This window comes from Rhizobium leguminosarum (assembly GCF_004123835.1).
GTDB lineage: Bacteria > Pseudomonadota > Alphaproteobacteria > Rhizobiales > Rhizobiaceae > Rhizobium > Rhizobium leguminosarum_M.
Map to the genome: position 1 here is coordinate 114,232 of NZ_MZMU01000025.1, position 55,478 is coordinate 169,709.

58 protein-coding genes and 1 tRNA gene (2 of these 59 only partly in view) are annotated in these 55,478 nt (G+C 61.5%); 28 read left to right on the top strand and 31 right to left on the bottom strand.

Translation table 11 applies throughout. From position 1 onward, the window contains the following. Positions 1-1,101: the end of a DNA polymerase I gene (polA, locus tag B5P46_RS32475; RefSeq protein WP_129422296.1), read on the top strand. The gene continues 1,899 nt to the left of window position 1, outside the view; 1,101 of the gene's 3,000 nt are visible here — the last part of the coding sequence; its start codon lies beyond the left edge, outside the window; its stop codon occupies positions 1,099-1,101. A 274-nt stretch (positions 1,102-1,375) separates the two neighbouring features. Next, positions 1,376-3,685: a DNA translocase FtsK gene (locus B5P46_RS32480; protein ID WP_129422297.1), complete on the top strand. Its 2,310-nt coding sequence runs from the start codon at positions 1,376-1,378 to the stop codon at positions 3,683-3,685. 35 nt (positions 3,686-3,720) lie between these two features. On the opposite strand, the gene B5P46_RS32485 is transcribed toward B5P46_RS32480, so the two are convergent. The 15 genes from B5P46_RS32485 to phnG all read right to left on the bottom strand — a co-directional run bounded on the left by B5P46_RS32485 (position 3,721) and on the right by phnG (position 16,342). Beyond that, positions 3,721-4,224: a GrpB family protein gene (locus B5P46_RS32485; RefSeq protein WP_129422298.1), complete on the bottom strand. Its 504-nt coding sequence runs from the start codon at positions 4,222-4,224 to the stop codon at positions 3,721-3,723. Between the two features lie 19 nt (positions 4,225-4,243). Further along, positions 4,244-4,840 carry a phosphonate metabolism protein/1,5-bisphosphokinase (PRPP-forming) PhnN gene (gene phnN / locus B5P46_RS32490; RefSeq protein WP_129422299.1) on the bottom strand — a complete coding sequence of 199 codons (597 nt, stop codon included), beginning with the start codon at positions 4,838-4,840 and terminating at the stop codon, positions 4,244-4,246. Then, positions 4,837-5,976 carry an alpha-D-ribose 1-methylphosphonate 5-triphosphate diphosphatase gene (locus B5P46_RS32495; RefSeq protein ID WP_129422300.1) on the bottom strand — a complete coding sequence of 380 codons (1,140 nt, stop codon included), beginning with the start codon at positions 5,974-5,976 and terminating at the stop codon, positions 4,837-4,839. Before B5P46_RS32495 ends, phnN begins: the two co-directional genes overlap by 4 nt. A gap of 13 nt (positions 5,977-5,989) precedes the next feature. Beyond that, positions 5,990-6,685: a DUF1045 domain-containing protein gene (locus B5P46_RS32500; RefSeq protein ID WP_129422301.1), complete on the bottom strand. Its 696-nt coding sequence runs from the start codon at positions 6,683-6,685 to the stop codon at positions 5,990-5,992. 119 nt (positions 6,686-6,804) lie between these two features. Then, positions 6,805-8,157, bottom strand: coding sequence for a phosphonate ABC transporter, permease protein PhnE (phnE, locus tag B5P46_RS32505; protein WP_129422302.1), 1,353 nt, complete (start codon positions 8,155-8,157; stop codon positions 6,805-6,807). After that, positions 8,157-9,137: a phosphonate ABC transporter, permease protein PhnE gene (gene phnE / locus B5P46_RS32510; RefSeq protein WP_129422303.1), complete on the bottom strand. Its 981-nt coding sequence runs from the start codon at positions 9,135-9,137 to the stop codon at positions 8,157-8,159. Before phnE (B5P46_RS32510) ends, phnE (B5P46_RS32505) begins: the two co-directional genes overlap by 1 nt. A 68-nt stretch (positions 9,138-9,205) precedes the next feature. Next, positions 9,206-10,117 (bottom strand): phosphonate ABC transporter substrate-binding protein, encoded by a 912-nt coding sequence (gene phnD / locus B5P46_RS32515; protein ID WP_129422304.1) that lies wholly within the window; start codon positions 10,115-10,117, stop codon positions 9,206-9,208. A gap of 73 nt (positions 10,118-10,190) precedes the next feature. Beyond that, entirely contained in the window at positions 10,191-11,033 is an 843-nt protein-coding gene (gene phnC / locus B5P46_RS32520; protein ID WP_129422349.1) for a phosphonate ABC transporter ATP-binding protein, read from the bottom strand. 116 nt (positions 11,034-11,149) lie between these two features. After that, positions 11,150-11,767, bottom strand: a complete 618-nt coding sequence (locus B5P46_RS32525; protein ID WP_129422305.1) for a DapH/DapD/GlmU-related protein — start codon at positions 11,765-11,767, stop codon at positions 11,150-11,152. Further along, a complete protein-coding gene (gene phnL, locus B5P46_RS32530) occupies positions 11,764-12,471 on the bottom strand; it encodes a phosphonate C-P lyase system protein PhnL (RefSeq protein ID WP_129422306.1) in 708 nt (235 codons plus the stop codon). Before phnL ends, B5P46_RS32525 begins: the two co-directional genes overlap by 4 nt. A gap of 30 nt (positions 12,472-12,501) precedes the next feature. Next, positions 12,502-13,278: a phosphonate C-P lyase system protein PhnK gene (gene phnK / locus B5P46_RS32535; protein ID WP_003544413.1), complete on the bottom strand. Its 777-nt coding sequence runs from the start codon at positions 13,276-13,278 to the stop codon at positions 12,502-12,504. After that, on the bottom strand, positions 13,275-14,150 hold the full coding sequence (locus B5P46_RS32540; protein WP_003544415.1) for an alpha-D-ribose 1-methylphosphonate 5-phosphate C-P-lyase PhnJ: 876 nt from the start codon (positions 14,148-14,150) through the stop codon (positions 13,275-13,277). Before B5P46_RS32540 ends, phnK begins: the two co-directional genes overlap by 4 nt. Beyond that, a complete protein-coding gene (locus B5P46_RS32545) occupies positions 14,147-15,253 on the bottom strand; it encodes a carbon-phosphorus lyase complex subunit PhnI (RefSeq protein ID WP_129422307.1) in 1,107 nt (368 codons plus the stop codon). Before B5P46_RS32545 ends, B5P46_RS32540 begins: the two co-directional genes overlap by 4 nt. Before the next feature lie 4 nt (positions 15,254-15,257). Continuing rightward, the gene (phnH, locus tag B5P46_RS32550) at positions 15,258-15,866 is read right to left on the bottom strand and encodes a phosphonate C-P lyase system protein PhnH (protein WP_129422308.1); all 609 of its coding nucleotides are present in this window, start codon (positions 15,864-15,866) and stop codon (positions 15,258-15,260) included. Continuing rightward, positions 15,866-16,342, bottom strand: coding sequence for a phosphonate C-P lyase system protein PhnG (gene phnG / locus B5P46_RS32555; protein ID WP_129422309.1), 477 nt, complete (start codon positions 16,340-16,342; stop codon positions 15,866-15,868). The genes phnH and phnG overlap by 1 nt, the downstream gene beginning before the upstream one ends. Positions 16,343-16,516: 174 nt before the next feature. Here phnG and phnF point away from each other — a divergent pair, with 174 nt between their 5' ends. After that, positions 16,517-17,254, top strand: coding sequence for a phosphonate metabolism transcriptional regulator PhnF (phnF, locus tag B5P46_RS32560; protein WP_129422350.1), 738 nt, complete (start codon positions 16,517-16,519; stop codon positions 17,252-17,254). A 39-nt stretch (positions 17,255-17,293) separates the two neighbouring features. On the opposite strand, the gene B5P46_RS32565 is transcribed toward phnF, so the two are convergent. From B5P46_RS32565 to mepA, 6 genes are all read right to left on the bottom strand, one after another. After that, positions 17,294-17,929 (bottom strand): 2,3-bisphosphoglycerate-dependent phosphoglycerate mutase, encoded by a 636-nt coding sequence (locus tag B5P46_RS32565; protein ID WP_020052380.1) that lies wholly within the window; start codon positions 17,927-17,929, stop codon positions 17,294-17,296. A 21-nt stretch (positions 17,930-17,950) separates the two neighbouring features. Next, the gene (gene dapB, locus B5P46_RS32570) at positions 17,951-18,775 is read right to left on the bottom strand and encodes a 4-hydroxy-tetrahydrodipicolinate reductase (RefSeq protein WP_129422310.1); all 825 of its coding nucleotides are present in this window, start codon (positions 18,773-18,775) and stop codon (positions 17,951-17,953) included. A 15-nt stretch (positions 18,776-18,790) separates the two neighbouring features. Beyond that, on the bottom strand, positions 18,791-20,578 hold the full coding sequence (locus B5P46_RS32575) for an ABC transporter ATP-binding protein (protein WP_129422311.1): 1,788 nt from the start codon (positions 20,576-20,578) through the stop codon (positions 18,791-18,793). Between the two features lie 145 nt (positions 20,579-20,723). Next, positions 20,724-21,749: a glucokinase gene (locus B5P46_RS32580; protein WP_129422312.1), complete on the bottom strand. Its 1,026-nt coding sequence runs from the start codon at positions 21,747-21,749 to the stop codon at positions 20,724-20,726. 17 nt (positions 21,750-21,766) lie between these two features. Next, positions 21,767-22,147 carry a methylglyoxal synthase gene (locus B5P46_RS32585; RefSeq protein WP_129422313.1) on the bottom strand — a complete coding sequence of 127 codons (381 nt, stop codon included), beginning with the start codon at positions 22,145-22,147 and terminating at the stop codon, positions 21,767-21,769. Between the two features lie 111 nt (positions 22,148-22,258). After that, positions 22,259-23,335: a penicillin-insensitive murein endopeptidase gene (mepA, locus tag B5P46_RS32590; RefSeq protein WP_129422314.1), complete on the bottom strand. Its 1,077-nt coding sequence runs from the start codon at positions 23,333-23,335 to the stop codon at positions 22,259-22,261. Positions 23,336-23,598: 263 nt separating this feature from the next. Here mepA and B5P46_RS32595 point away from each other — a divergent pair, with 263 nt between their 5' ends. The 9 genes from B5P46_RS32595 (at position 23,599) to pncB (ending at position 33,202) form a co-directional block, all read left to right on the top strand. Then, positions 23,599-25,431, top strand: a complete 1,833-nt coding sequence (locus B5P46_RS32595; RefSeq protein WP_129422315.1) for an extracellular solute-binding protein — start codon at positions 23,599-23,601, stop codon at positions 25,429-25,431. Between the two features lie 150 nt (positions 25,432-25,581). After that, the gene (locus B5P46_RS32600) at positions 25,582-26,670 is read left to right on the top strand and encodes a microcin C ABC transporter permease YejB (protein WP_129422316.1); all 1,089 of its coding nucleotides are present in this window, start codon (positions 25,582-25,584) and stop codon (positions 26,668-26,670) included. Then, complete coding sequence (locus B5P46_RS32605; RefSeq protein ID WP_129422317.1) at positions 26,670-27,818, top strand: ABC transporter permease; 1,149 nt, start codon at positions 26,670-26,672, stop codon at positions 27,816-27,818. The genes B5P46_RS32600 and B5P46_RS32605 overlap by 1 nt, the downstream gene beginning before the upstream one ends. A 72-nt stretch (positions 27,819-27,890) precedes the next feature. Beyond that, entirely contained in the window at positions 27,891-28,181 is a 291-nt protein-coding gene (locus tag B5P46_RS32610; protein WP_129422318.1) for a hypothetical protein, read from the top strand. Then, on the top strand, positions 28,181-28,684 hold the full coding sequence (locus B5P46_RS32615) for a type II toxin-antitoxin system VapC family toxin (RefSeq protein WP_129422319.1): 504 nt from the start codon (positions 28,181-28,183) through the stop codon (positions 28,682-28,684). The genes B5P46_RS32610 and B5P46_RS32615 overlap by 1 nt, the downstream gene beginning before the upstream one ends. Continuing rightward, positions 28,681-30,309 carry an ABC transporter ATP-binding protein gene (locus B5P46_RS32620; RefSeq protein WP_129422320.1) on the top strand — a complete coding sequence of 543 codons (1,629 nt, stop codon included), beginning with the start codon at positions 28,681-28,683 and terminating at the stop codon, positions 30,307-30,309. The genes B5P46_RS32615 and B5P46_RS32620 overlap by 4 nt, the downstream gene beginning before the upstream one ends. 9 nt (positions 30,310-30,318) lie before the next feature. Continuing rightward, positions 30,319-31,278 (top strand): 2-hydroxyacid dehydrogenase, encoded by a 960-nt coding sequence (locus B5P46_RS32625; RefSeq protein WP_129422321.1) that lies wholly within the window; start codon positions 30,319-30,321, stop codon positions 31,276-31,278. A gap of 84 nt (positions 31,279-31,362) precedes the next feature. Further along, positions 31,363-31,710 (top strand): hypothetical protein, encoded by a 348-nt coding sequence (locus tag B5P46_RS32630; protein WP_129422322.1) that lies wholly within the window; start codon positions 31,363-31,365, stop codon positions 31,708-31,710. A gap of 187 nt (positions 31,711-31,897) precedes the next feature. Then, the gene (gene pncB, locus B5P46_RS32635) at positions 31,898-33,202 is read left to right on the top strand and encodes a nicotinate phosphoribosyltransferase (RefSeq protein WP_129422323.1); all 1,305 of its coding nucleotides are present in this window, start codon (positions 31,898-31,900) and stop codon (positions 33,200-33,202) included. On the opposite strand, the gene B5P46_RS32640 is transcribed toward pncB, so the two are convergent. Together B5P46_RS32640 and B5P46_RS32645 are read right to left on the bottom strand one after the other, a co-directional pair. Continuing rightward, positions 33,184-33,423 (bottom strand): CrpP-related protein, encoded by a 240-nt coding sequence (locus B5P46_RS32640; RefSeq protein WP_129422351.1) that lies wholly within the window; start codon positions 33,421-33,423, stop codon positions 33,184-33,186. The two genes, pncB and B5P46_RS32640, sit on opposite strands and share 19 nt — an antisense overlap. A 440-nt stretch (positions 33,424-33,863) precedes the next feature. After that, positions 33,864-34,073: a KTSC domain-containing protein gene (locus B5P46_RS32645; RefSeq protein ID WP_129422324.1), complete on the bottom strand. Its 210-nt coding sequence runs from the start codon at positions 34,071-34,073 to the stop codon at positions 33,864-33,866. Positions 34,074-34,476: 403 nt separating this feature from the next. Here B5P46_RS32645 and B5P46_RS32650 point away from each other — a divergent pair, with 403 nt between their 5' ends. Then, positions 34,477-35,100: a hypothetical protein gene (locus B5P46_RS32650; protein WP_245456347.1), complete on the top strand. Its 624-nt coding sequence runs from the start codon at positions 34,477-34,479 to the stop codon at positions 35,098-35,100. Between the two features lie 254 nt (positions 35,101-35,354). On the opposite strand, the gene B5P46_RS32655 is transcribed toward B5P46_RS32650, so the two are convergent. Further along, positions 35,355-35,444 (bottom strand) — tRNA-Ser (locus B5P46_RS32655). 228 nt (positions 35,445-35,672) lie between these two features. Between B5P46_RS32655 and B5P46_RS32660 the strand changes: the two genes are divergently transcribed. From B5P46_RS32660 to deoA, 9 genes are all read left to right on the top strand, one after another. Continuing rightward, positions 35,673-35,990 carry a hypothetical protein gene (locus B5P46_RS32660; RefSeq protein ID WP_003555860.1) on the top strand — a complete coding sequence of 106 codons (318 nt, stop codon included), beginning with the start codon at positions 35,673-35,675 and terminating at the stop codon, positions 35,988-35,990. Positions 35,991-36,307: 317 nt separating this feature from the next. Next, complete coding sequence (locus B5P46_RS32665; RefSeq protein ID WP_129422326.1) at positions 36,308-37,300, top strand: BMP family lipoprotein; 993 nt, start codon at positions 36,308-36,310, stop codon at positions 37,298-37,300. 88 nt (positions 37,301-37,388) lie between these two features. Further along, positions 37,389-38,900, top strand: coding sequence for an ABC transporter ATP-binding protein (locus tag B5P46_RS32670; protein WP_129422327.1), 1,512 nt, complete (start codon positions 37,389-37,391; stop codon positions 38,898-38,900). Between the two features lie 7 nt (positions 38,901-38,907). Then, on the top strand, positions 38,908-40,011 hold the full coding sequence (locus B5P46_RS32675) for an ABC transporter permease (protein WP_129422328.1): 1,104 nt from the start codon (positions 38,908-38,910) through the stop codon (positions 40,009-40,011). Between the two features lie 10 nt (positions 40,012-40,021). Further along, positions 40,022-40,993, top strand: coding sequence for an ABC transporter permease (locus B5P46_RS32680; RefSeq protein ID WP_028740642.1), 972 nt, complete (start codon positions 40,022-40,024; stop codon positions 40,991-40,993). Position 40,994: 1 nt separating this feature from the next. After that, a complete protein-coding gene (locus tag B5P46_RS32685) occupies positions 40,995-41,384 on the top strand; it encodes a cytidine deaminase (protein ID WP_003544464.1) in 390 nt (129 codons plus the stop codon). Beyond that, on the top strand, positions 41,381-42,181 hold the full coding sequence (locus tag B5P46_RS32690) for a purine-nucleoside phosphorylase (RefSeq protein WP_129422329.1): 801 nt from the start codon (positions 41,381-41,383) through the stop codon (positions 42,179-42,181). The genes B5P46_RS32685 and B5P46_RS32690 overlap by 4 nt, the downstream gene beginning before the upstream one ends. Positions 42,182-42,295: 114 nt before the next feature. After that, a complete protein-coding gene (gene deoC, locus B5P46_RS32695) occupies positions 42,296-43,072 on the top strand; it encodes a deoxyribose-phosphate aldolase (RefSeq protein WP_129422330.1) in 777 nt (258 codons plus the stop codon). Between the two features lies 1 nt (position 43,073). Further along, the gene (gene deoA, locus B5P46_RS32700) at positions 43,074-44,381 is read left to right on the top strand and encodes a thymidine phosphorylase (RefSeq protein WP_129422331.1); all 1,308 of its coding nucleotides are present in this window, start codon (positions 43,074-43,076) and stop codon (positions 44,379-44,381) included. Positions 44,382-44,387: 6 nt separating this feature from the next. On the opposite strand, the gene B5P46_RS32705 is transcribed toward deoA, so the two are convergent. The 7 genes from B5P46_RS32705 to B5P46_RS32735 form a co-directional block, all read right to left on the bottom strand. After that, on the bottom strand, positions 44,388-44,957 hold the full coding sequence (locus B5P46_RS32705) for a TIGR02281 family clan AA aspartic protease (protein WP_129422332.1): 570 nt from the start codon (positions 44,955-44,957) through the stop codon (positions 44,388-44,390). Between the two features lie 125 nt (positions 44,958-45,082). Beyond that, complete coding sequence (gene upp, locus B5P46_RS32710; protein ID WP_003544477.1) at positions 45,083-45,712, bottom strand: uracil phosphoribosyltransferase; 630 nt, start codon at positions 45,710-45,712, stop codon at positions 45,083-45,085. Between the two features lie 103 nt (positions 45,713-45,815). Continuing rightward, positions 45,816-46,784, bottom strand: coding sequence for an adenosine deaminase (locus tag B5P46_RS32715; protein ID WP_129422333.1), 969 nt, complete (start codon positions 46,782-46,784; stop codon positions 45,816-45,818). After that, positions 46,781-48,001 (bottom strand): phosphopentomutase, encoded by a 1,221-nt coding sequence (locus tag B5P46_RS32720; protein ID WP_129422334.1) that lies wholly within the window; start codon positions 47,999-48,001, stop codon positions 46,781-46,783. Before B5P46_RS32720 ends, B5P46_RS32715 begins: the two co-directional genes overlap by 4 nt. 210 nt (positions 48,002-48,211) lie before the next feature. Next, positions 48,212-48,793, bottom strand: coding sequence for a TadE/TadG family type IV pilus assembly protein (locus B5P46_RS32725; RefSeq protein ID WP_129422335.1), 582 nt, complete (start codon positions 48,791-48,793; stop codon positions 48,212-48,214). After that, complete coding sequence (locus tag B5P46_RS32730; protein WP_129422336.1) at positions 48,793-49,428, bottom strand: TadE/TadG family type IV pilus assembly protein; 636 nt, start codon at positions 49,426-49,428, stop codon at positions 48,793-48,795. Before B5P46_RS32730 ends, B5P46_RS32725 begins: the two co-directional genes overlap by 1 nt. Positions 49,429-49,542: 114 nt before the next feature. Then, positions 49,543-49,953 carry a pilus assembly protein N-terminal domain-containing protein gene (locus tag B5P46_RS32735; RefSeq protein WP_129422337.1) on the bottom strand — a complete coding sequence of 137 codons (411 nt, stop codon included), beginning with the start codon at positions 49,951-49,953 and terminating at the stop codon, positions 49,543-49,545. A 380-nt stretch (positions 49,954-50,333) separates the two neighbouring features. Here B5P46_RS32735 and B5P46_RS32740 point away from each other — a divergent pair, with 380 nt between their 5' ends. The 6 genes from B5P46_RS32740 to B5P46_RS32765 form a co-directional block, all read left to right on the top strand. Beyond that, on the top strand, positions 50,334-50,519 hold the full coding sequence (locus tag B5P46_RS32740; RefSeq protein ID WP_049734173.1) for a Flp family type IVb pilin: 186 nt from the start codon (positions 50,334-50,336) through the stop codon (positions 50,517-50,519). A gap of 123 nt (positions 50,520-50,642) precedes the next feature. After that, on the top strand, positions 50,643-51,155 hold the full coding sequence (locus tag B5P46_RS32745) for an A24 family peptidase (RefSeq protein ID WP_129422338.1): 513 nt from the start codon (positions 50,643-50,645) through the stop codon (positions 51,153-51,155). 111 nt (positions 51,156-51,266) lie between these two features. Next, positions 51,267-52,082: a Flp pilus assembly protein CpaB gene (cpaB, locus tag B5P46_RS32750; protein WP_129422339.1), complete on the top strand. Its 816-nt coding sequence runs from the start codon at positions 51,267-51,269 to the stop codon at positions 52,080-52,082. Positions 52,083-52,093: 11 nt separating this feature from the next. Beyond that, positions 52,094-53,593, top strand: coding sequence for a type II and III secretion system protein family protein (locus B5P46_RS32755; protein ID WP_129422340.1), 1,500 nt, complete (start codon positions 52,094-52,096; stop codon positions 53,591-53,593). Then, the gene (locus B5P46_RS32760; RefSeq protein WP_129422341.1) at positions 53,590-54,342 is read left to right on the top strand and encodes a CpaD family pilus assembly protein; all 753 of its coding nucleotides are present in this window, start codon (positions 53,590-53,592) and stop codon (positions 54,340-54,342) included. Before B5P46_RS32755 ends, B5P46_RS32760 begins: the two co-directional genes overlap by 4 nt. A 14-nt stretch (positions 54,343-54,356) precedes the next feature. Further along, on the top strand, positions 54,357-55,478 hold the 5' portion of the coding sequence (locus B5P46_RS32765) for an AAA family ATPase (RefSeq protein WP_129422342.1). It continues 156 nt past the right edge of the window; the window shows 1,122 of its 1,278 coding nt (coding positions 1-1,122); it begins with the start codon at positions 54,357-54,359; its stop codon lies beyond the right edge, outside the window.

A 55,478-nucleotide genomic window follows, 5' to 3' on the forward strand; every position in this document is an offset into this window, starting at 1 on the left:
ATCTACGTGCTGGCCGGCGAGCGCTTCAATATCGGTTCGCCGAAGCAGCTGGGCGATATCCTGTTCGGCAAGATGGGCCTTTCCGGCGGCAGCAAGACGAAGACAGGCCAATGGTCCACCTCCGCGCAGGTGCTCGAGGATCTGGCCGCCGCCGGTTTCGAACTGCCGCGCAAGATCGTCGACTGGCGCCAGGTCACCAAGCTGAAATCCACCTATACCGACGCGCTTCCGGGTTACGTTCACCCCGAGACGAAGCGGGTCCACACTTCCTATTCGCTGGCATCGACGACCACGGGGCGCTTGTCCTCCTCCGAGCCGAACCTGCAGAACATTCCGGTGCGCACCGCAGAAGGCCGCAAGATCCGCACCGCCTTCATCTCGACGCCTGGCCACAAGCTGATCTCTGCCGACTACAGCCAGATCGAACTGCGCGTGCTTGCCCATGTGGCAGAGATCCCGCAACTGACCAAGGCCTTCGAAGATGGCGTCGACATCCACGCCATGACGGCGTCAGAAATGTTCGGCGTGCCGGTAGAAGGCATGCCGGGCGAGGTGCGCCGCCGCGCCAAGGCGATCAATTTCGGCATCATCTACGGCATCTCGGCCTTCGGGCTTGCCAATCAGCTTTCGATCGAGCGTTCGGAAGCCGGCGACTACATTAAGAAGTATTTCGAGCGTTTCCCCGGCATCCGCGATTATATGGAAAGCCGAAAGGCCATGGCGCGCGACAAGGGTTATGTCGAAACGATCTTCGGTCGCCGCATCAACTATCCCGAAATCCGCTCTTCCAATCCATCCGTGCGCGCCTTCAACGAGCGTGCGGCCATCAACGCGCCGATCCAGGGCTCGGCTGCCGACGTCATTCGCCGGGCGATGATCAAGATAGAGCCGGCGCTTGTCGAAGTCGGCCTTGCCGATCGCGTCCGCATGCTGCTGCAGGTGCACGACGAACTCATCTTCGAGGTCGAGGACGAGGATGTCAAAAAGGCGATGCCGGTCATCGTCTCGGTCATGGAAAACGCCACCATGCCGGCGCTGGAAATGCGTGTGCCGCTGAGGGTCGATGCCCGCGCCGCCACCAATTGGGACGAGGCGCACTAAAGCATGTCGCGCAAAACTGTGCAGCGGTTTTGCGGACAACGACATGCGTGGAAATAAAGCCTAAAGCGAGGGGTGGATCTGAAAGATTGCGACGCGCTTTAGAGCGCCTCCCCAAAATTGGCAAAGATTTTTCTTACTGCCAGAACTCATTGAAAGTGCAACGATTTATCCCAAGGCGCCGTATCGGAACGATACGGCAGGAAGGAACTTATTAACCTTCCTTTTCTATCCCGGTAGGGTCGTAATTTGCAAAGCATGAGTGAGTAGCGGACGCATGCGTTTTCCCAGAACCAATTTGACGGATGCCGGAGATTTTTCCAGCGAGATTGAAACGGACCTTCCGGAAGAAAACCCAGGGGAGAAGCCGGCGGCACCCATCTGGCAGAGCAACTTTTCCCTCGCACCGAATGTCCGTTTCACCCGCACGCCGGAAACGCTGATCAGCAGGCGGCGCGCGCCGAATGAGCCGGTTCGCGATGATTCGCAGATTGGACAGCAGGCGATACGGATAGAGCCGGTTGCCGTCGATGTGCCGTTCGATATCTATCTGCCCGAGCCGGACGAAATTTCCGTAGCACCGCATAGGGTCGAACCGCAGCCGTCACCTTTGCTTGAAGAGCCCGGCGCACCGGCTTTCCGCGCCAGCGCAGAGCTTTCCTCCATTTCGGATTTCGCCTTCTGGGAAGTCATGGCCTTCGAAGAGGCCGAGCCGGTTCGCGCGCCACCCTTGATATCGTTCCCGAAGACCGAGACCTCGCCCGAATCGATCACATCGCTGTTCCGGATCATGGAGTGGCGCCCCGGTCGGCCGGCCCCCGCTCCCGTCGTCTCCCCCCCGGCCCCGCAGCCCGCCGCGGTCTCCGCGAAGGTTGCCGTGCGCCCTGCGGCCGCGATATCCCTGGAAAAGCCCAGGCGCATTCCTGTCGAGGCGCCAGTCGCGCCGGCCCCCCAGGCTGCGTCAGCCCCTCAGGTCGCGCCGGCGCCGCAGCGCACGCCGCCCGTCGCCGCGGTTCTGCCGTCGCCGCGCCTGGCCGCGAGGCCCGAAAGGATCGATGCATCCGGCTATGAATTCCCGCCGCGTGCCCTGCTGCAGGAACCGCCGGAACGCCTCGGCGAAATCATGTCGCAGGAGACGCTGGAGCAGAATGCCGGGCTTCTGGAAAGCGTGCTGGAAGATTTCGGCATCAAGGGCGAGATCATCCATGTCCGTCCCGGCCCTGTCGTCACCCTCTATGAATTCGAGCCCGCGCCGGGCGTGAAATCGTCGCGCGTCATCGGTCTTGCCGATGATATCGCCCGCTCGATGTCGGCGCTCTCGGCCCGCGTTGCCGTCGTCCCCGGCCGCAACGTCATCGGCATCGAATTGCCGAATGTCACACGCGAAACCGTCTATTTCCGCGAGATGATCGAGAGCCAGGATTTCGAGAAGAGCGGCTACAAACTGGCGCTCGGCCTCGGCAAGACCATCGGCGGCGAGCCTGTCATTGCCGAGCTCGCCAAGATGCCGCATCTGCTTGTCGCCGGCACCACCGGCTCCGGCAAGTCGGTCGCCATCAACACGATGATCCTGTCGCTGCTCTACCGCATGACGCCGGAACAGTGCCGTCTGATCATGGTCGACCCGAAGATGCTCGAACTGTCCGTCTATGATGGCATCCCGCATCTGCTGACGCCCGTCGTCACCGATCCGAAGAAGGCGGTAATGGCGCTGAAATGGGCCGTGCGCGAAATGGAGGAGCGCTATCGCAAGATGTCGCGCCTCGGTGTCCGCAACATCGACGGTTACAACGATCGCATGGCACAGGCCCGCGAAAAGGGCGAGACCATCCATGTCATGGTCCAGGTCGGCTTCGACAAGGGCACCGGCACTCCGATCGAGGAAAGCCAGGCGCTGGACCTGACGCCGATGCCTTATATCGTCGTCATCGTCGACGAGATGGCCGACCTGATGATGGTCGCCGGCAAGGATATCGAAGGTGCGATCCAACGCCTCGCCCAGATGGCGCGAGCGGCCGGCATCCATCTGATCATGGCGACACAGCGTCCGTCGGTCGACGTCATCACCGGCACGATCAAGGCGAACTTCCCGACCCGCATCTCCTTCCAGGTGACCTCGAAGATCGACAGCCGCACCATTCTCGGCGAACAGGGCGCCGAGCAGCTGCTCGGTCAGGGCGATATGCTGCACATGCAGGGCGGCGGGCGGATTTCCCGCGTCCACGGTCCCTTCGTCTCCGATGTCGAAGTGGAAAAGGTTGTCGCCCATCTGAAGACCCAGGGCCGCCCGGAATATCTCGATACCGTCACCGCCGACGAGGAGGAAGAGACGGAAGAGGAAGAAGCCGGCGCCGTCTTCGACAAGAGCGCCATGGCCTCCGAGGATGGCAACGAGCTTTACGAACAGGCGGTCAAGGTCGTTATGCGCGACAAGAAATGCTCGACCTCCTACATCCAGCGCCGCCTCGGCATCGGCTACAACCGCGCCGCCTCATTGGTGGAACGCATGGAAAAAGAAGGTCTTGTCGGCCCGGCCAACCATGTCGGCAAGCGCGAGATCGTATCGGGACGGGGCGACGGCGAGTAATCGCCGGCGGCCAGGACGTCTGACGGATGTTAGTTTTACGTCCTTAAAGCAGCCAGCCGAATCGTCTCCCTGACAAACTCGGTCTTTCCGCCGGTGTAAGAATCCCAATCACCGTCTGCCTCCGCAGCCAGCCGGCGTTTCAGATCGGCATAGGCCTTGGCCCTCTCGGGGTGATCCCTGATATAATCGCGAAACAGAACGCGGTCCCGATGCGCGGGATTATTAGGCCCGCAAAGATAGAGCCTGAACCCATAACCGTCATGATTGCGGGTGAAGGCCCATCGTTGCTCGCCTGTATCGCCGTGGAAGACGAAGTCGGCAGCGCGCACGGTCTCGATCGCCGCTGGCAGGAACGCCTTGGATATCATCACGGCATCGAGGTCGATCTTCGGCTTGGCCGGCAGGCCAGGCACTGACGTACTGCCGATATGATCGATGGAAAGCAGGCGGTCACCGAGCAAGGCGGAGACCTCCGTGCTGATCTTGGCAAACAGCCGCGGCCAGGAAGGATCATAGTCGACTACCTTGATGGCGCGCATGCCCTTCCTCTCGATCTGTTCAGGGCGCCTTGGTCAGCAATCCGTCGAGGATCTCGATCATCTTCTGCTCGGCCTCTTCGAGCGAGCCGCTATTGTCGAGCTCCACCACGTCATATTCGCCGCGCACCGTCAGCGGTCCGCGGGCGAGCCGGGCCATTATATCTTCATGCGTCTCGCGTCCGCGTGCCTCCAGCCGGCCGGCGAGCACTTCGGGGCGGGCGGTGACGTTGATGACTTTCAGCCGCGGGAAGGCGGCCTGGAAGCGGTGAAGCGCCGAGCGCGAGCCGTTGGCGACGACGACATGGCCTCTCGACAGCGCCACCGAGACCTCGGCCGGAATACCGTATCTCAGGCCGTGCGCTTCCCACCAGACCGCGAAGGAGCCTGACTGCTCCATGGCGGCAAACCCTTCGAGGGAGACGGAAAGATGATCTTCGCCGCCGGCGTCACGGTGGCGGGTGATGACGCGGCGGACGAAATGCACGTTCTCACGGCCGGCAAAACGCCGGGCGGCGAGGTTCATCAGCGTGTCCTTGCCAGCCCCGCTCGGGCCGACGACAACGACCATGATGCCGCGCTCGGCTCCGGCTCCTGCGTGGGGTTCGTGCGGCATCATGCGACACGGCGTCCCTGGCGCCAGACGGAGCGCGTCACCGGCACGCCATGTGAGCGGTGGACGCGGACAAGATCAGCGCGCAGCCCCGTTGCGATCCGGCCGCGGTCATCGAGGCTGACGGTGCGGGCGGGCGTCGATGTCACCATGGCGATCGCCTTCGGCAGGCTGATGCTCTCGACTTCGTCGGCGAGGATGAACGGCGCATGCAGCAGGCTGAGCGGCACGTAGTCGGAGGAAAGCACGTCGAGCACGCCCATCTCGGCAAGATCGCGGGCGGCGATATTGCCGGAATGCGACTTGCCGCGCACGATGTTCGGCGCGCCCATCAGCACGCTCATGCCGTGCTCGTGCGACGCCCTGGCGGCATCGAAGCTGGTCGGGAACTCAGCCAGGCGCACACCGTTGTCGATTGCCTCGTCGACATGGGAGAGCGTCGCGTCGTCATGGCTTGCCACGGTAATGCCGCGCTCGGCGCAGACCTTGGCGATGGCGTCGCGGTGCGGCGTCGAATTGCGCGCCGATTCTGCCTGGCGCTTGGCGACGAAACGCGCGAAAGCCTCGTCGCTCAGGCCCCGCTTCTTCTGGTAGTAAAAGATATACTGGTCCATCGTCTGGAACTGACGCTGGCCGGGCGCATGGTCCATCAGCGAGACGAGCCGCACATGCCGGTCGTTTTCGAAATCGGCGAAGTGTTCGAGCACGTTGTCGGCCGAGACCTCGCAGCGCAGGTGGATGAGATGCTCGGCGCGCAGCCTGCCTTCCGTCTCCGCCGACTGGATGGCATCGGCCATCTCTCGCATCTCGCCGTGTTCGAAGCCGCCGTCCTCGTCCGCGCCCATGCGCAGGCAGTCGAACACCGTGGTGATGCCTGAGGTGACGATCTGGGCGTCATGCGCCTGGACTGCGGCGGTCTTGTTCCAGCGGATGCCGGGGCGCGGCTGGTAATGGCCTTCGAGATGATCAGTGTGCAACTCGACGAGACCGGGAATGACGTAGTCGCCTTCGAAATCTTCGCCGGCTACCGAGTTGCCTTCGGAGATATCGGCGATCTTCCCGTCGCGAATGAGGATCGATCCTGAGAGGATGTCGTCCTCGAGAACGATGCGGGCGTTGGAAAACACGGTCTCTTTGCTCATGTCGTCAGGTCTTTCAGCGTTTGGCGCCGGCAAGCGGCAGCCAGGAATGAACTTTGAATGGGGCGCCGCGCGTCTCCTCGGTGAAGACGGCAAGGCCGGAAATCAAAAGCGGCCGTCCGGTGAAATCGGCAAACCGCTCGGTCAGGATCGCTTTCATCACCTCGGCGCGTGTCTCGGGCACCTGGCCGCTCAGCGTCATGTGAAAGCCGAAATCCTCCATGACGTAAGGATAACCCCAGCGCTGCAGATGGGCGCGTTGGCTGTCGCTGAGCTTCTCCGGGTTGCGCCGCGCCATATCGGCCCCGGAAAGCGCTGCGCGGAACGGTTCGAATGACCTTACCACCTTCGCGGCGAAATCCTGAAGAGGTTGATGAAGAGAACCAGGAACGAGGGCAAAAAAACGGCCGAGCTGGCCAAGCACAAGTTCAGGAATCTCGAAGGCTTGGGTGCGCTGGGCAAAATCCTCGGCAACGGTCATGAGATCCCTCTCGGTGACGGAGGAGGCAAGCGAAAACGGCGCCTTGATCGTGGCGTGAAAGCCGTAGCGGCGGGGGTCGGCGGTCAGCTCGCGCTGTTCAGCAGCACCCAGCTGCTCATGGTCCGGTGCAGGATAGGTCTCGCCGGTGAAGGCATTGCGGCCGAGCCAGAGCGAGGCCGCGCCGGTCAGGGGATCATCCTTCGGCGGCGAGAAATAGAGAGCGTAGCGCAAGGCTTTTATCCTGGGGATCGTCCAAACGGGGAGGGCACAGTGCAGTGATTTGGCGGCGAACCGCAAGCAGGCTCCCGGCTAAAAGATTTCCGTGACAGAATGATGATGGCGTCAATTCGTCAGTGGCCCTTTTTTCCCATCACGCGCGAACGCAGCGCATTCGAGAGATTGTCGAAGGCGAAGACCACGAGGAGGATCAGCAGGACCATATAGGCGACTTTGTCCCAGTCCGAATTGGTCTTCATGGATTCGAGCAGCTTGAGGCCAATGCCGCCCGCACCGACGGCGCCGATGACGGTCGCCGAGCGGGTATTCGATTCCCAGAAATAGAGCGATTGCGAGATGAACACCGGCAGGACCTGGGGGATGACGCCGTAGCGTTGGACGGCCACCGGTGCCGCACCGACCGATTTCACGCCCTCACGCTGCTTATCGTCGATGTTCTCAAGCGCTTCGGCATAGACCTTTCCGAGCGCGCCGGTATCGGTGAAGAAGATCGCTGCGATGCCCGGAAGCGGCCCTGGGCCGAAGGCACGGGTGAAGAACAACGCCCAGATCAGCATGTCGATCGAGCGCAGGAAGTCGAAGAGCCGCTTCGTGGCCCAGTTCGCAGCGCGGCTCCGCGTGATGTTGCGCGCGGCGATGAAGGCAAGCGGGAAAGCGACCAGCGTGCCGAAGAGCGTACCGACAAAGGCCATGACCAGCGTCTGCATCAACTTCGACAGGATGTCGCCATGCTGCCAGCTTGCGTTGTTCAGGAAGTTGTCCAATGCCAGCGAGGCATTGGACTGGTTGGGATCGAGCCGTTCGCCGGAGAACATCAGGCCGACCACCTCAAGCAGGTTGCGGCCCCAGAAGGGCGACTGCGTATCGAAGAAGAAGTTCGCCCAGCCGAGAAAGCGGCGCTGGACATAGACTTGGCTGGTACGGATTTCCGCTTGTCCCGCGAAGCCGTAATAGACGATCACCTTGTTGTCGTCCTGCTCCATCTGGGAAGGCGCATCGGCCGGCAGGGAGGCACGATCGCGGGTGACGGTCACGGGATAGAGCTTGCCGCCGATATAGACGTCGACGCGGCTCGGCGTCACTTCCATGCGGTTGTCGTCGCCACCGAAGGTGACGGTGTATCCGCTGCCATCGGCATTGGGCTTCAGCCAGTTGATATCGGCGCCCTCGGGATATTGGCGGCGGCTCGTCCATTGGGGGACGACCTGATCGTTCTGGAAACGCAGGCGCGGCTGGGCGCGCCAGGAATACCAGTCCTGGACATAGATTGCAGCACGGTCCCAGTTGCCGTTCACAAAGGTGGGAATGACGTTGAAGAAGGCGAAGCAGAAGGCAAGGTAAACGAAAACCGCAGCTGAAATGAGGAGCAGACCCCAGCGCTGCATGAAGCTGCGATGGAAGACGTCCGGATAGGCGGAAAGCAGTCGTTCGCGCTCGGCGGCGTTGATGGTCGGAACCGAGGACATCAGGCTGCTCCCTGTCCGAATTCGAAGGACTGCTTGCCGATCAGCCGGCGGCGCAGCCAGGCGGAGAATTGGTCGACGCAAATGACGGTGATCAGCAGCAGGATGATGATCGCATAGGTCTTGGCAGCATGGTCGCGTCCGATCGACAGGCTGAAGACCTCGCCTATGCCGCCGCCGCCGACGGCGCCGATAATAGTCGAGGCGCGCACGTTGATCTCGGTCCGCAGCAGCGTGTAGGAGACGAAGTTCGGCAACACCTGCGGCAGGATCGCGAAGCGTACGCGCTCCAGCCAGCTGGCGCCGGCGGCGCGCAGGCCTTCATCCGGCTTCATGTCAGCATTCTCGACGACTTCGAAGAACAGCTTCCCAAGCGCGCCGACAGTATGGACCCATACCGCGATGATCGCCGAAATCGGTCCGATCGACAGGATCGCGGCGAGAAGACCGGCGACGACGATCTCCGGGAAGGCGCGCATGATTTCCATGATGCGCCGCACGACCCAGCGCGTCACGCCTGCACCGACCAGATTGGTAGAAGCGAAAAAGCAAAGCAAGAACGCGCCGCTCGCACCGAGAATGGTGGAGACGATGGCGATGTTGAGCGTTATCGCGAGCTGGTAGAAGAAATTCGGGATGTAGAAACTATCGGTGATCCAGACGCGGTCGCTTGTATAGTCGTACTTGATCGAACCGTCGGAGAAGGGCGACGGTAGGTCGAACATGGCGCGGAAGATCTCCAGCGGACTGTCCGGCACGAAGCTCTTCATGAAGTCGAAGAGATAGGGAAGGCGCTCGAAGAACTTGCCCGAATTGGCGCTGTTGGCGAAATCGAGCGAGGCGCAGAGGATGATCAGGAAGACCACGATTGAAACGACGGTATAGATCCGCCGCGTTCGGACTTGGCTCTGATAATGATCGAGGATGGTGCGGGAGCTCTCCTGCAATCCGCTCAGAGGGCCCGCGCCGGCCGAGTGCGCCATATGTGGCTTCCTTCCTGAAAAACGGCGGCATCATCATGATGCCGCCGCGAGATTGTTCAGACTGAGGATCAGCCGCCGATAACGGCCTTACGGGCGTCGATGATCGTCTGGTAGAAGCTCTGGTCGACTGGCGCCCAGTCAACGTAGCCGCCGCCCGTGAACGATTCGAAGCAGCTCTTGTCCTTCTTCGGCAGCTCGGCGAAGTAGGCGGTAACCTTCTTCTGGAGGTCGGCCGGCAGCTTCTGGGAAACCATCAGCGGACCGTTCGGGATGAGCGGCGACTTCCAGACTTCGACGATATCGTCCATGTCGAGCAGACCCTTGGTGACCATCTGGTGCAGATTTCCGGAGGTGTAGCCCTGCGCCCAGTCGCCCTGACCGGAACCGAAGGTGGTACCGACGTCGAACTTCTTATCGAGAACGCCGAGAACGAGGTTCTCGTGGCCGCCGCCAAAGCCGGTTTCAGAGAAGTACTGCTTGACTGGAGCACCGGTGTCCTTCGGAAGGGCAACGTTAGGAACAAGGTAGCCGGAGGTAGAGTCCGGATCGGCGAAGCCGAGCTTCTTGCCCTTGGCGTCGGCAAGCGTCTTGATGCCGGAATCCTTGCGGGCAACCATAATCGAGTAGTAGCCGGTCGAACCGTCGGCCTGCTTGGTGGTGAGAACCGGAGTGACGGCGTTCGGATCCTTGATATAGACCGCGGCGTAAGAGGCGGCGCCCATGACGGCGAGGTCGATCGTGCCGCCGAGGAGACCCTGAATGACGCCGTTGTAGTTCGGCGACGGGAAGAGCTGGACTTCGGAGACGCCGGTGGCGGCGATCAGGCCCGGCTTGACGCACTCGGTGCGACGAACCTGGTCGGCTTCGTTTTCACCGCCATCGAGACCGATGCGGAGGACCTTGACGTCCTGGGCAGCGGCATTGCTGGCGAGGGCGGCGACGGCGATGGTTGCCATCAGGATCTTGCGGAATGCAGACATAGAAGTCTCCTTTTGTGACATGGTTTGTTTGTCAGTTAGTTTTCCGACCGTTGTCCCGTCGGCCGGAAACGGGTCAGTGCACGGCGGCGGCTTTGGCCACCATGCCCGATGAGACGTCCTCGGCGCGGCGCTTGGATTCGAGGCTGGTCGAGGTCATCGTTTCGTCGATGCCGGCGCCGTCCTTGCCCGTCCCGTAGATTTCCTTCACCGCTACGGCGGTCAGCTGCGAGGGCTGGCCGTCGAAGACGACGCGGCCGCCGGCCATGCCGACGATGCGCTCACAATAGTTGCGGGCGGTGTCGAGCGTGTGGAGGTTGGTGATGACGGTGATGCCTTCGCGCTCGTTGATGTCGCGCAGCGCATCCATGACGATCTTGGCATTCAGCGGATCGAGCGAGGCGATCGGCTCGTCGGCGAGAACCATCTTCGGGTTCTGCATCAGCGCGCGGGCGATCGCCACGCGCTGCTGCTGGCCGCCGGACAGCGTGCCGGCTGCCTGCAGCGCCGTCTGCTCGATGCCGAGGCGTTCGAGCGCCGCGATGGCATGCACGCGTTCCTCGCGGGTGAAGATGTTGAGCAGGCTCATAAGCGTCGAGCGGTGGTTGAGGCGGCCGAGCATGACATTGGTCAGGACGTCGAGGCGAGGCACAAGGTTGAACTGCTGAAAGATCATCGCGCAATCGCGCTGCCAGTTGCGCAACGCCTGGCCGCGAAGCCCCGAGACCTCGACGCCGGCGAAATGAACGGAGCCGGAGCTCGGCTCCTGAAGGCGGTTGATCATGCGCAGCAGCGTCGACTTGCCGGCGCCGGAGCGGCCGATGATGCCGACCATCTGGCCTTGGGGAATGGCAAGCGTGACGGAATCGACAGCGAGCTTTTTTCCGAAACGACGTGTGACATTCTTCAGCTCGAACATCATGCTCCCCTTATGATCCAGGCCTTGGTCAGCATCGCATTAGTCCCGCTTGATGAACCCCACATGTCATATTTGTGTAAGTCCTGTCACAATTCTCCGCCCTTATAATCGGGGGTTTAGCCGCCGTATCGGGACAGGAAATCTTCCGCGTCAAGGTTGCGGAAATGCTCGAGCGCCTGGCGCAGCCGGTCGTGCTCCCAGTCCCACCAGGAAAGCCTGTCCATCCGTTCGCCGATCTCTTTCGGAAAGCGCTCGCGGATGAGCTTGGCCGGCACGCCGCCGACGATCGTATAAGGCGCAACGTCCTTAGAGACGACGGCGCCGGCGCCGATCACCGCGCCGTTTCCGACGTTGACGCCGGGCAGGATGGTCGCCCCGTGACCGATCCAGACGTCGTTGCCGATCGTCACGCGGTTTGCGCGCCGCCAGGCGAAAAAGTCCGTTTCCATGTCGCCGTCCGGCCAGTAGTCGGCGGCGCGATAGGTGAAATGATGCAGTGTTGCGCGCCAGGTCGGATGGTTGGTGGCGTTGATGCGCACGGCGGCGGCGATATTGACGAATTTGCTGATCGTCGCACACCAGACGGAGCCATCCTGCATGATGTAGGAATAGTCGCCGAAGCTGGCCTCGCTGATGCGGCAGCGTTCCGAGACCTCCGTATAGCGCCCGAAGGTGGATTCGCTGACGGATGCCGTCTCATGAAAGTAGGGCTCGATGCCCAGCTTGCGGCTCATGCAGCGATCTTTCTGGGTGAGAACTGCTGGACGTCGAGAATACGGTCGGCGACGGCTTCGCGCACTTCCTCGTCGTGGAAGATGCCGAGAAGGGCCACACCCGCCTTCTTCTTTTCCGCGATCATGCCGACGACGACGGCACGGTTCCTGGTATCGAGCGAAGCTGTGGGCTCGTCGAGAAGCAGGATCGTGTGCTCGGTGATGAAGCCGCGCGCGATGTTGACGCGTTGCTGCTCGCCGCCGGAGAAGGTGGCGGGCGGAAGCTGCCAGAGCGTTTCCGGCAAATTGAGCCTGGCCAGCAGGGCGCCTGCCTTTTCCCGTGCCGTGACGGCGTCCTCGCCGCGCGCCACCAGCGGCTCGGCCACCACGTCGATCGCCGCGACGCGCGGCACGGTGCGCAGGAACTGGCTGACATAACCGAGTGTATTGCGGCGGACGTTGAGCACAGTGCGCGGATCGGTGGAAGCGAGATCGACGATGCGTCCGTCGTGGCGAATGAGGATCTGGCCGGTGTCGACGGCATAATTGCCGTAGATCATCTTGAGCAGCGAACTCTTTCCAATGCCCGATGGGCCACCGAGCACGACGCATTCGCCTGACGCAACCGAAAAGGCGACATCGGAGACGACCGGCAGCTTGATGCCGTCACGCAGATGCATGGTGAAGCTCTTCGAGACTTCCGAAACGACGAGGGGCGTTGCCATGATTTCTTCTTTCTGGTTTCGGGCCGAGCATTAGACCTGCAGGATCGAGGAGACGAGCAACTGCGTATAGGGTTCGCGCGGATCGTCGAGCACGCGGTCGGTGAGTCCGTGTTCGATGACGTAGCCGTCCTTCATCACCATCATCCGGTGCGAGAGCAGGCGGGCAACGGCGAGATCGTGGGTGACGATGATGGCCGAGAGACCGAGATCGTTGACCAGGCCGCGCACGAGATCGAGCAGCCGCGCCTGCACCGAGACGTCGAGGCCGCCGGTCGGCTCGTCCATGAAGACGAGGCGCGGGCCGGTGACGAGGTTGCGGGCGATCTGCAATCGCTGGCGCATGCCGCCGGAAAAGGCGCGCGGCTGGTCGTCGATGCGGTCGGCGTCGATCTCGACGCGTTCCAGCCAGTCGATCGCCGAAGCGCGGATCTTGCCATAGTGCCGGTCGCCGATCGCCATCAGCCGTTCGCCGACATTGGCGCCGGCTGAGACGGTCATGCGCAGGCCGTCGGCCGGGTTCTGGTGCACGAAGCCCCAGTCGGTGCGCATCAGGAAACGCCGCTCGGCCTCGTTCATGCGGTAGAGATCGCGGTAGCTGCCGTCGCGCATGTGATATTCGACGCTGCCGGTGCTCGGCAACAGCCGGGTGGAGAGGCAGTTGAGCAGCGTTGTCTTGCCGGAGCCGGACTCACCGACGATGGCGAGCACCTCGCCGGGCCAGAGCTCGAAGGAGACGTCGCGGCAGCCGATGCGGTTGCCGTAGAATTTCGAAACGTCGTGGACTTTGAGAAGCGGAGTATCGCTCATTCTGCAGCCTCCCGGGCCAGCATCTCGCCGGCATGTCCGTGCGCGCGGCGGTCTTCGCAATGATCGGTGTCGGAGCAGACGAACATCCGCCCGCCCTTGTCGTCGAGAACCACCTCGTCGAGATAGACATCCTCCGCACCGCAAAGGGCGCAGGGTTTGTCGAAACGCTGGATATCGAAGGGATAATCCTCGAAATCCAGGCTGACCACGTCGGTATAGGGCGGCACCGCATAGATGCGCTTCTCGCGTCCGGCGCCGAAGAGCTGCAGCGCGTCCGACATATGCATCTTCGGATTGTCGAATTTCGGCGTCGGCGACGGGTCCATGACATAACGGCCGTGGACCTTCACCGGATAGGCGTAAGTCCGTGAGATGCGGCCGTTATGGGCGATATCCTCGTAAAGCTTCACATGCATGAGGCCGTATTCTTCGAGCGCATGCATCTTGCGGGTCTCGGTCTCACGCGGCTCGAGGAAACGCAGCGGCTCGGGGATCGGCACCTGGTAGACGAGCACCTGCCCGACCCCGAGCTTTTCTTCGGGAATGCGGTGGCGCGTCTGGATGATCGTCGCATCCTTGGTATGCGTCGTCACCGCGACATTGGCGACCTTCTGGAAGAAGGCGCGGATGGAAACGGCGTTGGTCGTATCGTCGGCACCCTGGTCGATGACCTTCAGCACGTCGTCCGGTCCGATGATCGAGGCCGTCACCTGCACACCGCCAGTGCCCCAGCCATAGGGCATCGGCATTTCGCGCGAGGCGAATGGCACCTGGTAGCCGGGAATGGCGATCGCCTTCAGGATGGCGCGGCGGATCATCCGCTTGGTCTGTTCGTCGAGATAGGCGAAGTTGTAGCTGGCCAGATCGGTCATTCGGCGGCTTCCTTCATGTCTTCGCCACCGTTGCGGGCGGCTTCGAATTCACGGCGCATGCAGCGGACGAGGTCGAGTTCGGCCTGGAAATCCACATAATGCGGAAGCTTCAGGTGCTCGACGAAGCCAGTCGCCTGGACGTTGTCGGAATGCGAGATGACGAATTCCTCGTCCTGTGCCGGCGCGGTGATATCCTCGCCGAGTTCTTCGGCGCGAAGCGCCCGGTCGACCAGCGCCATCGCCATCGCCTTGCGCTCACTCTGGCCGAAGACCAGGCCGTAGCCGCGGGTGAATTGCGGCGGTGCCTTGGCCGAACCCTTGAACTGGTTGACCATCTGGCATTCGGTGATCTGGATCGTGCCGAGCGAGACGGCGAAACCGAGTTCCGGCACATCGAATTCCACCTCGACGTCGCCGATGCGGATTTCACCGGTGAAGGGGTGGTTGCGGCCATAGCCGCGCTGGGTGGAATAACCGAGCGCCAGCAGGAAGCCCTCGTCGCCACGGGCAAGCGCCTGCAGGCGGAGATCGCGGGTCATCGGGAATTCCATCGGCTCGCGGGTCAGGTCGCCGATTTCGTGATCTTCCGGCATGTCGCCGTCGGCCTCGATCAGGCCTTCCTCGCCGAGGATCTCGGAGACGCGCATGACACGGCCGGTCTCGGCTGCGCGCTGAGCGGGTGTCTCGACCGCCTCGTCCGAAAGCAGCGAGGGATCGAGCAGGCGGTGGGTATAGTCGAAGGTGGGCCCAAGAAGCTGGCCGCCCGGCAGATCCTTGTAGGTCGCCGAGATGCGCCGTTCGATCGTCATCTCAGCCGTGTCGAGCGGCTTGGAATAGCCGAAACGCGGCAGCGTCGTGCGGTAGGCGCGCAGCAGGAAGATCGCCTCGATCATGTCGCCCCGCGATTGGCGCACGGCAAGTGCGGCGAGCGTGCGGTCGAAAAGCGAAGCCTCGGCCATGACGCGGTCGACGGCGAGCGCCAGCTGCGCCACGATCTGGTCGATGCCGATCGCCGGCAGCGAACGGTCGCCGCGGCGGCGGTCGGCCAGCAGGCGGTGGGCATTGGCGATGGCAGCCTCGCCACCCTTGACGGCAACATACATGAGCTCAGATCTCCGTTGCTGTGATCTTGGTGGTGCGCGGCAGGCAGAGGAAACGCTTGCCCGCCGTCAGCACGATGTCGACGCCGCGCGGAAAGAGCGCGCGGTTCTCGGTCCAAAGCCGCAGGAAGGTCTCCGGCAGGCCGATAGGCGCCATCTCCGTCACGCTCTGGATGCCGGGACCCATCAGCGCCAGCCTACGGCCGCCCTCGAGTTCGGCGAGTTCGATGATGAGGGTCGTCGAGCGATCGGGATATTCCTGCGTACCTGATGCAAAGAGGCCGAAGGAGGAAAGTGCGGTGCCGGCCTCGGTGAAGGCAAAGCGCGCTTCGGCTTTTTCGCTGGTCAGCGGCGCGCCGGTATGGAAGCCGAGCCACTCGGGCACAGCGGATCTCGCCAGTCCCTGGGAAAGCCAGATGGGCGTGTCGTGGTCGCAAAGCGTCAGCGCGATCGTGCCGGCGGCGATGTCGAGCGGTGCCGGCGGCGCGACGTCGGGCTGAACGGTCTGGATCGTGCCGGGGCGGGCCATGCCGTCCATCAGCATCTTGAAGACGCTTTGGGCGTGGAAGACCGGCTCGGCAAAGCCGCCGGTCAGAGCTTCTGTCTTCAGGCCCATCAATTGTCTCCCCGCACCATGGTGAAGAAATCGACGCGGGTTGCCGCCGTCTCGTCCGCCTTGCGGCGTTCGGCATCGGCGATCCGCTCAGTGATCGGTAAAAGCAGTGCCTGTTCGACCAAATCCTTCGTCGCCTCCTCTTGCCAGAGCGCGTCGAAAATCGCCGCAAGCCGGGCCTTTTCACGGTCGGTGCCGAGCGCCTGTGCATGGCCGACCGAGCCGGAGTCGAGCCGGACCGTGGCCCGCGTCACGGTCACTTCGCCGAGATTGAAGGGAGCTCCGCCGCCGCCGATGCGTCCGCGCACCATCACCAGCCCGGTCTCCGGTCCGCGCACCTGATGGGCCACAGGCTTTTGCGGCAGCGCATCGAAGACTGCCAAGAGTTCGCTGCGCTCCGCGCGCGCCAGCAGATCGGCGGCGCGTTTGCGCCCGGATGCCGTCTGTGACGCAGCGTCTGTCCTGTCCGCTGATATCATCGCCGCTTCCCTTAAAATGTCTATTGATATAGACAACCATACAAGATACACTTAGCTCTAAATCGATGCCGTGACAAGCGTGTGACATCCTACAGCGCCGCGCGTCTTTTCAGACGCGCGGCGCTGTAGCGCTTTGAATTATGCAGAAGGCGTGAAATGGCAGGCAGGGGTGGAATGGCGGGATTGAAGCAGGTGCAAAGGCAAACCGGCGTGGCGCTCTGGCGCCAGATCGCCGATCGGATTCGCGAGGCGATCAGCACCGGAGCCTATGACGAAACGGGAATGGTGCCGCCGGAAACCATGCTGGCGCTGCAATTCGGCGTGAACCGGCATACGGTGCGCAGCGCGCTGGCGGCGCTGGCGCAGGAAGGTATCGTGCGTGCGGTACAAGGTCGCGGCACGCTGATCGAGCGCAAGGAGCGGCTGAATTTCCCGATCACCAGGCGCACGCGTTTCACCGCCGGCATCGGCGATCAGGCGCGTGAAATGCGCGGCCTACTGCTCGATGAGGCGAAGGAGGAGGCGAGTGCCGAGATCGCCCGCTGGCTGGGCCTGAAGCCGGGAGAACAGGTGATCCGCCTGGAAACATTGCGCCAGGCAGACAAGCGGCCGGTTTCAAGGGCGACGAGCTGGTTTCCCGCCAAGCGCTTTGCCGGTATCGGTGAGGCTTACCGGACGGGGGAATCGATCACCAAGGCTTTCGCCGAACTCGGCCTGCCGGACTATGTCCGCGCCACGACCGAGGTGACGGCCGCCCATGCCAGTGCCGCCGATATGGCCGACCTCGAACTCACCCCCGGCGCCATCCTTCTGATCGCCAAGGCGATGAATACCGATCTTGAGGGTATGCCGGTGCAATATTCGATCAGCCGCTTCGCAGCCGACCGGGTACAGTTCACGATCGAGAACTGAGCGCCTTTCCCCGCCGAAGCGGGGAAAGATCAGCTGAGATCAATGTGCGCCCGACATGTCGCCGAGCACTTCCTTGGAAGCGACGGTGGAATCCGCCTTGAGCGTGTAGACCATCGGAACGCCGGTCGCGAGGTTGAGGGCGAGCACACCTTCTTTGCTCAGCTTGTCGAGCACCATCACCAGCGAGCGCAGCGAATTCCCGTGCGCGGCAACCAGCACCTTCTCGCCCCTGAGCACGCGCGGCAGGATTTCGGTGAGGTAGTAGGGCCAGACGCGGGCGCCGGTGTCACGCAGGCTTTCACCGCCGGGAGGCGGCACATCATAGGAGCGGCGCCAGATATGCACCTGTTCCTCGCCCCATTTTGCGCGTGCATCGTCCTTGTTGAGGCCGGAGAGATCGCCGTAGTCGCGCTCGTTCAGCGCCTGGTCGCGGATCGTCAGGAGATCGGGCTGGCCGACCTTGTCGAGAATGAGCTTCAGCGTGTGCTGCGCACGCACCAGCACCGAGGTATAGGCGACGTCGAATTTGATACCGTATTCGGCGAGCGCCGCGCCGCCTGCATTGGCTTCCTGGACGCCGAGCTCGGTCAGATCGGGATCCTTCCAGCCGGTGAAGAGATTCTTCAGGTTCCAGTCACTCTGGCCGTGGCGAACGAGGACGAGGGTACCGCTCATGAATATGCCTCCGTAGTATCGTTATGAGGAAGAGAGCCCGAGCACGTCGAGCATGGAATAGAGACCCGGCTTCTTGTCGCGTGCCCAAAGGGCCGCCTTGATGGCGCCGCGCGCAAAGATCGAGCGGTCGGCCGCACTGTGCGACAGGGTGACGATTTCGCCTTCTCCGGCAAAAAGCACGGAATGCTCGCCGATGACGGAGCCGCCGCGCAGCGTCGCAAAGCCGATCGTGCCCGCTTCGCGGGCGCCGGTATGGCCGTCGCGCACCCGGACCGATTGCGAGGCAAGATCGATGCCGCGCCCCTTTGCCGCGGCCTCGCCGAAGAGAAGGGCAGTGCCGGAAGGCGCATCCACCTTGTGCTTGTGGTGCATTTCCAGGATCTCGATATCCCAGTCGGCCGGATCGAGCGCACGCGCTGCCTGCTCTGCGAGCACGCTGAGCAGATTGACCCCGAGGCTCATATTGCCCGACTTGACGATCCGGGCATGGCGGGCGGCGGCTGCGATCTTCGCGTTGTCCTCTGCCGAGCAGCCCGTCGTGCCGATCACATGAACGATGCGCGCCTGCGCGGCGAGGCCTGAAAATTCCACCGTTGCGGCAGGCGAGGTGAAGTCGAGCACGCCTTCGGCATCGAGAAAAGCGTTGAGCGGATCGTCGCCGATCACGACACCGGTCGGACCGAGACCGGCGATCTCGCCGGCATCCTTGCCGACGAAGGGCGAGCCGGCGCGCTCGACCGCGGCATGCAGTATGACGCCTTCGATCGAATGGATGAGCCGGATCAGCGTCTGCCCCATGCGTCCTGCTGCGCCAACCACCACCAGTTTCATCGCAGCATCGCTCATGTCAGTCTCACCAGGTCAATTTGAATCGGAGGCCGAAGGCCTCTGCAGGTTGTTGAGGCGAGCGTAAAGACCGTCGCTGACCTTCGCAAGCGTCTCGTGATTGCCTTCTTCGACGACGCGGCCCTGCTGCATGACGATGATTTTGTCGGCCCGCACCACGGTCGAAAGCCGGTGGGCGATGACGACGACGGTACGTCCTGTCATCGCTTCGTCGAGCGCCTTCTGCACCGCCGCTTCAGATTCGGTGTCGAGAGCGGAGGTCGCCTCGTCGAGAAGCAGGATCGGTGCATTGCGCACCAGAGCACGCGCGATCGACAGCCGCTGGCGCTGGCCGCCCGAAAGCGTCACGCCGTTTTCGCCGACCGCCGTCTCGTAACCCTGCGGCTGGGCTGAGATGAAGTCATGCGCATAAGCAAGCCGGGCCGCCTCTTCCACCTCGGCATCGGTCGCTTCGGGCCGGCCATAGCGGATATTGTCGCGGATCGTGCCCTCGAACAGATAGGGCTGCTGCGAGACATAGGCGAGCTGCTGGCGCAGCGACTTCTTGGTGATGTGGGCGATGTCCTGTCCGTCGATCAGGATTTCGCCCTCGCGCGGATCGTAGAAGCGCGGAATGAGGCTGATGACGGTGGATTTTCCGGCGCCGGAGGGGCCGACGAGCGCTGTGGTCGCGCCGCCCTCGGCGGTGAAACTGACGCCGCTGAGCACGCTCTCATTGCCGTAGGCGAAGGACACATTGCGGAATTCGATCCTTGCCTGCGTCACCGTCAGCGGTCGGGCATCCGGCAGGTCACGCTGGCGCGGTTCCATGTCGAGCAACTCGTAGATCATCCGCGCATTGACGACGGCGCGCTCCATCTGCACCTGCAGGCGGGCAAGCCGGCGGGCCGGGTCATAGGCAAGCAGCAGCGCCGTGACGAAGGAGAAGAAGGCGCCCGGCGGCACATTGTAGTAGATCGAGCGGTAGGCGGCATAGGCAAGTACGCTGGCGACGGCAAAGCCCGCGAAACTTTCGGTCAGAGGAGAGGTGCGTTCGGAAAGCCGAGCAATCCGGTTCGCCCGGCTTTCGGCGCCCTTGATGAGTTTGTTGACCTTGCGCTCCAGTTCTTCTTCCATCGTGAAGGCTTTCACGATGGCGATGCCCTGGATCGTCTCCTGCATGGCGCCGAGAACGTGGCTGTTCAGATGCACGGCCTCGCGGGTCGCCGAGCGCAGCCGCTTGGAAACATAGCGCAGTGCATAAAGCAGCGGCGGCGCCATGATGAACACGGCAAGGCTGAGCAGCGGATCCTGGATGATCATCACGGCGAGCAGCGAAACGAAGGTCAGCAGGTCGCGCACCGTCGAGGTGATCGTCAGGTTGAGCACGTCGCGGATGCCGCTGACGTTCTGGCTCACCTGCGCGGCAATATGGGCTGAGCGCGCCTCGCTGAAGAAGCCGACCGAAAGCGTCATCAGATGCGCATAGAGCCGGCGCTGGTAACGGGCGACGATATCGTTGCCGACCCTGGAAAGCGCCACCGCCTGGCCATAGCTCGCAAAACCGCGCAGCACGAAGGCGATGAAGATCGAAAGACAGATGATCCAGACGACGTCGGCGCGGCGATTGGCGAAGGCCTCGTCGATGATCGCCCGCATGATCCAGGCGGTGAATGCCGTCGAAAGCGCCACCACGATGAGGCAGGCAATCGCAAAGACATAGCCCCAAAGATGATCGCGGCCGTTTTCAGCGATGATGCGCTTCAGGATACCGGTTACGGTATCGCTGCTGACGCTCTGCGTTCTGCTTTCCGCCGCTTCCAAATAGGGTTTCCTGTCTCGGGCCAAGCGCCCCGTGAGGGCGACACGCACTTTTGCCGGGGTCTATAAAGAGTTGGGATTGGTTTGGCTAGAGCGCCGCGCCTCCGCATAGGATGTGCCAATGACGCTCTATCGTTCTGCGCCGGGCTCAGCGCCGCCAGCGGCGGCCCTCGGTCGAGACGCCGAAATTCGCCGGCATGCGCGCATAGGAGGAAAGTCCGGCGAGCGCTGCCAGCGGGTGCGTCACCACATAGGTCGGGATGGTGCGAAGCAGTGCCGTATGCGGCGCCTTGTCCTCGAAAGCGATGCGGAATTCCGGCTTCTTCAGCGCCGGGATGATTTTCTGCGAAATGCCGCCTGAGAGATAGACGCCGCCGCGCGCCATGAACACCATCGCCATGTCGCCCGCCACGCGGCCGAGATAGGTGGCAAACAGCGAGACGGTCTCTACGGCTGCCTTGTCGCTGCCGGCAAGCGCGTGCGAGGTGATATCGGCTGGATCCTTCATCGTCGGCTCAATGCCGTCGACCACGCAGATGGCATGATAGAGGTTGACGAGGCCGCGCCCGCAGAGGATCTGCTCGGCCGAAACGCGGCCTTCGATCGTCTCGATATGCGGGAAGATTTCATAGTCGCGTTTGCTGCGCGGCCCGAGATCGACATGGCCGCCTTCGCCGGGAACCGGGATCCAGCTGTGCTGGGCATGCACCAGCCCGCCGACGCCGAGGCCGGTGCCCGGTCCGAGCACGACGCGCGACGCGATCATGTCGCCGGTGGCGTCGCCGATGCGTTCGCGGTTTTCATCCGAAAGCGCGGCAATTGCCAGCGCCTGCGCCTCGAAATCGTTGACGACGAGCACATCCTCCATGCCGAGGCCCTCGATCATCGTCTTTGGCCGCACCACCCAGTCGCAATTGGTCAGCGGGATTTCGTCATCGTTGATCGGGCCGGCGACGGCGAGGATCGCCGAGCGCGGCTGCACGGCGGTCTTGTCGAGCACGCCTTGCTGGATCGCTTCGTCGATCGTGGCGAAATCCGCCGTGCGCACGTTCGGAAACTGCTTCGGCTCGGCATAAGCATCGGTCAGGATGGAGAAGCGGGCGTTCGTGCCGCCGATATCGCCGATCAGGATCGGGAAAGGCAGCGGAGCGGTGCTGTTGTTCGGTTTTGGCATGGCCGGTTCCGTGCTGATCAGGCTTCGAGTGTGGGAAGAAGTTTTATAGCGGTCGCGTGGTTGAGCGCCATCGGAATATCGTAGACGATCGCCAGCCGCATCAGCGCCTTCACGTCGACATCGTGCGGCATCGGGGTCAAGGGGTCGACGAAGAAGATCAGGGCGTCGACCTCGCCGGTCGAAATCAGCGCGCCGATCTGCTGGTCGCCGCCGAGCGGTCCGCTTTTCAGCCTCGTGACGTCGAGATCGGGGGCGGCGTCGAGCACGCGCCCGCCGGTGGTGCTGGTGGCGACGATCTTCCAATGGGAGAGAACGTCCCTATTGGCGCGGGCGAAATCGGCCATGTCGTCTTTTTTCTGGTCATGCGCAATCAATGCAAGGCATTTGCCGCCGGCCATCAATCCCTCCGCCCGAACAATTCAATCGATTTGACCGCTTTATACCAAGAATTTGCGATTTGAAAGACAACGCCCCGATCCCGATCCCCAGGGGTTGGTCCGAGGGTTTGGTCATTGTACCGCCGGCTTGTCGTTCGGAACCGGGCCGACATCGGGCAAAGCGCCATCGGCGTCGGTGGCAGGCGCTGCGGTCGGAGCGGCGGCGAGCGCGCTTGCGGCGGAAGGTCCGCCATAGGTGGCGGCCTGCATCGAGCCGACGGAAGCAGCATCGAGCACGGCGGCGCAGGCTTTGGGCAGGTCGGAGACCATCATCTCGCGCGGCGGCTTCGGCGGCTTGGCGCCGGGCTTCGGCGGTTTCGGCGGCGCCCAGGGCGCCGGCGTAAACCAGTAGGCGAGCGACTTGTCGCAGCCGTCGCCGGTGGCGACCGGGGCCTGCGGCGTGCACCCGGCAGCACCCGGTGGGCACTTGATGCGGATGTGGAAATGCGAGTCATGGCCGTATATCGGCCGGAGTTTGCCAAGGTTGGTGCGGTCGCCCCTCCAGGTGTCGCACATTTTCTTCTTGATGGCAGGATTGACGAAAATGCGCTCCACTTCGGGATAGCTTGCAGCCAGCATCAGCAGCCGCGCGTGCGATTGCGTCCACACCTTGGGGTCGACGGTCAGGAACTTGCCCTTCTGCAGCATGGTGGTGAAGGGCAGATCCTGGCGCTCCTCGGCCGTCATGCGGCGCGTGGGCATCGGCGTGAACCAGATATCGGCATCGAGGCCGATCTGGTGCGAGGAATGGCCGTTCAGCATCGGCCCGCCTCGCGGTTGCGCAATGTCGCCGACGAGAATGCCCGGCCAGCCGGCATATTTGACCCCGTCCTGCGAAAGACGTTCGAGCAGCGCGATCATCGCCGGATTGCCCCAGCGGCGATTGCGCGAAAGCCGCATCGCCTGCCAGGTCGGCCCGTCGGTCGGCAGCGCCACCGCACCCGTCATGCAGCCCTTTGCGTAAAAGCCGATCGGCTGTGCCGGTCCCTGCGTCGGCAGGCCGACGGCGCCGAACTGCCCTTTGGCGCTGCCCGGGCTCGGCGTCTTCTGCTGGGCGCCGACGTCGCCGGCGGCGAGGCTTGCGCCGATTGCGCCGGCAAGCGTCAGTTTGCCGAATGTCCTGAAAGCCTGAGCGAAGCCAAAAGCCATGCTGTTCCCTTAATTCGATGTCGAAGTGATTTGCACTCGAATCTATCCTGAAAAGCGATTTTGGTGAATCGATGATTTGCTGGACGGGCGCAGGAGGGGCCGGTGACGGAACGCCGCAGCGCCTCAGGCATTGACAGGAGCTGACCTTTGACAGGAGCTGGCGGCTCAAAATTTCGCGAGCCCGGCAAAAACCAGACTCTCTCCTGTTTTTCGCCCCTATTTCTCGTATTGTCGGATCCATCAATATTCAGGGGAAAATGGGAATGGCGGCTTTGTGGTCGAAAATCGGTCTGTTTCTGTCGCTTGCGGGTGCTCTGGCGCCGCAGGCGGCATTGGCTGAGGGCCAGCCGTTTCAGATCGGAAGCTCGGTCATCAGCGAGATGAAGTACAAGCCGGGCTTTACTCATTTCGACTATGTGAACCCTAATGCCCCGAAGGGTGGAGACCTGCGCCTCTCCGCGAGCGGGGCCTTCGACACCTTCAACCCGCTACTTGTCAAAGGCCAAGTGGGAGTAGGCCTGACGCTCGTATACGACACCTTGATGAAGGCGGCAGATGACGAGCTGCTTGTCTCCTACGGTCTGCTTGCCGAAGGGCTGTCTTTTCCCGCCGACGTCTCGAGCACGACCTTCCGCCTGCGTAAGGAGGCAAAATGGGCAGATGGTCAGCCGGTAACGCCCGAGGATGTCATCTTCAGCCTGGATAAGACGAAGGAACTGAATCCCATCAGCGCGAACTACTACCGGCACGTGGTGAAGGCCGAGAAGACCGGCGAACGCGACGTGACCTTCACTTTCGACGAAAAGCACAACCGCGAGCTCCCGAATATTCTCGGCCAGTTGGTGGTCGTGCCGAAACACTGGTGGGAGGGGCAGGGACCGGACGGCAAGCCACGCGATATCTCAAAGACGACGCTCGAGCCCGTGATGGGTTCGGGACCTTACAAGATTGCTTCCTTCTCCCCCGGCGCGACGATCCGCTACGAATTGCGCGATGACTATTGGGGCAAGGACCTCAATGTGAATGTCGGCCAGAACAATTTCCGCAACGTCGTCTACACCTATTTTGGTGATCGGGACGTCGAGTTCGAAGCCTTTCGCGCCGGCAACAGCGACTACTGGCAGGAAACCACGGCTGCCCGCTGGGCGACGGGATATGATTTCCCCGCGGTGAAGGAAGGACGTGTCAAGAAAGAGGAGGTTGCAAACCCGCTGCGGGCCACCGGCATCATGCAGGCTCTCGTGCCCAACATGCGACGTGACCTCTTCAAGGACATCAGGGTCCGCGAGGCGCTGAACTATGGACTGGATTTTGAGGAGCTGAACCGCACCGTTGCCTTTAACAGTTACAAACGCATCGACAGTTATTTCTGGAATACCGAACTCGCCTCCTCCGGCCTTCCACAAGGTAGAGAACTGGAAATTCTGCAGGGCATGAAGGATAAGGTTCCGCCCGAAGTCTTCACGACGCCCTATGCCAATCCTGTCGGAGGCGATCCGCAGAAGAGCCGCGACAATCTACGCAAGGCAATTGCGCTTCTGAAAGAAGCCGGCTGGGAGCTCAAGGGCAATCGCATGGTCAATACCAAGACTGGCCAGCAGATGAGTTTCGAGATCCTGTTGTCGAGCCCCATGCTGGAGCGCTGGGCGGTGCCCTATGCCAGCAATCTCAGGAAAATCGGCATAGATGCGCGCGTGCGGACGGTCGATGCCTCGCAAAACGTCAACCGTGAACGCAGTTTCGACTTCGACATGATCTGGAATGTCTGGGCGCAGTCGATGAACCCTGGCAATGAGCAAGCCGACTATTGGGGATCTGGTTCGGTCAACCAGCAGGGGTCTCAAAATTACGCAGGCATCGCCAATCCGGCCGTCGATGAGCTCATCCGCATGATTATCTTCGCGCCGAACCGCGATGAACAGGTCGCGGCGATCAAGGCGATGGACAGGGTACTGCTTGCCAACCATTACGTCATCCCGCTGTTCTACCGCGGTACCCAGAACATCGTCTATTGGAACACGATCACCCATCCCGCCGAATTCCCGACCTATAGCCTGGGCTTCCCTGATGCCTGGTGGTCGACCTCGGCGAAATGAGCGGGCTTGCATTGAAGGCGGCCTCGGCTCCAAATGGCGCAAGCGAATCACGACAAGCCGGTACGGCCGGCAAGGGAAGGCTGGCGGATTGAGCAGCATCGGACTGGACGGCAGGCAGACAAGAAGAAGATTTCCGGAGGCTGAAGGCTGATGGGCGCCTATGTCATTCGCCGCCTGCTTCTGATGATCCCGACCATCGTCGGCATCATGGCGATTTCCTTCATCGTCATTCAATTCGCACCGGGAGGTCCGGTCGAGCAGGTGATCGCCCAATTGACCGGTCAGGCCGATGGCGCCGATCAGCGCCTGTCCGGTGGCGGTGACCTGATGGGTGACGGAGGAGGGGACGACGGCTCCAGATACCGCGGCGCCCAAGGGCTCGATCCGGAACTGATCGCCAAACTCGAAAAACAGTTCGGCTTCGACAAGCCGCCGCTGACCCGTTTTGGCGAGATGATGTGGAATTACATCCGCTTCGATTTCGGCGAGAGTTTCTTCCGCAACACTTCCGTGCTCGAACTCATCAAGGAGAAGCTTCCGGTATCGATCTCGCTCGGCATCTGGATCCTGATCTTCTCTTATGCCATTTCCATCCCGCTCGGCATCCGCAAGGCGGTCAAGGACGGATCGACCTTCGACGTCTGGACGTCGGGCGTCATCGTCGTCGGCTACGCCGTCCCGAGCTTCCTCTTCGGCATTCTGCTGATCGTGCTTTTCGCCGGCGGCTCCTTCTACGACTGGTTTCCGTTGCGCGGCCTGGTCTCCGACAATTTCGATCAGCTCGCCTGGTGGCAGAAGCCGCTCGATTATTTTTGGCACCTCACCCTGCCGCTGATCTCGCTTTCGCTTGCAGCCTTCGCGACGACGACCCTGCTGACCAAGAATTCCTTCATCGAGGAAATCAAGAAGCAGTATGTCGTCACCGCCCGCGCCAAGGGTCTGAATGAGCGGCAGGTGCTCTACGGCCATGTCTTCCGCAACGCCATGCTGATCATCATTGCCGGTTTTCCCGGCGCCTTCATTTCCGCTTTCTTCACCGGCTCGCTGCTGATCGAGAACATCTTCTCACTCGACGGCCTCGGCCGTCTCGGCTATCTCTCGGTCATCAACCGGGATTACCCGATCGTCTTCGCCACACTCTACATCTTCTCGCTGCTCGGCCTCGTCGTCAGCCTGGTTTCCGACCTGATCTACACCTGGATCGATCCGCGCATCGATTTCGAGCGGAGGGATGTCTGATGGACGCCGCCGCAAATCCCGCTGTCGCAACACCCGTCAAGCCGCCGCGCAAAGGCCTGCTCTCGCCGACCAACATTCGCCGCTGGCAGAATTTCCGCGCGAACGGCCGCGGTTACTGGGCGCTGTGGCTGTTCATGGTCTTGTTTATCCTCAGCCTGTTTGCCGAGTTCCTCGCCAACGACCGGCCGATCATCGCCTCCTACAAGGGCGAGATCCTGTTCCCTGTCCTCGTCGATTATCCCGAGGAGAAGTTCGGCGGCTTCCTGGCCGAAACCGACTACCGTTCCTCGGTGATTGCGGACGAGATCAATGCCAATGGCTGGATGATCTGGCCGCCGATCCGCTATTCCTACCGCTCGGTCAATTCCAACATTCCGCATTCGGCCCCCACCGCTCCCTTCTGGCTGATGACGAAGGAGGAGCGCTGCGCCGGCTACCCGCAAGGGGTGAATGATCCGGATTGCACGCTTGGCAATCTCAACTGGCTCGGCACCGATGACCAGGCGCGCGACGTGTTGGCGCGCGTCATCTATGGCTTCCGCATATCGGTGCTCTTCGGCCTGGTGCTGACCATCTGCTCGGCGGTCATCGGCGTGACGGCGGGTGCGGTGCAGGGCTATTTCGGCGGCTGGACCGATCTGCTGTTGCAGCGCTTTATCGAGATCTGGTCGTCGATGCCGGTGCTTTACATCCTGCTGATCATCGCCGCCATTCTGCCGCCAGGCTTCTTCGTGCTGCTCGGCATCATGCTGCTCTTTTCCTGGGTCGGTTTCGTCGGCATCGTGCGCGCCGAATTCCTGCGCGCCCGCAATTTCGAATATGTCCGCGCCGCCCGCGCGCTCGGCGTCAACAACCGCACCATCATGTGGCGGCACATGCTGCCGAACGCCATGGTCGCGACGCTGACCTTCCTGCCCTTCATCCTCTCCGGCTCGATCACCACCCTGACCTCGCTCGATTTCCTCGGCTTCGGCATGCCGCCCGGCTCCCCCTCGCTCGGTGAGATGATCGCCCAGGGCAAGACCAATCTGCAGGCGCCGTGGCTCGGGCTGACGGCCTTCTTCGCCATGTCGATCATGCTTTCCCTGCTGATCTTCATCGGCGAGGCCGTGCGCGATGCCTTCGATCCGAGGAAGACGTTTCAATGAGTGGAGTCATCTCGTCATTTCCAGGCGTTCAGACTAAGGTTAGGCATGACGCAACTTTTGAGGCACAGGCCGATGAACAAGATCGTGTTTGAGCATTATCCTGCATCGAAGCTGCCGGAAGAACTCCGAAAGGGCCTGGAGAAAGACGCCATGGTGCGTGTGGTGATCGAGGAGGAAGCCAAGGAGGAGGGGAGAGACCCTTTTCCAGGTTTCAGAAACCTGCCGAAAATTGAGCGGAAGCCGATGACCACAGGCGAAACCCTCGCCGCCATTCGGCGCATAAAAGCGGAAGACAGGCCGTCGGTGACTGCCGAGGAAGCGGTCGCCAGAATTCGCCGGCTGCGGGATGAATGGGATGATTGATGCAAGGTGTCAGTAGAATTTATCTCGACACGAATATTTTCATCATGGCATTCGAGAGGCGGGACGAGACGAGTGATCGCCTCGCTCAACTGCTTGCCGCCGGCGATGCTGATGCCGAGCCGAGATTCGTGACGAGTGAGTTGACGCTGTCCGAGCTTCTGGTGACGCCATATCGTCAGAATGACGACAGCCTGATTGAAGCGTATGAAGGGCTGATCCTGACGAGCAGCTGGCTTGAAGTGCTCCCGATCGTTCCACCCACACTTCGATATGCTGCTGTGCTGCGGTCTCAATATGGCAGCCTGAAATTACCGGACGCCATTCATCTATCGACGGCCATCGGCGCAAACTGTTCGCATATCCTGACGGACGATCGGGGAATAAAGGACGAATACCGGCTCACCCATCGCATATATGGGCGGACAGCGGAAGCTCGGCCCTTGACCATTCTTCGTCCGGACGAGCCCACTCTTTCCTCCCTCCTGAGAAGTCTGGCCGAATGACAGAACCGTTGCTTTCCGTCCGCGATCTCTCGGTTGCCTTTCATCAGGGCGGCGAAACCTCGCTCGCCGTCGATCACATCTCTTTCGATATCGCCAAAGGCGAGGTCGTGGCGCTTGTCGGCGAATCCGGCTCCGGCAAGTCGGTCTCGGCCAATTCGATCCTGCGGCTTCTGCCTTATCCTTCCGCAAGCCACCCCTCCGGCGAAGTCCTGTTCAAGGGCAAGGACCTTTTGAAAGCGTCGGAGCGGGCACTGCGCGAAGTACGCGGCAACGACATCACCATGATCTTCCAGGAGCCGATGACCTCGCTCAATCCGCTTCATACGATCGAGAAGCAGATCGCCGAGATCCTCGCCCTGCACCAAGGCCTCACCGGCCAGCCGGCGCGTGAGCGTGTGCTGGAATTGCTGAACCAGGTCGGCATCCGCGAGCCGGAGAAGCGGTTGAAGGCCTATCCGCACGAGCTCTCCGGCGGTCAGCGCCAGCGCGTCATGATCGCCATGGCGCTCGCCAACCGACCGGAATTGCTGATTGCCGACGAGCCGACCACCGCGCTCGATGTCACCGTGCAGGCGCAGATCCTCGAATTGCTCCGGCAGTTGAAGGCCGTCCACGGCATGTCGTTGCTGTTCATCACTCATGATCTCGGCATCGTGCGCAAATTCGCCGATCGCGTCTGCGTCATGACCAAGGGCAAGATCGTCGAAACCGGCACCGTCGAGGAGGTCTTCTCCAATCCGAAACATGAGTACACCCGCCACCTCCTTGCCTCCGAACCGCGCGGCGAGCCGCCGCTTGCCGATCCCTCGAAGCCATTGGTGATGGAAGGTTCGGATATCCGCGTCTGGTTTCCAATCAAGGCTGGGCTGATGCGCCGGGTCGTCGATCACGTCAAGGCGGTCGACGGCATCGACCTTTCGCTGCGCGCCGGACAGACGCTCGGTGTCGTCGGCGAGTCCGGTTCCGGCAAGACCACGCTCGGCCTGGCGCTCACCCGGCTGATCTCCTCGCAAGGGCGAATTGCCTTTGTCGGCAAGGATATAGCCGGCTATTCGTTCAGCGAGATGCGGCCGCTACGCAATCAGCTGCAGGTCGTCTTCCAGGATCCCTACGGCTCGCTCAGCCCCCGCATGTCGGTCGGCGATATCGTCGCCGAGGGGCTGAAGGTGCATGAACGATCGCTGACATCAGAAGAACGAGACCAGCGCGTCTGCTGGGCGCTGGAGGAGGTGGGTCTCGATCCCCTGACCCGCTGGCGTTACCCGCATGAATTCTCCGGCGGCCAGCGCCAGCGCATCGCCATTGCCCGGGCCATGGTGCTGAAGCCGCGCTTCGTCATGCTCGACGAGCCGACTTCCGCGCTCGACATGAGCGTGCAGGCGCAGGTGGTCGACCTCCTGCGCGATCTGCAGAAGAAGCACGACCTCGCCTATCTCTTCATCAGCCATGACCTGAAGGTGGTGAAGGCGCTTGCCAACGACGTCATCGTCATGCGTTTCGGCAAGGTAGTGGAGCAGGGGCCGTCGGCGGAAATCTTCCGCGCGCCGAAGGACGATTACACCAAGGCGCTGATGGCCGCTGCTTTCAACATCGAGGCGGTGCCGACACCCGCCGTACAGCAATAAAAGAAGATCATGTCTGCAACTCCTCCCGTTCTCATCGACATCAAGTTCAATCCCGAAGGCGTCGCCCGCGTGCTGAAGACGGCCTTTGCCGATCGAGGCAGCATCAATCTCGCCGATCCGGCCAATCAGGCCCGCGATCTCCGCGAGGTCGAATACGCGCTTCTCTGGAAACCGGATGCCGACCTTTTCGCGCGGGCACCGAACCTGAAAGTGATCTTCTCAGGCGGCGCTGGCGTCGACCATATTATCGGCATGGACGGCCTGCCTGAGATCCCGATCGTCCGCTTCGTCGACCGCAGCCTGACGACCCGTATGAGCGAATGGGTGGTCATGCAATGCCTGATGCATCTGCGCGGCCAATACGCCCATGACAGCCACCAGCGGCAGCGTGAGTGGGCTAAGCTGATCGCGCCGGAGGCGGCGGAAGTGACCGTCGGCGTCATGGGTCTCGGCAATCTCGGGCAGGATGCGGTCGCCAAGCTGAAAGTGATGGGGTTCAACGTCATCGGCTGGTCGCGCAGCCGCAAGCAGATCGATGGCGTCGAAACCTTCGATGCCAGCGAGTTGGATAGCTTCCTTGCAAGAACCGACATCCTCGTCGGCCTGCTGCCGCTGACGCCTGAAACATCAGGCTTCCATAACGCCGGGCTGTTTGCGAAGCTGCGCCGCAACGGCGCGCTCGGGCAGCCAGTTTTCATCAATGCCGGCCGCGGTAAAAGCCAGGTCGAGGCCGATATTACTTCCGCCATCCGTGACGGCACCCTTGGCGGCGCTTCCCTCGATGTCTTCGAGGCGGAGCCGCTTGCATCAGACAACCCGTTGTGGGAATTGCAGAACGTCTTCATCACGCCGCACGACGCGGCGGTCTCCGAAGAAAACGCGCTGTTCCGTCATGTCGAGACGCAGATCGCCCGTTTCGAGCGTGGCGGGCCGCTGCAGTTCGTGGTCGACCGCGCCGTCGGCTATTGAGCTTTCGGAACCTTCCAGACAGCCACCCGTTTCTTCTGCGGAAATTCTTGCCGGCGAGGCCGGTTAAGACAGTGGAAGGAGACGATGATGGCCCATCAGACGGAAACACGCTGGGAAAAGTCGGATGGCAAGCTTCACAAGGAAGAGCAGATCCCGCCCGTGAAGGCAAGGCAGGGACGCATGGGTTATCGCGTCCTGACGGTGCTGATCGTCGCGTTGGTGCTTGCCTTCGTGGTTTGGATACCGGTCGAGATCTGGGGTAATCGCGAGGCAAACGAAGTGGCACCGCAGCAGCCAGGTCAGCAGCTCCAGTCGCAGCAGCCTGCTCCGGCCCCCGCGCCGGCGCTACAGAACGGCACTGCCGTTCCAACCGAAACGCCGAACACAACGCCGGCCGCTCCGAATGTGGCGCCCGCAACGCCGGCCCAATAGTCGTGAGCAAAACCATGTTCACGTCCCGTCGCCACACCGCGGCGGGACGTTCATTGTTTTGTCTGGACTTTAGCCGCCGATTTTTCGATAAGAAGGCACACGAGCCGGTTTCGTGCGCCGGCTGGGAACTTGGCAGTACCCGGGAATTTGGCAGCACCTGACCGGAGTGGACAGGGGCGGGAGTTTGATGGCCAGGACCGATATCGCAAGACGCGTCTACAATCACGCCTGGAAACTCGATCCGATCATCCGCAGCCTGATCGATACCGACTTCTACAAGCTTTTGATGCTGCAGATGATCTGGAAGCTCTATCCGGATGTGAACGCGTCCTTCACCCTCATCAACCGCACCAAGCGCGTACGTCTGGCCGAGGAGCTCGATGAAGGCGAATTGCGCGAGCAGCTCGACCATGCCCGCACGCTGAGACTCTCCAAGAAGGAGATGATCTGGCTTGCGGGTAACAGCTTCTATGGTCGCGCGCAGATCTTCGAACCGGAATTCCTTGCCTGGCTTTCCAATTTCCAGCTTCCCGAATACGAGCTGTCGAAGAAGGACGGGCAATATGTGCTGGATTTCCACGGGTCGTGGAAGGAAACCACCATGTGGGAAATCCCGGCGCTCGCCATCGTCAACGAGCTGCGCTCGCGCTCGGCGATGAAGGCGCTCGGTCCCTTCACCCTCGATGTGCTCTATGCCCGCGCCAAGGCGAAGATGTGGTCGAAGGTCGAACGGCTGAAGGAATTGCCGGGCTTGCGTATCTCCGATTTCGGCACCCGCCGCCGCCACAGTTTCCTCTGGCAGCGCTGGTGCGTCGAGGCGCTGAAGGAAGGCATCGGGCCGGCTTTTGCCGGTACCAGCAACGTATTGCTGGCGATGGATTCCGATCTCGAGGCCGTCGGCACCAATGCCCACGAGCTGCCGATGGTGGCTGCCGCCCTTGCCGATACCGACGAGCAGTTGCGCAACGCGCCCTACAAAATCCTTCGCGATTGGAACAAGCTCTATGGCGGCAACCTTCTGATCGTGCTGCCGGATGCCTTCGGCACCGCCGCCTTCCTGCGCGACGCGCCGGAATGGGTCGCCGACTGGACCGGCTTCCGCCCGGACAGTGCCCCGCCGATCGAAGGCGGCGAGAAGATTATCGACTGGTGGAAGAAGATGGGCCGCGATCCGCGCCAGAAGCTGCTGATCTTCTCGGACGGTCTGGATGTCGACGCCATCATCGATACCTACCGGCATTTCGAAGGCCGCGTGCGCATGAGTTTCGGCTGGGGCACGAACCTGACGAACGATTTTTCCGGCTGCGCGCCGATCGAGATCTCCGGCCTCAACCCGATCTCCGTCGTCTGCAAGGTCAGCGACGCCAACGGCCGTCCGGCGGTGAAGCTCTCCGACAACCCGCAGAAGGCGACCGGCGACCCGGCTGAGGTCGAACGCTACCTGAAATTCTTCGGCGCCGAGGACAGGATCGATCAGACCGTTCTGGTATAGGTCCGGGACAAGGCGCCGCCATCCCGGGGCATATTGATGTGCCCCGCCATCGCATCCTCGATCGACCAACCGAAGCGCCAGGCGTCGAACATCGAGTACCATTCCTGGAAATCGGCGATCGGCAGGATATCCGGCTTCGACATCGGATTGTCGGCCAGGCTGCGGCCACGCGCACGGTCCCGTGCGCCACGTTCCTGCATCTCAAGCAGATTCTCGAACATCATCACCCCCCGGTCCTATCCGATAGCTTTATGCAATCATGCTAATAAAGCGTTGTCGAGTCCTGATGTAATGATTCGGGTTTTTCACAGGATTAACCCCAATGCGCTAGTTCACCGGATGGAGACCGGAGCCCGCGGAGCATCATGCGATCTCAATTAAACAAGAGGAGCAGAGGGCATCTGAAACCCACTCATGCGTTTCGCCACTACGCTCCACCAAGCATGCCGTGACGGGGAGGCCCGGCTTCCTGGCTGGGGTCCGCCACCGAGCCTCCCGGCTGGCCGACTTTGAACCAGCCGGCAGCACCGACAAACTGCCGCCTTCCGGCAGGCGTGATCCAACCCAGATGATATCGATGGCTAACAACAAGTTAATATCCACCGGCATCGTCCCGATCTTACGCAATCCTGCAACGTAGGCTGGCGGCATTCCTCGGGTTTCAGGCAGCCAACCTGCGAAATCGGGTTCTGATCCGGTCGAGATAATAATGGCCGGGAGACGGCGCCACCGTCATCGCATGGGCTTCCGAGGAGGGAACGCCTTCGAACAGACGCTCCTCGCCATTCTTGAAACAAATCCTGAGCCGCCCGTCTTCCTGGCTGAAATAGACGGATTTGATGATCTTCGACTGTACCGAAAGTTCTTCCACCTGTTTTACCTCTGTTTTTTAAATTTGGCAGACGGTAAACCCAAACGTGCAAAGAGGCGGTGAAGCCGCATGGTAAAAAATCAGGAATCTTGCTTAGGTCGTCGGGACGTCAATCGATACCGTCGCCACACCTCGACACGGCCGATTGATGGCTTCTGCAGGGTTTCGGTACGGGAACTTGCTGAAAAGAAAGATCAACGTTTGACAGCACCATGTTTTAATGACGATATCTTCCATCCAGAGGCGAGGGATAGTAGGGGTGCAATGTTAGGGTGAAACGATTTCTTTTGTAAGACGTAATCTGTCTTTTGTATGTGTTGTTGTTGCGGCCAATTGCGCACTGGTCGGTTTTGATGATTACAGCGGCGGAAACAAAAGTAATTCAGCGCAATTTTTCGTTTCTTTGTCTTTTGGATTCTTCATTCAGAATGCAATATTAAATGGAGACGGGAAAGTTTCAAACCTGACCAGCGGCATGCGTGGGTTTGGTGGCTACATCTGGAAGAACTTGCTTATTATCCTCGTCGTCATTGGAATCGGGATTGGTGCCCCTGTCGCATTCGGCGCCGCTTCTCTATCAAGGAACGCATTTCTACTCTCATGTCTTGCGGTGATCGCAATGATCCTTCCGCTGCTCCTTGCCCTTGTCGGAACCTGGCCTATTGCCGGAATTGCGGGCTCTAAAAGCGGGCTTTCAGCTGCCTTCAGCCGGGGGAAACGCGGTTTGGTTCCCACCTTTTTACGGCTGTTTGCCGGACTGATTCTTCCCTTCATCGGTGCTTTAATATTGATGACGGCAGCAACATCGCTGTCATACGCAGCCGATAGCATCTTCTCGGACGGAAAACTGAACCTCATCGCTTTGGCAATACTGGTGATTTGCCAATGGGCGTCGACATTCGGCCTGTGCTACGTTTCGATCGTCTTGGCTCGCAAACTGCTGAGTTCCGAGGCTCCGCGGCCTCCAATCGGAGGACGTCAAGGGAATGCGGTCGCAGCGACGAGCGTCTCGGAAGTTTTCGAATAGGGCCTACAGCGCCGCACGTCTTTTCAGACGCGCAAAGGACGCTGCACACGCTAAATCTACGCGTCGGCCCGAATCGATTCCGATATTCGGGCCGACGCGCTAGTCGTGATCATGCTGAGCCGCCGCCGGGGCATTCCAATATCTGCAAGTCCGGGAATCTCGGCAGGGGCGTTGAGGCTGCTGCCACACACAATAGATCGTCACGAAGGCTGGCACGGCCGTGCGAAGGAAGGATCGGGGGTTTTAAAGAGAAATGGCGGACAGGGTGGGATTCGAACCCACGGTACGCTTTCACGTACACACGCGTTCCAGGCGTGCGCCTTAAACCACTCGGCCACCTGTCCTTTTTTGGCGTTCGCGCCCGGATAGGAGCAAATCGTCGGAACGGCGCGATATATACCGATGAATTTTTGCCGATCAACCGAAATCTAACAGTTTTTTGACTTCTTCCGATAAAACTCGCCTCGGCCACTCCATTGTGCTTCACCTCATCGATGACTATGTAATTCTCTAAGGTGGAGAATGGCGCGGCCGGCCGGAATTGTCCGGCATATCGAGCGTCGGAGGAATTGATGCGTTTCCTGTTGCGTCTGGCGAGTCTTGTCGCGCTTGCGGCGGCCGTTATTGCCGGGACCATCGATTCGATCCAATCGGTTGCGGCGTCCTCCGTGGTGATGACGCCGATCTCCGATGCCTGGCAGGATGTGAGCCCGACGACGCTGACGTCGCTGCAATCCTCCCTTTCCTATTATATCCACCCGCGTTTCTACACCGTCATCTTCCAGTGGCTGATGCTCCAACCGGCCTTTGCCGTTTTCCTGGTGATCGCGCTGCTTCTGTGGATGATCGGCTACAAGAAGCCGCCGGTGGCCGGTCGCTTCACTGCATAGCAAGGTGGTTTTGCCGGCGCGATCCGGCGAGAAATCCGGATGGGCGGCACCCGCTCTTCGACCTCGGTATTTGCCGCCGGATTGGCTAGAAAATCCGCATTCGGATGCAAGGAATGTCCAAAAATCAGCCCCGAAGAGCTGATTTTCGGCAATCGCTGCAAATCTTTACCAGCTGAAAAATTTCTGGTGAATTTTTCCGTGAGCCATGCAAGGATGCACGCAGCCAGGCCTCCGGGGGGAGGTCGGTGGTTCCGCAGACATGTCCGAAAAGGGCTTGCGGGAGGACCCCTAACGAATAGCAACAACAGGGCTGCACAATGAAAAAATCCCTTCTCACTCTCTTTGCCGTGGCTGCCATGTCGACGACGGCGCTTGCCGCCGATGTCAAGCCGGCGCTGGTTTACGGCACCGGCGGGAAGTTCGATAAGTCCTTCAACGAGGCGGCCTATAACGGTGCCGAGAAGTTCAAGGCCGAAACCGGCATTGCCTATCGCGACTTCGAGCCGACGGGCGACACCCAGGGCGAACAGGCCATCCGCAACTTCGCCAGCCGCGGTTTCAATCCGGTGGTTGCCGTTTCCTTCGCCTGGACCTCGGCCATCGAGAAGGTTGCAGCCGAATTCCCGGATACCAAGTTCATTATCGTCGACTCCGTTGTCGACAAGCCGAACGTCCGCTCGGTGGTCTATAAGGAAGAAGAAGGCTCCTACCTCGTCGGCGTTCTCGCCGGCATGGCCTCCAAGACCGGCAAGGTCGGCTTCGTCGGCGGCATGGACATTCCGCTGATCCGCAAGTTCGAATGCGGCTACGAGCAGGGCGCACGCTCCGTCAAAGCCGATATCGAAGTGTTCCAGAATATGACCGGCACCACGGGCGCTGCCTGGAACGACCCGGTCCGCGGCGGCGAGCTCACCAAGAACCAGATCGACCAAGGCGCTGACGTCGTCTATGCGGCAGCCGGTGCCACCGGTCTCGGCGTTCTGCAGACGGCCGCCGACAACAAGAAGCTGTCGATCGGCGTCGACTCCAACCAGAACTACCTGCATCCCGGCTCGGTCCTGACCTCGATGGTCAAGCGCGTCGACCTCGCCGTCTACAATGCCTACAACGACACCAAGAACGACAAGTTCACCGGCGGCGTCCAGGCGCTCGGCGTCAAGGAAGACGGTGTTGGAGCCGCGATCGATGAGCACAACAAGTCTCTGATCACGCCGGAAATGCAGGCTGCCGTCGACAAGGCCAAGGCCGACATCATCGCGGGAACCGTCAAAGTTCACGATTACACCTCGGACAACGCTTGCCCGAAGTGATCCGCGCCCGAATGTGATCGACGATTGAGATCGGGCGTATGGCGGAGGGGATTTTCGCCATACGCCCTTTTCTTATTTGGAGCCTGCAGTGACAGATAAGCCCGCTATCGAGCTTGTCGGCATCGACAAGAAGTTCGGTGCCGTCCACGCCAACAAGGACATCAACCTGACCGTTGCCAAGGGGACGATCCACGGCATCATCGGCGAAAACGGCGCCGGCAAATCGACCCTGATGTCGATCATCTATGGTTTCTACCATGCCGATAGCGGCGAGATCCGCGTCAACGGCAATCCCGTCATCATCCGCGACAGCCAGGCGGCGATCGCCACCGGCATCGGCATGGTGCACCAGCATTTCATGCTGGTCGATAATTTTACGGTTCTCGAGAACATCATGCTTGGCGCCGAAGGCGGCATGTTGCTGGCCAGGGGCGTTGCCTCGGCCCGCGCCGAGCTCAAGCGGCTGGAAACGGAATATGGCCTGGAGGTCGATCCCGACGCGCTGATCGAGGAGCTCCCGGTCGGCCTGCAGCAGCGTGTCGAGATCCTGAAAGCCATGTATCGCGGCGCCGAGATCCTGATCCTCGACGAGCCCACCGGCGTGTTGACCCCGGCGGAGGCCGATCACCTTTTCCGCATCCTCAAGGTGCTGCGTGATCAGGGCAAGACCATCATCCTCATCACCCACAAGCTACGCGAGATCATGGCAATCACCGATACGGTCTCGGTGATGCGCCGCGGCGAAATGGTCGCGACCCGCAAGACGTCGGAGACGGCAGTGGAGGAACTCGCCGAGCTGATGGTCGGCCGCCGGGTGCTGCTGCGCGTGCAGAAGGGCGAGGCCAACCCCGGATCTGCCGTGCTGTCCGTCCGCAACCTGACGGTCAAGGATAATCGCGGCGTCACCATGGTCGACAATGTCTCCTTCGACGTGCGCGCCGGTGAGATCGTCGGCATCGCCGGTGTCGCGGGCAATGGCCAGTCCGAATTGCTGGAGGCGATTGCCGGCATCCGCAAGCCGACCTCCGGCGAAATCCTGCTCGACGGCCAGACGATCGACAAGGCCGATCCCGCCCGCTTGCGTGATCTCGGCCTCGCGCATATTCCCGAGGACCGCCATCATATGGGCTTGGTGCTGAAATTCGAGGAATATGAAAATTCCGTGCTCGGTTATCATCGCCGCCCGGCCTACAGCAAAGGCCCGCTGCTCGATCTCGAAGCGATCCGCAAGGATGCGATGGAGAAGATCGAGAAATACGACATCCGCCCGCCGAATCCGCGGCTGAAGACGGCGAATTTCTCCGGCGGCAACCAGCAGAAGATCGTCGTTGCCCGTGAGATCGAACGCGATCCGAAGATGCTGATCATCGGCCAGCCGACACGCGGCGTCGATATCGGCGCCATCGAATTCATCCACCGCCGGATCATCGAAATGCGTGACGCGGGCAAGGCGATCCTGCTCGTCTCCGTCGAACTCGATGAAATCCGCTCCCTTTCAGACCGTATCCTTGTCATGTTTGCCGGCCATATCGTCGGCGAGAAGACGCCCGATGCCGGTGAACAGACCCTCGGCCTGATGATGGCCGGCATTGCCGCGTGAGGCCTTTATGAGCACTGCTTCCGTTCCACTACCAAACTGGATCAACTACGGCCTCATCCCGCTTTTGAACCTCACCGTCGCCTTCCTGATCTCCGGCTTCGTTGTCTGGCTGATCGGCGAGAGCCCGCTCGATGCGCTGTCGCTGCTGATCCAGGGCGCGCTCGGCAATGGCGAAGGCATCGGCTTCACGCTGTATTATGCGACGAGCTTCATCTTCACCGGGCTCTCCGTCGCGGTGGCCATCCATGCCGGCCTCTTCAACATCGGTTCCGAAGGCCAGGCCTATGTCGGCGGCCTCGGCTGCGCGCTGGTGGCGCTGGCGCTCGATCGTTACGTGCCGTGGTATGTGACGATGCCGATCGCCGTCGCCGGCGCCGGCCTGTTCGGCGCAGCCTGGGCCTTCATCCCAGCCTTCCTGCAGGCAAAACGCGGCAGCCACATCGTCATCACGACGATCATGTTCAATTATATCGGCGCGGCACTGATGGTGTACCTTCTGGTGCATGTGCTGATCGTGCCGGGCAAAATGGCGCCGGAAACCCGCACCTTCCTCGAAGGCGGTCAATTGCCGAAGCTCGGCTGGGTCATGCAGCTGTTCGGCGCCAAGCTGGGTGCTGCTCCGTTCAACGTCTCCTTCATCATTGCGCTCGTCGTCAGCTACCTCGTCTGGCTGCTCGTCTGGCGCACCAAGCTCGGTTTCGAGATGCGCACGCTGGGCGTCAGCCCGACGGCGGCGGCCTATGCCGGCATCCCCTATGCCCGCACCGTGATCATCGCCATGCTGCTCTCCGGTGCGCTCGCCGGCATGATGGCGCTGAACCCCGTCATGGGCTCGTCGGCCCGTCTGCAGGTGGAATTCGTCGGTGGTGCCGGCTTCGTCGGCATCGCCGTCTCGCTGATGGGCCGCAACCATCCGCTCGGCATCATCATGGCCGCGATCCTCTTCGGTATCCTCTACCAGGGCGGCGACTGGATCTCCTTCGAAATGCCGAATATCACCCGCGAGATGATCCTCGTCATCCAGGGTCTGGTGATCCTCTTTGCCGGCGCGCTGGAATACATGTTCCGGCCGGCGATGGTGCGCCTCTACCAACAGTTCAAGCGCGGTTAAGGAGCGGGCGATGGATTATTATGACATCTTCATCAGCGTTCTGAGTTCGACCATCCGCCTGTCGATCCCGCTGATCTTCACCGCCCTTGCCGGTCTGTTTTCGGAACGAGCCGGCATCTTCGATATCGGCCTCGAGGGCAAGATGCTGGGCTCGGCCTTTGCTGCCGCCTGCGTTGCCTATCTCACCGATTCGGCATGGCTCGGGCTCGGTGCCGGCATCCTCTGCTCGGTGGCGCTGAGCCTGGTGCACGGTTTCGCCTCGATCACCAACCGTGGCAACCAGATCGTCTCCGGCGTCGCCATCAACTTCTTCATCGCCGGCATCACCATCGTGCTCGGTCAGGCCTGGTTCGGCCAGGGCGGGCGCACGCCGCAGCTGGCGCCGGATTCGCGCTTTGCGCCGATCATCCTGCCGGGCGCCGATGCCGCCCGCGACATACCGATCATCGGCCCGCTCTATGCCAATGTCATATCAGGCAACAATATCCTCACCTACCTAGCCTTCCTCGCCGTGCCGTTTTCCTGGTGGGTGCTTTACCGCACACGCTTCGGCCTGCGGCTCCGCGCCGTTGGCGAAAATCCGGGCGCGGTCGATACGGCCGGTATTTCGGTTGCCTGGCTGCGTTACCGCGCCGTCATGTGCGCCGGCATTCTCTGCGGCTTTGCCGGCACCTATCTGGCCATCGCCCAGTCCGCCGCCTTCATCAAGGACATGTCGGCCGGCAAGGGTTATATCGCGCTCGCCGCTCTGGTCTTCGCCAAGTGGAAGCCGGTGCCCGTCATGTTTGCCTGCCTGCTCTTCGGCTTCCTCGATGCGCTGGCAAATTTCATGCAGGGCAAGCAGGTGCCGCTGATCGGCGAAGTGCCGGTTCAGGTCTTCCAGGCGCTGCCCTATGTCCTCACCTGCGTCCTGCTTGCCGGCTTCATCGGCGTCGCGACCCCACCGAAAGCCGGTGGCGTGCCTTATACGAAGGAGCGTTGATATGTCTCACGATCTGTTCGAAGCCGCCCGCGGCGCTATGGCCTTTGCCCATGCGCCCTATTCGAAATTTCCGGTCGGCGCCGCGATCCGCGCCGAGGACGGTAAGGTCTATACCGGCGCCAACATCGAAAACCTCTCCTTCCCGCAAGGATGGTGCGCCGAGCCGACGGCGATCGGCGCCATGATCATGGGCGGCGCGAAGAAAATCGTCGAAATGGCCGTCATTGCCGAGAAACTGCCGCTCTGCCCGCCCTGCGGCGGCTGCCGCCAGAAGATCTCCGAATTCGCCTCCAAGGAGACGAAGATCTACCTCTGCGATGAAGCAGGCGTGAAGAAAACCATGACGATGGAAGAGCTTCTTCCCTTCAGTTTCGAGACCGAACTCGGATGAAGGCGACAGTCAACCTGCTCGCCGCGCTGCTCGGCGGGATCAAGCCGCGCCACGGCATCGTCCTTGGCTCCGGTCTCGGCTCCCTCGTCGGTGAGCTCGACGGCGCCGTGCGTGTTCCCTATCGCGACCTGCCGGGCTTTCCCGTCAGCGCCGTATCCGGCCATGCAGGCGAAGTCGTCGCCGGCCGCCTCGGCGGCGTGCCTGTCGTCATGCTCTCCGGCCGCGTGCATTATTACGAAAAGGGCGATGCCAACGCCATGCGCCTGCCGATCGAGGTGCTGAAGGCGCTCGGTGTCGAAGCGCTGATCCTGACCAATTCCGCCGGATCGCTACGCGACGACCTGCCGCCCGGCTCGGTGATGCAGATCACCGATCACATCAACTATTCCGGCATGAACCCGCTGATCGGCGAGGAAAGCGATCATCGTTTCGTCGGCATGACCAGCGCCTATGATTCAGGCCTTGCCGCGGCGATGCAGAGGGCAGCGGCAAAGCTTAAAATCGAGCTGGCGCAAGGTGTCTATATGTGGTTCTCCGGTCCAAGCTTCGAAACGCCGGCCGAAATCCGCATGGCGCGCATCCTTGGTGCCGATGCCGTCGGCATGTCGACGGTGCCCGAGGTCATCATCGCAAGAATGCTGGGCCTGAGGATTGCAGCCGCCTCCGTTATCACCAACTATGGGGCAGGCATGACCGGCAATGAGCTCAGCCATGAAGAAACCAAGGACATGGCGCCCATCGGCGGCGCCCGTCTCGCCGCCATATTGAAAGACATGATTGCGGCTGGAACAGGATGATTTTAGGCCGGGTCGGCCTAAAATCTGAATCCTGTTCTGCATTATATCGTGAGAGCATGATGTCGTCCGAAAACCGCTCACACTTTTCGGCATCATGCTCGAGAGGAAGCGAAGATGAATAGCCATTCCAACCGGGAGACGGCGGCTGTCGCCCTTTCTCTTCTCGATCTTACCAATTTGAGGGATGATTGCACCGAGGCGCAGATCGAAGCGCTCTGCGCCCGTGCGCAGACGCCCTACGGCAGCAGCGCTGCGATCTGCATCTGGCCGCGGTTCGTCGCTCAGGCCCGCAATATCCTTGGCACTGCGCACGCCGTGCGTATCGCGACCGTCGTCAACCTCCCCTCCGGCGATATGGAAGTCGCCGATGTCGCCGCTGAAGCCCGCGAGGCGATTGCCGATGGCGCCGATGAGATCGATCTGGTCATCCCCTACCGCAAGCTGCTCGCCGGCAATGAGAAGGCGGTGACCGACATGGTCAGGGCCGTGCGCGCCGAATGCGCCGGCCCCGTCCTGCTGAAGGTCATCATCGAGACTGGCGAGCTGAAGGATGCGGCATTGATCCGCCGTGCCTCCGAACTCGCCATCGAAGCCGGCGCCGATTTCATCAAGACCTCCACCGGCAAGGTCGCCGTCAATGCGACGCTCGAAGCCGCCGACATCATGATCCGCGCTATCCGCGAAAGCGGCCGCAAGGTCGGCTTCAAGCCGGCCGGCGGTATCGGCTCGGTGGCCGATGCCGCACTCTATCTGAGCCTTGCCGAAACCATCATGACACCGGACTGGGCAATGCCGTCGACGTTCCGCTTCGGCGCTTCCGACCTGCTCGACGATATCCTGTCGGTTCTGAGCGGAGCACAGTCGGCACCGGCTGCGGCGTCGAGCTACTGAAATGATTCCGCAGGAGATCATTCGGCGTAAGCGCGATGGCGGCGAACTCGACGCCGCCGAAATCAGCTCCTTCATCGCGGCACTCGCTGCCGGTCGATTGTCGGAAGGCCAGATCGGCGCATTCGCCATGGCTGTCTGGTTCAAGGGCATGTCGCGGGCCGAAATCGTGGCCTTGACGCTGGCGATGGCCGATTCCGGCGACAGGTTGCAGTGGACCGATATCGACCGCCCGATCGCCGACAAACATTCGACCGGCGGGGTCGGCGACAATGTTTCGCTGATGCTGGCGCCGATCGCCGCCGCTTGCGGCCTCGCCGTTCCGATGATCTCCGGGCGCGGCCTCGGCCATACCGGCGGCACGCTGGATAAGCTCGAATCCATTCCCGGCTATATGATCACCCCGGACGCGGACCTGTTCCACAAGGTCGTGAAGGAGGCGGGATGCGCCATCATCGGTCAGACCGGCACCTTGGCGCCCGCCGACGGCAGGCTCTATGCTGTGCGCGATGTGACCGCCACCGTCGATTCCATTCCCCTCATCACCGCTTCTATTCTCTCGAAGAAACTTGCGGCGGGGCTTGAGACGCTGGTGCTTGACGTCAAGGTCGGCAACGGCGCTTTCATGGCTGACCGCGACCAGGCAGAGATCCTCGCGCGGTCGCTGGTTGAGGTGGCCAATGGCGCAGGCGTGAAGACCTCGGCCCTGATCACCGACATGAACCAGCCGCTTGCCGATAGTGCGGGCAATGCCGTCGAGATGCGCAACTGCCTGGATTTCCTGGCGGGCAGAAAGGCGGACACGCGGCTTGAGACCGTCGTTCTTGCCTTCGCCGCCGAGATGCTGGTGAAATCCGGCGTTGCCGCTTCGGCTGATGAAGCCGAGGGAATGGCGCGTCAAGCGCTGTCATCGGGAAAGGCGGCTGAAGTCTTCGCGCGTATGGTATCGATGCTCGGCGGCCCGGCCGATCTCATCGAAAACCCCGACCGATACCTGGCAAGGGCGCCGGTCGAAAAGCCTGTCCCGGCTGCCCGGTCCGGCTGGCTTGCTGCCTGCGATGCGCGCGGTATCGGCGTCAGTGTCATCGACCTCGGCGGCGGAAGACGCCATCCGGCCGACCGGATCGACCATCGCGTCGGCTTTTCCGAACTCCTGCCGCTCGGCACCCGCGTAAACGCGGGCGAACCAATCGCTCTCGTTCACGCCGCCGACGAAGCCGCGGCGGAACGGGCAGCTGCAGCACTTGCCGCGCACTACCGCATTACCGAGGACAAGCCGGAGCTGACACCGGTCATTGCGGGCCTGATCTGACGCGGTTTACTGCTTGAGGCTGAGCGAACCGTCGGCGACGGAATAGGAGGCGAGCTTCTGCAGGAAGCTCATGCCCACCAGTGTCGTCGTCAGCGCATCGTCCTTCAGGACGAAGGCTTCGACATTCCGTACGCGAATACCGCCGATCTCGACGCGGTCGAGTGTCACATGCGCGGCCTTCGTCTGGCCGTTCGCGGTGTTCACCCCGTAACGGAAATCGAGTTGGTTGGCGGTGAAGCCCAGCCGGCGGGCGAGCGTCTCGTTGAGCGCCACATAGGTGGCGCCGGTATCGATCAGGCCCTGCACCGGCTTGCCGTTGATCTTGAAGCTGCCGGTATAGTGGCCCTGCGCATCGGCCCGCAGGCGGATCGTATTGCTGCCGTAGATCGGCTCCGGTGCGACCGGCTGCTCGGTTTCGGTCGATACGTAATTGGCGGAGAGAGCGTCAGCGGGCTGCTGGCTGGTGCTTCCAAAGAAGGAAGGCACCTGTGTGGCGAGCACCGCGGCGATGCTGGCGAATAGGACGGTACGCACGAGCATGAAACAGAAATCCTTCCTGTATAAACCCGGCTTCATGCAGGGACTCATGCTTCCAGCTTGCTAAACCTCAAGTGCTGATAAGTTGCTAATGTCGACGCCAAAAGGCCCGGAATGAACCTCCGGGCCGTAAAGTCTTTCGATTTGGTAAAGGAAGGCTGAAATTACTTGGTGCCGTACATGCGGTCGCCAGCATCGCCGAGGCCGGGCATAATATAGCCCTTCTCGTTGAGATGACTATCGATCGATGCAGTGAAGACCGGAACATCGGGATGCGCGGCGCGGAAGTTGCGGATACCTTCCGGGGCGGCAAGCAGGCAGAGGAAGCGGATATTGTGGGCGCCGCGTTCCTTGAGCTTGTCGATCGCCGCGATCGAGGAGTTGCCGGTCGCAAGCATCGGGTCGACGACGATGATCAGCCGCTCGGCCACGTCCTCCGGCGCCTTGAAGTAATATTCGACCGGCTGCAGCGTTTCGTGGTCGCGGTAGACGCCGATATGCGAGACGCGGGCGGACGGCACGAGATCGAGCATGCCTTCGAGCAGCCCGTTGCCGGCGCGCAGGATCGAGGCGAAAACCAGCTTCTTGCCTTCGAGGATCGGCGATTCCATCGTCTGCAGCGGCGTCTCGATCGTTTCCATCGTCAGCTCGAGATCGCGGGTCACCTCGTAGCAGAGCAGCGTCGAGATTTCGCGCAGCAAGCGCCGGAAACTTCCCGTCGATGTCTCCTTGCGCCGCATGATGGTGAGCTTGTGCTGCACAAGCGGATGATCGATGACCGTGACGCCGTCCATGGGGAAGCCTTTCATTCTTTCTATCGAATGTTTCTTTCACGGAAATCGGCCCGACCGCAAGAGTGGCGGCCAATTTGCGTCGATCTTCCCCAGCCTCTAACCCTCAGATTCGGGCGAGCAGGGCCTTGCGTGTCTCATCGTCGACGAAGGCGGCTTCGATCGCCGTGCGCGTCATGGCATCGATCTCGGCGTCGCCGAAGCCGAAGGTCCCGGCCGCAAGTTCGTATTCCCGCTTGAGCGAAGTATGAAAGAAAGGCGGATCGTCCGAGCTGATCGTCACCCGCACGCCTGCGTCCTTCAGCCGGCGCAGCGGATGGGAGGCGAAATCGGGAAAGACCCCGAGCGCGATATTGGAGCCCGGGCAGATCTCGAGCACGGTGCCGAGATCGGCAAGCCGCTTCACCAGATCGGGATCCTCGACGGCGCGCACGCCATGGCCGATGCGCGAGGGGCGCACCGCATCGAGCGCGTCGGCGACGCTGAAGGCGCCGCAGACCTCGCCGGCATGGATGGTGAGCCCGAGGCCGGCATCGCGGGCGATATCGAAGGCGCGGGCATAGTCGGCCACACGGCCCATGCGCTCTTCGCCGGCAAGGTTGAAGCCGGTAATCAAGGGATTGCCGGCCTTTGCCGCATATTCGGCAGCACCGATCACGCTCTCCGGACCGAAATGCCGCTCGCCGGTGACGATTAGCCGGGCCTCGATGCCGCTCTTTTCCTTGGCCCGCCGGATGCCTTCGCAGATACCTGATATATAGGCATCGGCACCCAGCCCGATGCGGTCTCCGTGGTCGGGCGAAACGATGAGTTCGCTGTAGATCGTATCGATGCCGGCCAGTTCGTCGAGATAGGTTTCCGTCAGAAGCGCATAGTCCTCCTCGGTTTGGTAGACTTCGGAAACCTTGTCGTAACATTCGAGGAAGCTTGCGAAATCATGCCAGACATAGGCTCCATCGCGAAGCTGTGCGCTGATGTCTACGCCATATTTCCGCGCCTGCGCCGCGGTCAGCGCCGGCGGGGCCGCACCCTCCAGATGGCAGTGCAGCTCGACCTTCTTCAAATGCGATGTCACAGAAAACTCCTTCCGTGCGGTCCGGTCGGGATGCCGAGATGCCGCGCGATGCTCTCGCCGATATCGGCATAGCTGCGGCGCACGCCGATTGAACGCGACCGGATGCCGGGGCCATAGGCGATAACAGGCACGCGCTCGCGCGTATGGTCCGTGCCGCGCCAGGTCGGATCGCAGCCATGATCGGCGGTGAGTACGACGAGATCGCCGGGTTTCAGTTTCTTGTGGACTTCGGGCAAGCGCGCATCGAAAGCTTCGAGTGCTGCGGCATAACCCGGCACATCGCGGCGATGGCCGTAGATCATGTCGAAATCGACGAAATTGGTGAAGACGAGATCGCCATCCTCAGCCTCGTCGATCGCCGAGAGCGACGCATCCATCAGCGCCTCGTTGCCGTTCGCCTTGATGACCCTGGAAATCCCCTGATGCGCGAAGATATCGCCGATCTTTCCCACCGCGTGCACGTGTCGTCCGTGCTCGATCAGCCGGTCGAGCAGCGTCGGCTCCGGCGGCAGCACGGAAAAGTCGCGCCGGTTTCCGGTCCGCTGGAAGGTAGAGGCAGACTGGCCGATGAAGGGCCGGGCGATGACGCGGCCGATATTGTAGGAATCGAGCAGCCCCCGGGCCAAACGGCAGAAGGCGATCAGACGATCGAGGCCGAAATGCACCTCGTGCGCCGCGGCCTGGAAGACGGAATCCGAGGAGGTGTAGCAGATCGGCTTGCCGGTGCGGATGTGGTCTTCGCCGAGCCGGGCGATGATCTCCGTTCCCGAGGCATGGCAGTTGCCGAGGATGCCGGGCACGTCAGCCTCCCTGCATAGCGCGTCGATGAATTCCTCAGGAAAGGCGTCGCCCTCTATCGGGAAGTAACCCCAATCGAAACTGACAGGTGTTCCCGCGATCTCCCAATGGCCCGATGGCGTATCCTTGCCGCGAGAAATTTCAGTGGCAGCGCCATAAATGCCGTAGACCTTCTCCGGGACGGGCATGCCGGCCGGAAACCGGCCGGAGGCGGACCGCGCGATGTGCATCAGCCCGAGTTCCGACATGTTGGGCAAGGAAAGCGGCCCTTCGCGCAATCCGGCGCGGTCTGCGGCTCCGGCTGCGCAGAACTCGGCGATATGGCCAAGCGTATCGGCGCCCTCGTCGCCATAGGCCGCCGCATCCGGCGCTCCGCCGACGCCGAAGGAATCCAGAACAAAAAGAAAGGCACGCGCCATTTTACACCCGAGAGGACCGATCGCCGGCCTCTGCAATATCGGAGGCGGCCGAGATCCAGCCATATAATGCGGCGGCCGGCTTGGCAAATTACAGCGCCGCGCGTCTTTTTCAGACGCGCAAAGGGCGCTGTAACACTTTGAATTGCTGCATAACTCCCTAATCGATTTCGATTGAGGAGGTTATGCAGCAGAGAAGAGCGGGAAGGGCCGTCAGCAGTCGCCGCAGGGGATCGAGTCGCCTTGCCGCTGGCGGTAGAAATAACTGCGGCTGATAGTGATCGTACGCATGCCGTCCGGCATGAAGTTCGGGGCGAACAGGAACATCGTATAGGGGATGCTGACCTCGGTACGGACCAGGAAACTATCCGCCGTCTTCATATCAGACGGCACGTCGCTCACCGCGGCGTTCTTGGCGTAGGGCACCGTCCCGTCTTGCGCCCAGGACCAGAGCACTTTCGCATTGGCGCCGGCGTCGATGCTAATCCCGGTGATCTTCATCGTCAGCGACGTCGTGTTGTAGGGCAGGAAGATTGCATTTGCGACCGATGGCATTTGCGCAAGCGCACTCTTGGTGACGGATTGCTGCTGGGTGACGAGGTCGGCCACCGTTCCTGCGGCGCGTGTCACGCGCTTGCTGACGCTGAGGCCGACCGTGATCTCGAAAGCGCCGATATAGAGCATGACCAGCACGGGAAAGAGGATCGCGAATTCGATCGCGCCGGCGCCCTTGCGGTCGCGGGTGAGCCGCCGCGCCGTCAGGACCAGTCTGGTGAACGGGTTGCGCAACGCCATTATGGATACTGCTCGTTCTGGAAGGCCGCGGTCCCGACGATCAGATATTGCCTGGGCATCGAAGCGTCGGAGGGACGTATCGTGGTGATGTAAGGCCGGACCAGATCCGCGGTGATTTCCCAGCGATAATAAGCGCGCAGCATGTTGATCGTGCCGGCGCCACCCGGCGCATATTTGAAGGCAGCCGTGTTGATGTCGGCATATTTGTCCGTGGAAACCTTGGGGATCGTCGTCGGAATGGCCGAAAAGGTGCTGAACGTCTGTACATCCACGTAGAGCTTGCTCGGTGTGGCGACTTCGGTCGCCGAGCAGCGGATCAGGATCGAGATCTCATCGCAGAAAGCCTGGCGGAATTGCGCCTGGTTCATATCGGTCGTGCGGCCGAGATTATATGTGATCTGCCCGGTTCGCATCCGGCGGCTCATCGTATCGACGGCATTGGAGACGAGTTCCTCGGCGGCGAAGGCGACGAAAGTTTCGAGGATTGCGAAAATCACCAGGAAATAGGGAATGGCGAGCAGGGCGAATTCGATCGCCGCAGCACCCTCGCGTGAGCGGGCGAGAGCGCGAAACCGTAAGAAACGGAACGGCGCAAAAGCGCGCCCCTTATCCGTCTTCTGATCAATTACCGTCATTGCCTGGACCCGAGCGACATTTTCCAGTCGTCAGACTAAGGTCCGTTCGTTGATTTTCCGTTTCAACCTGACACGACCATTTTAACGAATGGTCGAAGAAGGGAGGCAAGCCGATCAAGGCGAGGTGGTGCCCGTGGTCGCTTGCTGCGCATGCTGCTCGCAGTTCGGCGTGCAGGACAGCACGGAGCGCTGGGTCTGCCGGTAGACGCGCACCGTATTGCCCTCGTCGATCGACACCAGGATGCGTTCGTCGAGGATTGCGTTGCCGTCGGCATCGAGGAGAACCAGATTGGTGGTGCCGAAGCTGCGTCCCGTGAGCACGATGGTCTTGGCGTCGGCCACGGTCGCATCGGCGACCGCGGCATTGCCGACAATCACCTTGCTGACCGGGCGATCGAGCTTCAGCACGCGCGCGTGATCCATGTAGACGCGCAACATGTCATCGTCTGCGGCCGCGGACACTCCCGAAATACCGAAAACGGCGATCATGCCGGCAAAGAAAATGGGTTTGCCGCTCGATGACATTGGGTCCTCTTTCACGATCACAGCGCAATATCCGCATAGAATGGAAAAAAATGGTGAACGAAGCCTTAAGCCTACCGCCCTGTTCCAGGATGAAGCGTAATGCTCCGATTTGGTACGGCTTCGGGGCGGCGTACGCCTCGGTTGGAAACAGAATATGTGCTATTTCCGGGTGAATGCGGCGGTTATTCTGGGAATATCGTTAAATATTGAGCGAAGCGCTTAAGAAAATACTGACTCTACAAAGGCCTGTTGTCTCGTTCACATGTCGTTAACTCTTTTCCTTAAGCCGATGGAAACGGCCATTCGCTAGGTTGCAGTCATCCGATCAACGGCAAACAGTTGGCGGACGTGCTGAACATCAACTGGAGTTAGGAGTTACCATGACCAAGCTTTTTAGCCGTTTTCTGAAGGACGAATCCGGCGCGACCGCAATCGAATACGGCCTGATCGCCGCTCTCATTTCCGTAGCGCTCATCACCGGCGCAACGGCACTCGGCAACAATATCGGCAACACGTTCACCAACCTGAGCGGCAAGATGAGCAGCGCGGCCACTGCGGCCAAGTAACGATAGGCGCCGACGCGGCGTCTGCATAATGCTGGTCGGATTTAATCTGGCCGATTTATCGAGCGGGCTCACAGGCTGAACGGCCGTGAGCCTTTTCGCATCAAGTCACGATCGGGTATACGCATGATCGCAGCTGCAGTCTTCGTAATACTGCCACTCTGCCTTGCCATGGCGGCTTTCTCGGATCTGTTCACCATGACGATCCCGAACCGCATTTCCGTGATCCTGATCGCCTCTTTCCTTGTGCTGGCGCCGTTCTCGGGCCTCGGCCTGCAGGCAATCGGCATGCATCTTGCTGCCGCCGCCATCGTCTTTAGCGCCTGCTTTGCTCTTTTTGCTTTCACTGTGATGGGCGGCGGCGACGCCAAGCTATTAAGCGCCACCGCGCTCTGGTTCGGTTTGAACCAATCCCTCGCTTTCCTGATGATCGATGTCGCCATCATCGGCGGCCTCATCACCTTGCTCATCCTGCTGGTGAGGGCGCAATCGAATACCATCCTCGCCATCGGTCTGCCGGTGCCGAACTCGGTGCTGCTCGCCAAGAAGATCCCCTACGGCATCGCCATCGCCATCGGCGGCTATATGGCCTTCCCGTCCTCACCGATCTTCATCGCTGCGCTGGAAAGCCTGAAATAAACGGCATTTTAAAAGCCCGTTAACTTAAAATGTAAGCGTTCCATTAACCATAATTATACCAATTGCTGAGCATCCTACAGGGCGAACATGTCGTGCCCTGAGGAATGATCGATGAAACCGGCCCGCCTTATAATCCTAGCTGTCGCCGTGGCGGCAGCCGGCCTTGCCGGCCTCCTGGCAATGCGCATGGCGGGCAGTGGCGGTGTCGTTACCCAGGTCCGCTCGGTCGTCGAGAAGGAACCGACCGTCAACATCCTCGTCTCGAGTGGCAATCTGTCGGTCGGCGCAAGGCTGGACGACCAGTCGATGCATTGGATGGCCTGGCCGCAGGGCGGCGTCGTCCCGGGTCTCATCACCGAAGCCGACAAACCGGATGCGATCAAGGATCTGCAGGGCGCCGTCGTGCGCCTGCCGATCTTCGAAGGCGAACCGATCCGGCCGGAAAAGGTCGCCGATTCCAGCAGCCGCATCCTCTCCTCGCTGTTGCCGGCCGGCAAGCGCGCCGTCGCGACCGAGATATCGGTGGCAACCGGTGCGGGCGGCTTCATCCTGCCGAATGACCGCGTCGACGTCATCATGGTCCGCAAGGGCGCTGAGGCCGACAAGCTCATCACCGAAACCGTGCTGAGCAATGTCCGGGTCCTCGCCATCGACCAGCAGATCCAGGAAAAGGACGACGGCTCGAAATCGGTGGTCGGCACGACCGCGACGCTCGAGCTCACGCCCGATCAAACGAAGGTTCTTGCCGTTGCCCAGCAGATGGCGGACCGCCTGTCGCTCGCGCTGCGCTCGGTCGCCGATGCGCAGGAGCAGGATACCAGTGCCGCCGACTATCTGCTGAGCGGCGACAACGGCAGTGCGATCATCCAGGTCATCAAATCGGGCGCCATCGTCACGGATGCCGGCGCCGCGCCGAAGGCGGAGTAAGGGACGAGCAAATGGGCAATTCAACGCGGCGCGCCGGACCTCTCCTGACAGGTTGCCTTTCGCTGGCAATCGGCATCTCCGGTATAGTGCCGACCCCTTTCGTCCCACTTTTCGGAGCAGGCGAGGCGCGCGCCGATTCCGATAGCCTGGTCCGTATCTCGCAGACCGGCTCCAATGCTCATCGCCGGCTGAAGCTCGGGCTCAACAAGGCCGTCGTCGTCGATCTGCCGGAGGATGCGCATGATATCCTCGTCTCCGATCCGACCATGGCCGATGCCGTGACCCGCACCTCGCGGCGCATCTACCTGTTCGGCAAGAAGGTCGGCCAGACGAATATCTTCGTCTTCGGCGCCGGTGGACAGGAGATCGTCAATCTCGACATCGAGATCGAGCGCGACGTTTCCGGTCTCGAAGTCAATCTCCGCCGCTTCATTCGCGACTCCAACATCAACGTCGAAATCGTCTCCGACAACATCGTGCTGACCGGCACGGTGCGCACGCCGCAGGATGCCACACAGGCCGCCGATTTGGCGCAGGTCTTCCTGAAGGGCGGCGAGGCGACGACCAGAACCGAAACGGCATCCGGCACCGGCGGCGACAGCTCGGTGGCGCTCTTTGCCGAAGGTCGCCAGACTTCGCAGGTCGTCAACCTCCTGCAGATCGAGGGCGAGGACCAGGTCACCCTCAAGGTGACGATCGCCGAGGTCCGCCGCGAGGTGCTGAAACAGCTCGGTTTCGACAATCTGGTTTCCAATTCCTCCGGCATGACGGTCGCCCAGCTCGGCAGTCCGAGCGCCGATAGCGCGACAGCGACGGTCGGCGGCGGCCTGGCGGCGCTCTTCAAGAGCTCGATCGGCAAATACGATATCTCCACCTACCTCAACGCGCTGGAACAGGCCAAGGTCGTCAAGACGCTCGCCGAACCGACGCTGACGGCGATATCGGGTCAGGCCGCGACCTTCAATTCCGGTGGCCAGCAGCTTTATTCGACGACCGACAGCGACGGCAACGTCACCGTCGTCCCGTTCAACTACGGTATCAACCTCGCCTTCAAACCGGTCGTGCTGTCATCGGGACGCATCAGCCTGCAGATCAAGACCAACGTCTCCGAACCGGTGGCCGGAAGCGGCAACGCCACTTACCAGCGCCGTTCTGCGGAGACCTCGGTGGAGCTGCCCTCGGGCGGCTCGATCGCGCTCGCCGGCCTTATCCGCGACAATGTTTCCCAGACGATGGGCGGCACACCCGGCGTTTCGAAGATCCCGCTGCTCGGGACGCTCTTCCGCCAGAAGGGGTTCGAGCGTCAGGAAACCGAACTCGTCATCATTGCAACGCCCTATCTGGTACGCCCGGTGGCGCGCAACCAGCTCAACCGGCCGGACGACAATTTCAGCCCTGAGAATGACGGTGCGACCTTCTTCCTCAACCGTGTCAACAAGGTCTATGGCCGCCGCGAGGCGCCCGTCGCCGATGCGCAGTTCCACGGCTCGATCGGGTTCATCTACAAATGAGCGGGGCGCAAGCGGCAGCGATGGCACAGAACAGAGATCAGGCGATGGCCCATATGAATGTGACGACACCCCGCCTCGGAATCTCGAAGGCGCTTTTTGCCACGGTCGCCATTTCGGTGGCGATACTTTCCGGATGCGCCGGCCCGCATGACCAGCTGACGACCGGCGGCATTCCGGACGATTACCGTGCCCGCCACCCGATCATCGTCACGGAAGCGGAGCAGACGGTGGATATACCCGTCGCCTCCACCGATCGCCGCCTGACCATCGCCCAGCGCGACCTCATCCGCGGCTTTGCCGCAAACTACATCTCGCGCGCCTCGGGCCCGGTCTACGTGCTGTCGCCGCAAGGCTCGCCCAATTCGGCGGCAGCCTATCAGCTGCGCAATCAGGTCCGCGCCGAGCTGACATCGAGGGGGATCGCAAGCTCGAAAATCGTCAACACCTCCTATGCCGCGGTCGGTCCCGGCGATGCGGCGCCGATCCGGCTGAGCTTTACCGGCACCACCGCGGTCACCACGCAATGCGGTCAATGGCCGAAGGACATATCGAACGATTTGACCAATCAAAATTACTATAATTTCGGCTGCGCATCGCAGAACAACCTTGCCGCCCAGATCGCCAATCCGGAGGATCTGGTGGCGCCCCGCGGCATGACCCCGATCGATGCGCAGCGGCGCAACAATGCGATCCAGGAATACCGGACGACGACGACGACGATCGAAGATGCCAGCGACAGCGGATTCTGAGGCGGAACGGAACGATGAGCGCGATCGAATACGAAATCAGGAATCCCAGCGAGCTTCGCAATGCCGAGGAGGCGGTGCGCATGGCGGATCTGGAAAACATGCGGCCGCTGCCGCGCATCTCCGTGCATGCCTTCTGCGAGAGCGAGGCCCTGCAGCAGGTCATGGAACGTTGCGCCAATGATCGGCGCGTCGCGAAAGTCAGCATGCGCATCACCAGCGGCGGAATAGCCGCTGCCGCCAACATGTTTTCCGGCGCCCCGACTCCGAACCTCATCATCCTCGAGACCAAGGCGAATGCCGCGAACTTGCTCGGCGAACTCGCGCCGCTTGCCGCCGTCTGCGATCCGACGACCAAGGTCGTCATTGTCGGCTATTACAACGATATCGGCCTTTATCGCGAGCTCATCCGCAACGGCATTTCCGAATATATGGTCCAGCCTGTCGCCATGCCCGATATCCTTACGGCGATGGCCTCGATCTTTGTCGATCCGGACTCCGAGCCGCTCGGCCGCAGCATCGCCTTCATCGGCTCGAAGGGCGGCACCGGCGCTTCGACCATCGCGCATAATTGCGCCTTCGGCATTTCCAATCTCTTCTCCACCGAGACGATCCTCGCCGATCTCGACCTGCCCTATGGCACGGCGAACATCGACTTCGACCAGGATCCGGCCCAGGGCATCGCCGAAGCGGTCTTCGCACCCGATCGTCTCGACGAGGTCTTCCTCGACCGCCTGCTGACGAAATGCTCCGAGCATCTGTCGCTGCTTGCCGCACCCTCGCTGCTCGACCGTGCCTATGATTTCGACGGCCAGGCCTTCCAGCCGGTGCTCGACGTCCTGCAGCGCAGCGCGCCCGTCACCGTGCTCGATGTTCCGCATGCATGGTCGGAATGGACGCGCTCGGTGCTGTCGAGCGTCGACGAGGTGGTCATCGCAGCGGTTCCCGATCTCGCCAATCTGCGCAACGCCAAGAACATGCTGGACGCGCTGCGCAAGATGCGGCCGAACGACCGGCCGCCGCATCTCATCCTCAATCAGGTCGGCATGCCGAAACGGCCGGAGATTTCGCCGTCGGATTTCTGTGAGCCGCTGGAGATCGATCCGATCGCGATCATTCCCTTCGACATCAGTCTTTTC

What these genes read in the sequence shown, in the direction of transcription:
- B5P46_RS32585 (WP_129422313.1), bottom strand. Translation starts at nt 22,147, where the DNA reads ATGGCCGGCGGCAAATGCCTTGCATTGATTGCGCATGACCAGAAAAAA.
- deoA (WP_129422331.1), top strand. Translation starts at nt 43,074, where the DNA reads ATGATTCCGCAGGAGATCATTCGGCGTAAGCGCGATGGCGGCGAACTC.
- B5P46_RS32760 (WP_129422341.1), top strand. Translation starts at nt 53,590, where the DNA reads ATGAGCGGGGCGCAAGCGGCAGCGATGGCACAGAACAGAGATCAGGCG.
- B5P46_RS32525 (WP_129422305.1), bottom strand. Translation starts at nt 11,767, where the DNA reads ATGAGCCGCAAGCTGGGCATCGAGCCCTACTTTCATGAGACGGCATCC.
- B5P46_RS32580 (WP_129422312.1), bottom strand. Translation starts at nt 21,749, where the DNA reads ATGCCAAAACCGAACAACAGCACCGCTCCGCTGCCTTTCCCGATCCTG.
- phnF (WP_129422350.1), top strand. Translation starts at nt 16,517, where the DNA reads ATGGCGGGATTGAAGCAGGTGCAAAGGCAAACCGGCGTGGCGCTCTGG.
- B5P46_RS32545 (WP_129422307.1), bottom strand. Translation starts at nt 15,253, where the DNA reads ATGTATGTTGCCGTCAAGGGTGGCGAGGCTGCCATCGCCAATGCCCAC.
- B5P46_RS32625 (WP_129422321.1), top strand. Translation starts at nt 30,319, where the DNA reads ATGTCTGCAACTCCTCCCGTTCTCATCGACATCAAGTTCAATCCCGAA.
- B5P46_RS32495 (WP_129422300.1), bottom strand. Translation starts at nt 5,976, where the DNA reads ATGAGCAAAGAGACCGTGTTTTCCAACGCCCGCATCGTTCTCGAGGAC.
- phnE (WP_129422302.1), bottom strand. Translation starts at nt 8,157, where the DNA reads ATGTCCTCGGTTCCGACCATCAACGCCGCCGAGCGCGAACGACTGCTT.
- cpaB (WP_129422339.1), top strand. Translation starts at nt 51,267, where the DNA reads ATGAAACCGGCCCGCCTTATAATCCTAGCTGTCGCCGTGGCGGCAGCC.
- B5P46_RS32600 (WP_129422316.1), top strand. Translation starts at nt 25,582, where the DNA reads ATGGGCGCCTATGTCATTCGCCGCCTGCTTCTGATGATCCCGACCATC.
- B5P46_RS32595 (WP_129422315.1), top strand. Translation starts at nt 23,599, where the DNA reads ATGGCGGCTTTGTGGTCGAAAATCGGTCTGTTTCTGTCGCTTGCGGGT.
- B5P46_RS32620 (WP_129422320.1), top strand. Translation starts at nt 28,681, where the DNA reads ATGACAGAACCGTTGCTTTCCGTCCGCGATCTCTCGGTTGCCTTTCAT.
- B5P46_RS32735 (WP_129422337.1), bottom strand. Translation starts at nt 49,953, where the DNA reads ATGTCATCGAGCGGCAAACCCATTTTCTTTGCCGGCATGATCGCCGTT.
- phnG (WP_129422309.1), bottom strand. Translation starts at nt 16,342, where the DNA reads ATGATATCAGCGGACAGGACAGACGCTGCGTCACAGACGGCATCCGGG.
- B5P46_RS32720 (WP_129422334.1), bottom strand. Translation starts at nt 48,001, where the DNA reads ATGGCGCGTGCCTTTCTTTTTGTTCTGGATTCCTTCGGCGTCGGCGGA.
- B5P46_RS32540 (WP_003544415.1), bottom strand. Translation starts at nt 14,150, where the DNA reads ATGACCGATCTGGCCAGCTACAACTTCGCCTATCTCGACGAACAGACC.
- pncB (WP_129422323.1), top strand. Translation starts at nt 31,898, where the DNA reads ATGGCCAGGACCGATATCGCAAGACGCGTCTACAATCACGCCTGGAAA.
- phnK (WP_003544413.1), bottom strand. Translation starts at nt 13,278, where the DNA reads ATGAGCGATACTCCGCTTCTCAAAGTCCACGACGTTTCGAAATTCTAC.
- B5P46_RS32630 (WP_129422322.1), top strand. Translation starts at nt 31,363, where the DNA reads ATGATGGCCCATCAGACGGAAACACGCTGGGAAAAGTCGGATGGCAAG.
- B5P46_RS32755 (WP_129422340.1), top strand. Translation starts at nt 52,094, where the DNA reads ATGGGCAATTCAACGCGGCGCGCCGGACCTCTCCTGACAGGTTGCCTT.
- phnN (WP_129422299.1), bottom strand. Translation starts at nt 4,840, where the DNA reads ATGATGCCGCACGAACCCCACGCAGGAGCCGGAGCCGAGCGCGGCATC.
- B5P46_RS32660 (WP_003555860.1), top strand. Translation starts at nt 35,673, where the DNA reads ATGCGTTTCCTGTTGCGTCTGGCGAGTCTTGTCGCGCTTGCGGCGGCC.
- B5P46_RS32605 (WP_129422317.1), top strand. Translation starts at nt 26,670, where the DNA reads ATGGACGCCGCCGCAAATCCCGCTGTCGCAACACCCGTCAAGCCGCCG.
- B5P46_RS32665 (WP_129422326.1), top strand. Translation starts at nt 36,308, where the DNA reads ATGAAAAAATCCCTTCTCACTCTCTTTGCCGTGGCTGCCATGTCGACG.
- B5P46_RS32485 (WP_129422298.1), bottom strand. Translation starts at nt 4,224, where the DNA reads ATGCGCGCCATCAAGGTAGTCGACTATGATCCTTCCTGGCCGCGGCTG.
- B5P46_RS32565 (WP_020052380.1), bottom strand. Translation starts at nt 17,929, where the DNA reads ATGAGCGGTACCCTCGTCCTCGTTCGCCACGGCCAGAGTGACTGGAAC.
- upp (WP_003544477.1), bottom strand. Translation starts at nt 45,712, where the DNA reads ATGGACGGCGTCACGGTCATCGATCATCCGCTTGTGCAGCACAAGCTC.
- B5P46_RS32745 (WP_129422338.1), top strand. Translation starts at nt 50,643, where the DNA reads ATGATCGCAGCTGCAGTCTTCGTAATACTGCCACTCTGCCTTGCCATG.
- phnL (WP_129422306.1), bottom strand. Translation starts at nt 12,471, where the DNA reads ATGGCAACGCCCCTCGTCGTTTCGGAAGTCTCGAAGAGCTTCACCATG.
- B5P46_RS32615 (WP_129422319.1), top strand. Translation starts at nt 28,181, where the DNA reads ATGCAAGGTGTCAGTAGAATTTATCTCGACACGAATATTTTCATCATG.
- phnD (WP_129422304.1), bottom strand. Translation starts at nt 10,117, where the DNA reads ATGTCTGCATTCCGCAAGATCCTGATGGCAACCATCGCCGTCGCCGCC.
- deoC (WP_129422330.1), top strand. Translation starts at nt 42,296, where the DNA reads ATGAATAGCCATTCCAACCGGGAGACGGCGGCTGTCGCCCTTTCTCTT.
- B5P46_RS32725 (WP_129422335.1), bottom strand. Translation starts at nt 48,793, where the DNA reads ATGGCGTTGCGCAACCCGTTCACCAGACTGGTCCTGACGGCGCGGCGG.
- B5P46_RS32610 (WP_129422318.1), top strand. Translation starts at nt 27,891, where the DNA reads ATGAACAAGATCGTGTTTGAGCATTATCCTGCATCGAAGCTGCCGGAA.
- B5P46_RS32640 (WP_129422351.1), bottom strand. Translation starts at nt 33,423, where the DNA reads ATGTTCGAGAATCTGCTTGAGATGCAGGAACGTGGCGCACGGGACCGT.
- dapB (WP_129422310.1), bottom strand. Translation starts at nt 18,775, where the DNA reads ATGAGCGATGCTGCGATGAAACTGGTGGTGGTTGGCGCAGCAGGACGC.
- B5P46_RS32675 (WP_129422328.1), top strand. Translation starts at nt 38,908, where the DNA reads ATGAGCACTGCTTCCGTTCCACTACCAAACTGGATCAACTACGGCCTC.
- B5P46_RS32680 (WP_028740642.1), top strand. Translation starts at nt 40,022, where the DNA reads ATGGATTATTATGACATCTTCATCAGCGTTCTGAGTTCGACCATCCGC.
- B5P46_RS32685 (WP_003544464.1), top strand. Translation starts at nt 40,995, where the DNA reads ATGTCTCACGATCTGTTCGAAGCCGCCCGCGGCGCTATGGCCTTTGCC.
- B5P46_RS32740 (WP_049734173.1), top strand. Translation starts at nt 50,334, where the DNA reads ATGACCAAGCTTTTTAGCCGTTTTCTGAAGGACGAATCCGGCGCGACC.
- phnH (WP_129422308.1), bottom strand. Translation starts at nt 15,866, where the DNA reads ATGGGCCTGAAGACAGAAGCTCTGACCGGCGGCTTTGCCGAGCCGGTC.
- phnE (WP_129422303.1), bottom strand. Translation starts at nt 9,137, where the DNA reads ATGGCGCACTCGGCCGGCGCGGGCCCTCTGAGCGGATTGCAGGAGAGC.
- B5P46_RS32480 (WP_129422297.1), top strand. Translation starts at nt 1,376, where the DNA reads ATGCGTTTTCCCAGAACCAATTTGACGGATGCCGGAGATTTTTCCAGC.
- mepA (WP_129422314.1), bottom strand. Translation starts at nt 23,335, where the DNA reads ATGGCTTTTGGCTTCGCTCAGGCTTTCAGGACATTCGGCAAACTGACG.
- phnC (WP_129422349.1), bottom strand. Translation starts at nt 11,033, where the DNA reads ATGTTCGAGCTGAAGAATGTCACACGTCGTTTCGGAAAAAAGCTCGCT.
- B5P46_RS32730 (WP_129422336.1), bottom strand. Translation starts at nt 49,428, where the DNA reads ATGACGGTAATTGATCAGAAGACGGATAAGGGGCGCGCTTTTGCGCCG.
- B5P46_RS32705 (WP_129422332.1), bottom strand. Translation starts at nt 44,957, where the DNA reads ATGAAGCCGGGTTTATACAGGAAGGATTTCTGTTTCATGCTCGTGCGT.
- B5P46_RS32690 (WP_129422329.1), top strand. Translation starts at nt 41,381, where the DNA reads ATGAAGGCGACAGTCAACCTGCTCGCCGCGCTGCTCGGCGGGATCAAG.